Genomic DNA, 45,180 nt, shown 5'->3' on the forward strand with positions numbered 1-45,180 from the left:
GACAGTGTTGATGGCAACGGGTACGTTGGCGGATCGCTTCGGCCGCAAGCGGGTGATGGCAATCACGACGATCACCTTTGGCGTGGCCTCGCTGCTTTGTGGACTGTCGACGAGTGCCGGTGCATTAATCGCCGCGCGTTTCCTGCAGGGCCTGGCCGGCGGCGCGATGTTCACCTGCAGCGTCGCGGTGCTGTCGCATCAGTTCCAGGATGGCAAGGCGCGCGGCCGCGCCTTCGTGGCCTGGAGCGTCATCTCGGGTATCGGCCTGGGATTTGGTCCGGCGATCGGCGGGCTCATCGTGGCACTGGCGGATTGGCAGTGGGTGTTCCTGGTCCATGTGCCGTTGGCGGTGATCGCGCTGCTGTTCATCGGCGTGGGCGTCACCGAATCGCGTGATCCTGAAGCGGGCAAACTCGACCTCGCAGGCATCATCACGCTTTCGCTTGCGGTGTTTGGCTTCTCCTACCTGATTACCCAGGGTGGTGAACTGAGCGGTGGCCTGCGCGTCACTATCGGGCTTGCCTCGCTGCTCGCCTTTGCCGGCTTCCTGTGGGCGGAGCGGGTCAGCTCGCACCCCATGTTCGATTTCTCCGTGTTCCGCATCCGTCCGTTCTCGGGCGCGATCATGGGCGGTATCGGCATGAACTTCAGCTACTGGCCCTTCATCATCTACCTGCCGATCTATTTCTCCAGCGGGCTTGGCTACGACGCGACCACCACGGGCACGTTGCTGCTCGCGTACACCATCCCGTTCATGCTGATGCCGCCCGTGGCGGAGTTCATCCGCGCACGCTTTGGTGCGCGGGTGGCCATTCCCCTTGGGCTGCTGACCCTGGGCGTGGGCTTTCTTGCCATGCGCGTGGGCGCCGGCGCTGAGGCCGCGAGCTGGAAGACGCTGTTACCGGGGTCGCTTATCGCGGGCGTGGGCATTGGCTTGACCAACTCGCCAACCACGAACACCACCACCGGCTCGGTGTCGCCCGACCGCGCGGGCATGGCCTCGGGCATCGATATCAGTGCACGGCTGATTACCCTGGCCATCAACATCGCGGTGTTCGGGCTGCTGCTGGTGGAAGGGATTCATGCGTATTTGAAGGCGACCCTTGGCGAGGCCACCGACCCTGCGCAACTGCGCGCAGCCGCCGAGCGCATCGCGGGTGGCGATATATCCGCTCTCACCGGCACCATGGCAGGCGTGCCTGCCTCAGTCGCCCACGATGCACTGGTGCACGGCTTCGGCTGGCTTATGCTCTATGGCGGCCTCGGCGCCATCGTACTGGCCATGCTTAGCTTCACGATGTTTGGCCCTGGCAGCCTACGCCAGGCATCCGCCCGGCCTTGTTCCGAAACGCCGTAACCCCTGGACCCGCGAGCCCGCCATGCCTAACACCACCCTCTCAGCGCTGTTCGCCCAGAAAGCCTTCGCCAACGCCGCCCTGCTCGACAAGCTGGACGGTTTTACCGACACGCACCCGGAAGAGAACGTGATGTGCCGGCGCACCCTGAACCACGCGCTGGTCGTGGACCGGGTGTTCAAGGGCCACCTCACCGGCGAACCCCATGGCATGACCGCGACCAACACACCGGAAACACCAAGCCTTGCCGAGTTGCGCGAAGCGGTGACGGCCATGGACCAGTGGTACCAGGCCTATGTCGCCGGGATCGCCGCCGACGCCCTGGCCGAAGAAGTGGCCTTCGTGTTCACCGACGGCCAGAACGGCCGCATGAGCCGCGACGAAATCCTCCACCATGTTACCCAACACGGCGCCTACCACCGCGGCAACGTAGGCCAGGTGCTCCGCACCCTCGGCATCACCCCAAGCCCCGACACCCTGACCTCGTTCCTGCACACGCGCGAACCCTCACGCCGCGACCCCCCCCTGTAGGAGCGCGCTCGCGCGCGAAGGGTGCTCGCGGTAGACCCGGATCGCGCGCGAGCGCGCTCCTACAAGAGCCACCGGCGTCAGGGGAAAGCGCGCCAAGACGCGGCAGCGCGGCCACGACATCGTGGGGCTTTCCACCCACCGGGACCCCGTCATGGCCGCGTACGAGCCCTTCCCCTTCCCGCTCACCTTCGAGATCGTCGTCATTCCGGTGGCCGACCCCGACCGGTCCAAGGATTTCTACAGTCGCCTCGGTTGGCGGCTGGATGCGGACTTCGCCAACGACAAAGGCTTCCGGGTTATCCAGTTCACCCCGCCGCAATCGGCGTGCTCGGTGCACTTTGGCGACAAGATGACGGAAGCCGCGCCGGGATCGGTTCGCGGGCTGCACCTCGTCGCGCGTGACGTGGTGGCAGTACGCGATGAGCTGCGCCGTCGCGGCATCGAAACCAGCGAGGTGTTCCACGACGCTGACGGTTTGTTCCACCACGGCGGGAACCACAACCGCGTGGATGGGCCGAACCCGGAGCGGAAGACCTACTCATCGTTTCTGTCGTTCAACGATCCCGACGGGAATGAGTGGGTGGTGCAGGAGATTACTGATCGGTTGCCTGGGAGGCTTTGGGACTAGCGTGCGACTACGTTGACCAGCGGACCGTCGCGCAGCCCGCACCGTCGAACCCTATTTGCTTCCGACGTATCGGTTGGAGACCGGCACCGCTTGCGATAAAAACCTAGACGGCAATCGGTCACCAGCGTTCGTGAGCCATTCGCGGCATGCCAACTTCGTGATGCACGTCAAGTTCGCGCGACTCACCCACCGGATGAGTCCGCGCTCCATCAGGATTAAAGGACGATGCGACTGACTCCAAAGTTAGCTGCTCCAACAATCTTGGCGCATTCGCTATGTCTTGAGGATTGGTCGGGGAGCTATCGGCTGTCGTGTTTGGAACAAAGAAAAGCGGCCCGTGACCGCTTGTCCTTACCAAGGATCAATTCGCGCGCACTCCAGCTCAACTAGATCGCCACTTTTTAGACCGCCAGGAAGACCTTCGTCTGCTACGAGATGGATGCCTCCCACCCTCAAGAGTTGCGCGATTGGATCAACCATCGTCGCAACAACTTTGTACGAAAGACCTTCTTCCGACAGCCTCGCGAATCCCACCTCGGATATATCGCTTCGCATTGCGTCTCTTACACCAAAAAGATGAAGAGGGACTGAGATAGGGTCGCCAACTCGTCCGTTGAATGGCTGTGAGAATGCGCGGCAAACAAGATGCCCGTCAGTGATATCCACCTCCGCCTCTGACGCCGCCTCCGAAAGCCAGCGTATTCTCTGAATCTTCATAAAATTCGCCAATTAATTGTACGGAGGCCGCCACAGCCGATGAGAATTTCGGCTAGTTAGATCTGTACTTATGAGTCTTGGCTGACCCTACCAACCAATACCGGCGGCGGCTTCACCCGCCCCGATGATGACATGCCCGACCAGCTCGAGTTCGGCCAGCCCGGTCGCGGCAAAGATGCCTCCCGCAACGGCTGCGCCACCGCTGGATGCCGCCAACGAACCCGCAGCCACGAGCGCCTGGTTCGTATCGTGGTGCATCGCGGCTTGAAGGCGAACGGGATCCTGGCTCACGTTGTAATCGTGTATCCGGTCCACGAAGTCCTGGGCGTGCTGCTTCACGTCCGCCAGGTGCACTGCGTAGTCGGCATTGGTCATGCCCGGTGAACGGGCGGCGTCAGATGCGATTTCGTAGTACTGGTGGTACGCCGTATCCGAGGATTGCGACTCGGGGTGGGCGAAGCCGGCATAGTCTGCCCAGTCGTTGATCGACCCTCGCCACTGGGCTTCCGTCGGGCTTTGGGCCCGACCGAGGCGAATGCAGCCGGGGCCATGTCCTGAACCGGCTGACTGGCTTCGAGGCTTGGCGCACCGAAGTCGTCCGTGGCACCTACGCCACCGAAGTCGATGGGCGGTAGCGTGCTGGTCGGAAGCGAATCCGAAGGCAGATGCAGGAACCTGTTGGGGATTCCGTCCGTCCGCCCCTCGAGATCGGCAGTGCGCCAGTGAATCGGCGACGGTGCGCTCTGACCGTGACCAAGTTTCCCGGCGAGCGACATCTGGCCGTGCACCACACTCAACGAGATGACCTGGCTAAGCGGGACGTTGGGCCTAAGGTCGGCCGTCACGCGGATCGTACCCAACTGCACCGCTGCCTCATCGGTGATCAGGCGACCATCCTGCGTCTCCCTCAGCCTGCCGTACTGCAGGCCGTTATTCTGAGCGGGGCCGTCTCCCTGGACCTGATCGACCGGGTCGACGAAATAGCGGTTGTTCGAGGTGTTGGGTCGGGCTGTGTAGCCGCCCGCGTCACCGTAGGGCGCCGGTGCCCGGCTGTATCCACCGCCACTGTTATCGGCAAGCGAGGTCGGCGCACCTTCATTCGCGAAGTTGCCCACCTCCACATCACCCGGGAACGGGTTCGTGTCCGCCAGAAGCGGATCTGGGGCGTCACGCGGAAGCTGGCTCTCCGGAGAATCTCGCGGGCGCTCGACATGTCGGCATCGTCGGTGGCATAGCTCATCAACTTCTCTGTGCGTAACATCGGTAGCGGATCATCGTTCTACCGATGTCACGTGCTCGTCATGGACCGACGAGCCAATCAGCTACACCTTTAAACCCTTTGACATCTTCGTGGCGATCAACTGGGCATCTTTCAGCGCTGCAGCAAACTCTGGATCGCTCTCTTCAAACTCTCTGGCACCATAGTGACCAATCATGATGTCCCTCAATCGACTGCGATCTGTTTCAAGGCCACGCAGTACGTCAGCCACATACTCCAACTGCGTCGCTATCGATTGATATATAGAGAATGACGGAACCTCTGTCACCCTGGCCTTGGCCAGAGTGAGCGCGTTCATCACGGTTTCTAGCGAATTCATTTCCGGCACCTAATTAATGTGGCCACTTGCACTGCTGGCAAAGTCTTCCTATCCCAACATGCAACATCATCACTATCTGGACGGCGGGCGAATGGCACGAGATCTCGACTTGGGAAACGCCTCTTCATTCGCTCACACCTGACGCGCAGCCAATTCCCATCAAGGATTTGCCATGGGCCAACGTCACGCAGTCCTGATTGAACTGCGCGTGAAAATTCTTCCGGATACGAAAACCATTCTGGCAATTCGCTTGACTTGAGAGTATCAGTGACCATTAGTGAGAAGAACCCGTGTAAGGTGAGCCATATCTTCTTCGTCGGCGTCACGATCAGCGAGGGTGTCGCATCCTCGTGGAAGGGGCCGCAGCCCGCATAGTCCTTGCCCTGCTTCTTCAGCGCGGTCCCATCGGCCTCGATCAACCCGATCAGCAATACCTGCTGCTTGATCTGCTCGATCTCGTGTTCCGGGATGCGGGCCATTCAGTGGGTCTCCGGCCAAGAACCTGTCAACGGGTTTTGAATAAAAATAGCTCGATGGCAGAGCACTCTGTTTCTGAGTATAGTCAACCAAGGTCCCGCGGAATTACGCCTATGCTCGGTGCATCCTTTCAAGCACGCGATGCCCATGGCAGCTAAGGAGAAGGCTTTCTACGAGCGCCTCGGCCGGCAGATTGCCGAGCGCCGCAAGGCGCAGGCGATCACCCAGGTCGAGCTAGCTCAGGCCTTGGGCATTGCCCAGCAGACGATGGCCCACTACGAGGGCGGCGTCTCCCGTATCACGGTCCCCCTGCTGTCGCCACTGGCCAGGGCGCTGGAGACGACCGTGGAGGAGCTGCTCGGCGAGTCGGATAAGCGCAGCGGCAAACGTGGACCGACACCCAAGCTGCAACAGCAGTTGGAGCAAGTCAGTCGATTGCCCAAGGCCAAGCAGATGGCCATCGCGCAGGTACTCGATTCGATGCTCGCCAACGCGCCGTAGCAGCTAAGCGATAACGATCACACCCTGACGGTGGGGCTTTCTTTTTCTCTCAAGACGATCACACACACCGCGCTCATCGCGAGCGAGGGGCTGTATAACAAATGTTTATACCTAAATGGCGTCAGATAAGGCTTTGCGGGGTGTCGTGTATATGCCGTGTAAACACCCACGCATGCATCATTTCTGCATATATGCCGCGCGATCAGGCACTTGGCGCACCCGCAGAGGTGCGTATGGTGTATGGCGGATCGGCTTAAGGGTTAAGGGACAAAAACGGGCCAAAAACACCTTAAAAAAGCTGCTCCGCACACACCAGGAAGGTCAGACACGATCCCGTGGCCCATCGGGCCACGACGCGATGCACGGATGATGCGATGTTGCTGCAACGATGATGCAGAGTTGCGGCAAAAATGATGCAGCGATGATGCAAACGGCCAGTGCGATGCCGGTGCGTACCACGCGCGCACAAGACGGCCGTAGAGCACGCGGGCGCGCGTGATCACCGCACGGTCACCAGCCTGGACGGCGCGGATACCGTCACGCAGCTGGTCAAGCATGCCTTCCAGATCCGCTAGGCGCCCCGCATCGGGCTGGCTGCACGACTTCTCCTGACGGACCTCGCCCAGGAACTTGCCTCGGCACAGGTAGAGGATCTCGCGGGCGCTCGACATGTCGGCATCATCGGTGGCGTAGCTCATCAACCTCTCCATGCGTGACATCAATAGCGGATGATCGCGCTACCGATGTCACGTGCTCGTCGTTGGCCATCGACTCAACCAACGTAACCGGACTCGAAGGATTGGATGTAGCCCAGCAGATCATCGGTGCGGCCTTCGGCGACAAGCTCTAGAGCAGTCTTGCCACCGAACGCTGCAATCGGTTCCTGCAGCCAGGCAACCGATTTGTCGTGATCGCCTGATATCGCCTCGGCGGCTTGCAGGACACGTTTCACAGCCAGATCAGGGGTAATGGCCACACAACGCTCCATCGACAAACCGAAGATAATTATAAAGAGAAAAACCCGCACAAGGCGGGCGTTCTGGTAGTTCGCTAGGCGTTATCGCCTTTACGTTCCTCGTACTCTTTGAACCGATTTGGAAACACAATTTCCTCAAAATCCTGCAACAAGTGCGCCCCCTTCTTCCTCTCACCCTGCTGGTAGGCCAACAGAGCATCCTTGAGAAGCTGCTGCAGTTTCTCCAACTGAGCAGGATCTTTGATCTTCTTCTCGACCAAAGGAAACCCTTCTTGGAGGATATCGAACGCGATCAGAAGATTTTTCTTCTGATCGCTGCCGAATGCCCCAACCGTTGGGAATCGGTCTGGGGCCGACAGGAGAGTGAATCCAATTCGATCACTCAAGTCTGAAAGCTTATTGATTCTCTGTGCCATAAATAATCCTCACCCTCAGACTTCAACGCGGCACCAGAACGCTGTAAGAGCCACCAAGCTCGGTTGGCCTCACGATAGTAATAGTGCTCCCGCCCGAATATTGGTAGAAGCCTCTCACCTGTGGCGTCGACCAAGTTTTGAAGCCCAAGGTTGCATCGTAGATCTGGTTTGCACCAGGAATATTCACATCTGGAATCCGGTACGACCCGCTACCAGCCGGATCACGCAAATAGCGGTACACCTGAATCAGCTGCCCCGTACCTTCATCAATACCCTCTCCCGTCAGCCATTCCTGCATCGCAGTTCGGGCATATTGATCCGTTCGAGTGCCAAGCACGGTCTGCTCCGAAACCCCTGATGGGACGCGCAATATTCCATCCTGAAGATCCTGCTTGGCCGCCGCATAGCCTTCGTCAACGAACCCCTGATATTTCGTATAGGCCGCATCCAGAACTCTTGCACCGAGGCATAACCCGACTTTCCGATCGAGGTTGCTGTCGTGTTTGGAACATTAGCACGATCGGCCCCACCAACGCTTTGTTGCCTTGACCCGACCGCCGAGTTTCCGACCTGACTAGCACGCGCATTGATTCCTTCGCGGGCCAACGCACCAGCCCCGATGACCCCACTGATTCCTTGGGCGACTTCACCGTACCGAGCCATCTCCTCAGGGCTCTTGTGCATGGCTGCGGCTAAGAGATAGCCCGCCGTATAGGGAATGCTGTTCTCCATTGGAACAAGGGGCCCGGTTCGCGCATCCAATTCGGCCTGGGCCGCCCTGTCCTGCGCGATCCGCTCATCCCTGTCAGGCACCTCATAGTTGGACAGCCGCGCGGTATTGCCCAGCTTTTTCAGGACGGAGTCGTCGGAGCGCCAGATATCGCTGAACTTGTCGCCCAGGTTGAAACGCGATGGCTCCCCCTCCTTCAGTGGCTGGCCAAACACATCGACGTCGCCCACGCCCGTGCCCATCTTGGCGAAGTTCCATAGGGCCTCCGGCGGCGGCGTGAATACGCCATCACCCAGGTAGGAAGCATCCGGGTAGACGTTCGAATTGTAGGCCTGCACGACCTGCCGGCCATTCAGCTCGCCGATGACCGGGTCACCAACGTGAACGCCATCGTCTTGCACGCTGGCACTCGTGTAACCGCTGTTCCGGCCATCGCCAAACGCGCCCAGAATGTCTTCCCGCAAGTCACCATCCAACTTACCCGTTGGCGTGCTTCGGTCGTCAAAGAGCTGCACGTTAGTGACATGGTCACTCCCGACCGAGGTGAACGCCTGGAACGGTGCAGGGCCCTCCTTCACGGTAGTCGGCCCGGCCGAGCCATAGGCGCCTTCCGGCTGAACGAAATACTGGCGTGGACTGCCGAAGGAGTCGGCGTCGTAGACACCTCCCATCCCGTCAGGCGTACTGAACGTGCCATTCGGCCGGTACGACGATGAGCTTGATGCGGCGGCGCCAAACCCGTAGTCCGCCTGGCCACGGTAACCGACGAGCCCGTCGTAGGCGTGGATGTCGCCACGCATGAGCGGCGCCGAGGCCGGGGTGTCGCCGAAGTCGATGTCACTGCTACTGAGGCGATCAGGCTGTGCCGGATCAATCGTAATGGGCGTGAGGTGATCAGCCTCGTACCCCTGAACCCCACGGATAGCCGCGTTACCGAGCGCCGTGCCTACGGCGCCCTCGGCGATGGATTCCCAGCTGGCCACATGCTTATCGCCCAGGGCACGGGTTGCCTCGCGCTGGAGGCCCCCAGACACGATGCTCCCCGCGATGTCCTGTGTGATGTTGCCCGCGGAAATCCCCGCCGACTGGCTCTGCTGTGAGTTCGGCCCAACGTCTCCCGCAGCATGGCGCATTGCAAGCCGCTCTCTTGAGTGGGAACGTCACCCTAGAGGACCCACCTCACCTATGGCGAGACCAGCTATTTCAATCGGCGTAATAGCTCAAATACGGGTTGAATTCTTTGGCAACCAACTCCGCCTTGAAATCGTCGGCCTCCAAGTAGCCATCCGATAGAAAGTAGATGCCCAGATCGTAGCACTTCGCGACTGATCGCATCATGGATCCCATACTTGCGAACTGAACGGGCGCATCCACCTCCCCAAGCCTAAAACCGATAACTGCACCGAATGTGGATGACGCGCCATCGCAATCCACGGCGAAGAAATCGCCTCCGCCATTGCCAAAGATCGGAAGCCATGCGGAGCTCCACCGCCTATCATCAGCAAATGACAAATGTGTGAGTAACGCATCTTCGAGCGATAGCCAGTAAAATCCTGGAAAATAGTGAACGTTGTCCAAGCCGTCACCGGGTCGCACGTCGGTCCCTCCGTGACACGCATACAGTGCCGCCAAATCGGATGAGGGGACTAAGGCCCTCTCAACAAGCGCACCCTGGATCACCTCTTTGGCGATACCTGGTAACAATTTCGACATTACCGGACGATGAAAATCTCGAAGATGAGAGTCGATACGGTCGACGCACTCTTGAATCGAATTTAGCATCACATCACTCCACGATTTCGACACGGAATGGATCGCCGCGCTTAAGATTGTACGTTTGATAGAACTGTGAAAGTTTACCACCCTGTATCGCCTGCTCCTCCCTAGGTACTGCCAGCACGCATGCGCCAGCCCCGCCTCGCTGAGACGAAGCGAAGGGATATTCGTCCAGCGACTGCCCAGGGTTCGGGACGCTTTGCCCTCCTAGCGCCGCGCGCCGATTCGCACTTATTTTCAACCGCCCTTCCAACCTGTTGAGTACGTCGGAATGGCCATCAGCGATGGCGTCCGCGGTGTCTGCAGTAGTATCGGGGGTCCGGCTTTTACTCACCAGTAGACGGGAAGATCCGACTCTGCGGTAATCGATGGCACCCTTACCAATGGATTTCGGAGCGGCAGCGCCGGAAGTGACACTAAACACCCCGTATCCACCGGCGACCGAAGCCGGTAAGTCGTACCCGTACCGAGACGTAGATAGTTCACGTCATTGACCGACTCCAGGGACAATCCGCGAATGGCGGACACGCCGGTCTCGATCGAACCTCCGCGATTACTTCCCCGGGCACGATGTCTATCTCTGGATCGATGCCGACGTGCTCGTGCAACAAACGCTGGTCGCGCACTGGTATGTCGATGGTGCGTTACAGCGCGGCATGGCACTCGTTCCACAAGTCCACCACGCGTACCGGCATACAGAACCTGCGTTCCACTGGCGCATGAACCGATTGACGGCGTACTTCGGCAAGGAGCGCGCGCGCCTCTCTTTGTCAGACGTACTACAACGCAGGGGTCTTCGCCCTCACGGAAGGCGCTCCGCACTGGGAGGTCTGGGCGAGGTATTTCCGAGAAGGCCTGACGCGCGCGATGGGCGTTTGTTTGCGATCAGACGGCGTTAAATGAGGCCGTTCATCGGGAGCAGTTGGGGGTTGCGGCGTTGCCGTCTACTGCGAGTTGGTTGGGTCATTTGGCGATGCCGGTGGAGAACGACAGCATGCACTTCGTTGAGCCTGAAGCACCGAATCGACTTCTAGGATTCGTGCATTTTTCAGCCGTGACGGTACGACGGCCGCCAAGCTAATTCTTTGGTGGCCACACTGGTGGTCGAATTTCACGCTCCGCGAAGTTTGCACGATTTGACTTTACGCCTTCAGCAAGCGTTTCGGCCCTTGCCAGGTCGGCCCTTATCCATTCCATCTCTGAGTTCGACAGACGAACACAGACGTCAACCTCGACGACCCCACCAATGAGCACCGTCATCACCCAGCCTTCCCCGTCGTCAAAAAGCACAAATGACCATGATTTCTCCGCGATGACGTTCATTTCTTCCTCCCTAGCACCCGTACCGCATCAATGAGATCAAACTCAACAAATGACCCCTTGGGGATCGCGTCAACGACTGCTTCAGAATACCCTGTCGGCAGTTTGCCCGCAGGTCGCCACAACGGATTTGCACCCTTTTCGTTTCCCGTCGGCATGCGCAGCCGCAAATCGCGCGGATTGGGCTGAGCCCGGCAGCAAGATCACTGTCGCCAGTGAGCGCATTAGCCGGGGCGACGATGTACCAGAGGTTGGCCTTGCCATAGACGGCCTGGGCGATGCTCTTGAGCGTATCGCCTTCCTGCACCACGTAATCGCCGCTGCCCGTGCCGCTGGAGAAGGCGGTGACCTGGCTGAGGACGTCCAGCGTGCTCTTCTCGTCGTAGTGCGCGATCTGCTGGCCGTTGACGTACACGTAGTGCTGGTTCTTCAGGCTTGGATCCGAACCCTGGTCGATGGCATTGCCATTGGCCGTGCCATCGCAGCGGGTGAGGATCTGGCCGTTGCCGTCGTACGAGAACGCGCGGACGGTATCGGCCACTGAGCCGTAGGCGTACTGGGTGTGCTGGGCGATGGCGATGCGCTCGCCGCGGACGTTGTAATAGCTCTCGTCCGTGGCCGGGCGCACGTTGGCCAGGTTGGTGATGTTCTGACCGCTGGTGGAGGACTCGAGGAGGCGCCCCACCGCGATCGCTAGCGATGACGTTACTGCGAAACAAGATCCCCCGATCCGTCATCGACCAACTCAGAGCCGACAGGCATATCCAGAAATTCAATAACTCGCCGGTCATAGTTTGCGATTGTATTCAACGCATAGATGCCGTGACGCGAAGCGTCAGACATGTAGTCATCATCCTCATCCCCCGCCAAAAATCGCCAACCGCTATCCGCTGGATTTATTGGCAACTCTCTGTACATCATGCCTACCGGCATACCATCGACGACGATACGATCCGTTGCCAGTCCGCCGCGACGATCCGAGATCAGGTGACTAATCTGACCAGGTTGTAGCTTGAATATTTTCATAGTCACCAGTCGTTCCGTCGCATCTTGGCCAGATCGCCAATCATAGTGAGAAGTCGCCCATCGAGCGACCAGATCCGCAAGTTCGAATCGGTCATCTATCGCGTCGTCAGCAAATTTCCGCCTAAATTTCGATCTTCGTCTCGAGAAATTCTAAGTACTTCGGATCATCTTCCATGAAGATATCGAGCCCTGCGCCCATATATGCACGCGCCAACTCGTCAGCCGCGCGATCCATGTCACCGAGCTCGAAAGAAGATTGGCCGCGTCTTAAGTGGATGTATGGATTGCCCAGGCCGTTCGCGCATTGAACAGCGTTGCTATATGCCTTAAACGCTCGCTCAAAGCTATCGGTTCGAAAATTGAGATCGCCAAGGGCAACGTAAATCCATGTTGACGCCTCCCATTGCCGGTGATCAGCCGGCAATAAGCGAAGTGCCTCCTTGTACTTTTCCCTCGCAAGATCAATTGTTCCTTGAGCCATGAGCTCATCAGCAGTTTTGCAGAGTGACGTCACGGCTTCGTAGATCTCATTTGGTAACTGTTGTGACATCCGCTTTCTTCCCTAGAAGTTGACCATCTAGCGCTTCGACCATAATCTCTTCAGCAGCATCCATATCAATGAGATAGCCTTCCTCAAGGACAGGCGACCGAGGACCGCTAATTTCGTCGGTCGGCGCCGACATTAAAATGTCTGCGTCGTCAAGACAATCCTGCTAAGGCGGCCTTCCCTGAACGCATGCTCGATCACGATCCTACTTAACGTTTGATCTCGTCAACGCAAGGACGTTCGGCTACGCAACACGACGGCCAACGATGATCCTTTCGTGAGCAGCGCCTCCAGATTTGAGACCGCCCTTGCGGCACCGGCCAAAGATATGATGATTCGGGCATCGGGGAACTCTGCTTCAGCTCGCTCGCCGTCATCTTCGACAGTATTCTCCTTAAGAATCAGACTCGAATCATCCCAGTCGTACCGAAAGTAGGCTCCTCCAAGATAGTAGCTATCGTGAACGTTCAAACTAACCCCTAGCGACATTTCGACGCCTGCTCTCGCGAGTTCGAGATCTCGCTGTCTAGAATCGAGCAGAACAAACTTCTTGTTCACAGCGATATACCCAATCAGTGGTACGAAGTGCGATATCCAAGATTAACTGCTAGTCACTACCGAACCTTTTTCACACCCTGCGCAACAAGCGCCGAATAATAATCCGCCACATTGGCCTCATCGCCCTTCGTAATCCGGTCGAACGCCCTCCCCCACGGCCAGAAGCTCACGCCCGCCGCCGACTTCAACCCTAGGTACTTCTGGCCGCCAATATTGACGATGCCCCACGCGGCGCCATGGTTGCGCCGATACACCTCGCCGATATAACTGCCAAAAGCTTTGGCAAACGACATGACCTGGTCATCGGTCGGCTTGGGGTTGGTCGTAACGTAAGACGTGCGCATCTTCGCCAAAGCGCGCTCCACATTCGCGATGCTCGCATCCGATCCGTCGAGTTTGATAGCGAACTGCTTGTTCGCGTAGTCCACGGCATCCTGAGCATACGCCTCGGCCACGCGTTGGACGTTGGCATCAGGCGTAAACGCCTTGTCTGCAACGTCAGCCGCCATACCGACGCCTGCAACAGCGGGCATGAGCCACACGACCATCCGCGCCAACAGCTTCCTCAGTTCCATTGATCCCCCAGCCCCTTTGACCGTGCCGGCAAGCTGGCACCCTTAAACAATATTTCACCAAGCGCTTAAAACCCGCCGCGCTTATTTCGACACTCATGCGCACCTAAACGCTAGTAGTTCTCATTTCTACTGGCGCTAGGCCTTTATCCGGCGACCAAGGATGCCGCATGTCGCAACATTGCATGAAGTTGAGCGCATTTTCTTTCGCCCTGCTAGCGGCGCTCTATCACACTCCGGTACACGCCCAGGAAACCGTGAACCTCACCCCGGTCACCGTCCAGGCCATCGCGCCCACGGGCCCCGAGGAAAACAACCGCATCAATAGCCCCGAGGAGAAACCCTCCCTGGGCAAGACGGAAACGAAGCTGGAAGACCTGCCAGCCAGCGTGCAGGTTATCCCCCGCGCGCTGCTCTCCGAACAAGGCGCCAACATGCTGCGCGATGCCGTTGCCAATGCCAGCGGCGTTAACGCCGGCGGCCAGGACTCGAAGGGCTACTTCGACCACTTCCTCATCCGCGGCCTCAATGCCCAGATCTACAGCGACGGATTTTCCGACGGCGACCAGCTCAGCGGCCTGTCGCATTCCCTCAACGGCGTGGAACACATCGAGATCCTCGAGGGCCCGGGCTCCGCACTGTTCGGCAGCGGACCGCCGGGCGGCACGATCAACATCGCCCACTACAGCCCAGCCCCTATCCTGCACTACGGCGGCAGCCTGCAGGCAGGCTCGTATGGCGCGCTGACCGGCTCCGCGTACGTCACGGGCCCGACGGGCGTGGATGGCCTCGACTACCGCATAGACGCCACCGCATCGCATGTCAGCGGATTCCGCCAGCTCCCCAGCCGAGATCGCGAAGTGCGACCGGCCTTGCGCTGGCAATGGGGCAACCACGTCACCGACCTTGCCATCGATGCGCGCAACATCCACGAGACACCGGATTCCTACGGCCTCATCTACTTCAACGGCACGCCCATTCGCGATGTCTCGCGTAACGCGAAGTACTCATCGCCCTTCGTCGCCGCGCACACCGACTTCTTCCGTACTACGCTCGATGACCAATGGACACTGAGCGACACCCTGACGATCAACAACCGCTTTTCGTTCCTGCACCGCAGCCTGGATGCCATCGTAAATGGCGACAGCTCCAGCACCAGGGTGACCAACGGCCAGGTCGTGAACCGCCAGCTGCGCGAGCAGGACGACAAGGACCGCAGCATCGATTACCAGTTCGAACCGGTGTGGCGCTTCGCCACCGGGACGCTCCAGCACACCCTGCTCACCGGCTTCGAGTACCAGCAGCAGAAGCTCTCCACCACACGGCAAACCGCCGATCTGCCGAACATCCCCGATGCCTTCACCCCCGTGGCACCAGAGACCTCGCTTTACGACGTACGCTTCCTTTGCGACGCCAAGCACTCCTGCGACGACGACCGCCTTGGTGCCCGTTACTACAGCCTTTACGCCACCGACCAGATCGACGTCACCGATGCGCTGAAGATCCGCGCAGGCGTACGCCAGGATGTGTGGAACACCACGCTGACGCCACGCATCACCGTGCCAGGCCGGTTCGGCACCGACGCGAAGCCGCTGCTAGCCGGCCAGGGGGACTCGCGTAACGACGCCCCAGTGAGCTGGAACGTAGGGGCCCTGTACAGGGTGCTCCCGTGGATGGCGCCGTACGTCGGCGTCTCGCGCAGCCACCTCACCAACTTCAACGGCGAGAACACCCAGAACGGCGTGGGCGCGCCCGAGTCGGCCCTTCAGTACGAAGCCGGCATCAAGTTCGCCTGGCTTGCGGACCGGGTCGTGCTAAACGTGGCTACCTTCGACGTCAAGCGCGACCACGTCGCCACCGCCGCCACGGTAGACGGCGTGGAAGCGGTGCTGTTCGACAGCCAGAAGACCCGTGGTACCGAAGCTTCAGCAGACCTGGCACTAACGAGCCAGTGGCACCTGCTGGCCAACGTGACTCACCAGAACGCGTACATCACCGATAACCCGCAGGGCATCACCTCCGAAGGCCACCGCCCCCAGGGCGCACCGGACATGCTGGCAAATGTCTGGACCACCTACGACTTTGCGCTGGGCGGCTTGCAGGGCTTCCGCGTGGGCGCCGGCGTGAACTACCAGGACAAGAGCTACAGCGACCTGACCAACGCCAATTCCATACCGGGGTTTGCCGTGGTGAACATGCTGGTCGGCTTCGATAAGCCAACCTGGGGCGTGGACGTCAACGTGCGCAACGTGACCGACCGGCGGTACATCAGCGCGGCGAACGGTGCGGGTGGGTATGTGGGGCAGCCGCGTGGTGCGTTTGTTACGGTGCATGCGAACTTGTGAGGTGGCGGGGATCGCGCGCAAGCGCGCTCCTACACGAGATAAGGGTGGGTGCGAAGGTGTTCCGCCAGGCGGTCGATGAACTGCCTGACCTTCGACGCACCGTACTTGCTCTCGCGGTGCAGGATATGCACCGGCCACGGTGATTCCTCGTAGTCCGCCAGGATGATCTTCAGCCGCCCCGCGCTGAGCTCCTCGCCGATCTGATACGAAAGCAGCCGGGCCACGCCGAGCCCTGAAACGGCGGCCGCAATCGCGCCGTCGTTACTGGTAACGGTTAACCGGGGTTTCATCCGCACCATCGTTGGATCATCGACAGCACCGAACTTCCAATCCACGCGCGGCGACAGCCCGGTCGACGCGATCACCGTGTGGCGCAACAGATCCGCCGGGTGTTCGGGCGTGCCATGCCGCGCCAGGTAATCCGGCGATGCAACCAGCAAGCGCCGCACCTGCCCCACGCGCAGCGCCTTCAGGTTGGAATCCGGCAGGTGGCCAATGCGTACCGCTACGTCCATGCCTTCATCGACCAGGTTCACGACGCGATCGAGGAAATAGGCCGAGACATCCACCTCGGGGAAATCCTGCAGATAGCGAACGATGCACGGCATGATGAAGGTGCGCCCGAACAGGACCGATGCCGTCACGGAGAGATTGCCCCGCGGTGCGGCGTTGACGCCCGCGGCCGCCTCATTCGCCTCCGCAATGCTGGCGAGGATATTCCGCGTGTCATCCAGGTAGCGCTGGCCTGCCTCGGTCAGGCGCACGTTGCGCGTGGTACGGGCCAGAAGTTTGACGCCCAGCTCGTCTTCCAGCGCCGCGATGGCCCGGGTGACCGCGGCCGGTGACAGGTCAATGCGGCGCGAGGCAGCGGCGAAGCTCTCCTCCTCGCCCACGGCCACGAACACTTTCATCAGGTGCAGCTGGTCCATGGCGTTGCGTCCGGCGAAATGGTGCGTTGATCCCCGGCGGGATTATTTCGCGATTATTCCCCGGAAGCCATTGCGCCACAACGGGTCATCGCCCAAGCGCGCATAGCCGGGCGCCCCGCTCGTTTCGCCCCGCGCAACGGTCAATTGCGAGCCGCCTCGTTCCCGGCACCACCCCGTTTTCGAAGAATGGACCCATCGAAACGAGGACCACCCCATGAGCCGCAAGCACCACTTCCACGAAGGCGAACGCACGGTACAGGCACGTGCCGGTGAGGCGGGTATCGCCGCCCGCAACGTCGTGATGGTGAGCGATAGCGTGATTGGGGGTGCCCGGCCATTTATCGCCAATCAGTTCATGGTCGCCATGGGCAGCATCGGTGCGGCTGGCGATGTCTGGGCGTCGCTGCTCTTCGGTAAGCCGGGCTTTGCGCATACCGCCGATGGCAGCGCCATCGCGGTGGATGTGCCCATGACCTGCCGCGATGCCGATGAGCCCCTGTGGACGAACATCGCCCGGAACAAAGAGGTCGGCATGCTGTTTATCGAACTGGGTACGCGCCGCCGTTACCGCGTCAATGGCACGGTGACGCGCCGCGATGACAGCGGCATCGAGGTCACCACCCGCGAGGCCTACCCGAACTGCCCCAAGTACATCCAGCGCCGCCAGTTGCGCTCCCTGGGCGAGCGCGGCGCGGGCCTGATGACGGCCTCGGGCATGGTCCTGCGCGGCAACGTGGAATCGATCATCCGCGAGGCTGACACCCTGTTCATCGCCAGCCATCACGCCGAAAGCGGCGCCGACGTATCGCACCGCGGCGGCGACCAGGGCTTCGTGCAGATCGTGGACGAACGCACCCTGCGCATCCCCGATTACCCCGGCAACAGCATGTTCAACACCTGGGGCAACTTCGAACTTAACCCGCACGCCGGCCTGTGCATTCCCGATTTCGCCAACGGCCGCCTGCTGCAGCTCACCGGCACGGTGTGCCTGCAGTGGGACCAGGCCGACCCCGCCGATGAAACCGGCGGCACCCACCGCTTCCTGGAGTTCCACGTCGACCGCTGGATCCTCCGTGACGCCATTCCCCAGGCGGAATGGCAGTACCTCGATGCATCGCCGTTCAACCCGCCCGTCACGAACCACACCCTGTAACCCACCCGTTTACTGGAGAACCGCCATGACCACCCAAGCCAAACCTGTCGTCGTTTCCTACCGCAGCGAACAGATCGACGGCCTGAAGATCGCCTACCGCGAAGCCGGCCCCGCCGATGCGCCTGTCGTCCTGCTGCTCCACGGCTTCCCGACTTCCTCGCACATGTTCCGCAACCTCATCCCGTACCTGGCCAACCGCTACCGCGTGATCGCGCCGGATTACCCAGGCTACGGCGAGAGCGATGCGCCGGACGTGAAGGATTACCACTACAGCTTCGAAAACTTCGGCAACCTGGTGCGTACGCTGCTCGAGCGCCTGAAGGTCGACAAGTACGCCATGTATGTCATGGATTACGGCGCCCCGGTCGGCTGGCAGCTGTTCCTGAAGAACCCGGAAAAGACCACCGCGCTGATCATCCAGAACGGTAACGCCTACGAAGAAGGCCTGAAGGCGTTCTGGGATCCGATCAAGGTGTACTGGGCCGATGGCGCCGCCAAGAGCCGCGATGCGCTGCGCTGGCTGGTGAAGCTGGATACCACGATCTTCCAGTACACCGATGGCGTGGATGACAAGACCCGCATCTCGCCGGATAACTGGGTGCACGACCAGTTCCTGCTCGATCGCCCGGGCAACGAAGATGTGCAGATGGACGTGATGTACGACTACCGCAAGAACGTCCCGCTGTACCCGGAAGTGCAGCGCCTGTTCCGCGAACACCAGCCGCCCACCCTGATCGCCTGGGGCGAGCGCGACACCATCTTCCCCGCCGATGGTGCCCACCCGTACAAGCGCGACCTGAAGGACCTGGAGTTCCACCTGTTCCCGACCGGCCATTTCGCCCTGGAAGACAAGGGCGACGAGATCATGCCGCTGATCGGCGACTTCCTGGACCGGAAGCTGAAGCGCTAAGCCGGCCGAACGGCCACCGGCCTTGTGTAGGAGCGCGCTCGCGCGCGATGGGGGCTTGCGATAACCCCCAATCGCGCGCAAGCGCGCTCCTACAGGGGCTATGAAGGGGTGCCGCGAGCACCCATCGCGCGCAAGCGCGCTCCTACAGGGTGTCCGGTCCGGATGTGTTTTGGCTGGATTAGCTACTCCGATGCTTATCCTGCCAGCCCGCTTTGGCCGTGAAATGGTGCCTACCAACTCACCCAGAGGGCACCACCATGGCAACCACCATCGCAGGCATTGTTGTTCCGGATAGCGCCCTGGCGCGCGAGATCACGCAACTGGTGCGCGATACCGAGAGCGATCTGCTGTACCACCACTCGCGCCGCGTGTTCTTCTTCGGCGCCCTGACCGGCAAGGCCAAGGGGCTGAAATTCGACCCCGAGCTGCTCTACGCCGGTGCGATGTTCCACGACATGGGCCTGGTGCCCGAGTATTCGAGCAAGACCGAACGCTTTGAAGTGGATGGCGCGAATGTCGCCCGCGACTTCCTGCTCGCCCGAGGCATCAGCCCGGAACAGGTCGATACCGTATGGGCCTCCATCGCCCTGCACACCACCCCTGGCATCCCGCAGCACATGAAGCCGGAGATCGCACTGGTTACGGCCGGCGTGGAGATGGATGTGCTGGGCCTGGGCTTCGATACCGTACACACCCACGAGCGCGAACTGGTCGCCGAAGCACACCCGCGTGGCCCCGCGTTCAAGCACGGGATCATCGATGCGTTCTACAACGGCGTGCGCAACAAGCCGGAGACCACCTTCGGCAACGTCAAGGCCGACGTCATGGCACACAAGGAACCGCATTTCCACCGCGGCGACTTCGTCCACTGCATCCTCGGCAACGGCTGGCCGACCTGAGCGATCGCGAGAACGAAAGGGCAATCCATAGTTACAAGCTATCGGCGCGAAAAGAACTTTGAATTTCACATCGTGCCGCTAGCTCCCTAACGTGATGCGACCCGGGCGTACCCACCTCTCTTTCTAGGAAAACCCATGAGCAAGCTCACGACCGTCTTTGGCGCGCCGGTGCCGGACGATGACAACACCATGACCGCTGGCCCGCGTGGCCCGGCCCTTCTACAGGACGTGTGGTTCCTGGAGAAGCTGGCCCATTTCGATCGCGAGGTGATCCCGGAGCGCCGTATGCACGCCAAGGGCGCCGGCGCGTTCGGCACCTTCACCGTTACCCACGACATCACCCGCTACACCCGGGCGAAGATCTTCTCCGAGGTGGGCAAGAAAACCGAGATGGTGGCGCGCTTCTCCAGCGTGGCCGGCGAGCGCGGCGCGGCCGATGCCGAGCGCGATATCCGCGGCTTCGCGCTGAAGTTCTACACCGAAGAAGGCAACTGGGACCTGGTGGGCAACAACACGCCGGTGTTCTTCATCCGCGACCCGCTGAAGTTCCCGGACCTGAACCATGCCATCAAGCGCGACCCGCGCACCGGCCTGCGCTCGGCCGATAACAACTGGGATTACTGGACCAACCTGCCCGAGGCGCTGCACCAGGTCACGATCGTGATGAGCGAACGTGGCATTCCCCGCTCATTCCGGCACATGCATGGCTTCGGTTCGCACACCTACAGCTTCATCAATGCGAACAACGAGCGCTTCTGGGTGAAGTTCACCTTCAAGACCCAGCAGGGCATCCAGAACTTCACCGATGAAGAAGCCGGCCAGGCGATCGCTGGTGACCGCGAGACCCACCAGCGCGACCTGTTCAACGCGATCGAGGGCGGCGATTTCCCGCGCTGGACGCTGTATGTGCAGATCATGCCGGAAGCCGAGGCGTCCAAGACCCCGTACAACCCGTTCGACCTGACCAAGGTGTGGCCGCACGCCGATTACCCGCTGATTGAAGTGGGCGTGATGGAGCTCAACCGGAACCCGGAGAACTTCTTCCAGGATATCGAGCAGGCCGCGTTCTCGCCGGCCGTGATCGTGCCGGGCATCGGCTTCTCGCCGGACAAGATGTTGCAGGGCCGCCTGTTCTCATACGGCGATACCCAGCGCTACCGCCTGGGCGTGAACTACGCGCAGATCCCGGTGAACGCGCCGAAGTGCCCGGTGCACAGCTACCACCGCGATGGCGCCATGCGCCTGGATGCGGCACGCAGCGATACCACCAGCTACGCCCCGAACAGCCGCGGCGCCCTGCAGCCGCAGCCGGACTTCAGCGAGCCGCCGCTGAGCGTGGAAGGCGCCGCTGCGCGCTGGAACCACCGTGAGGATACCGACTACTTCTCACAGCCGCGCAAGCTGTTTGAGATGATGTCCCCCGCACAGCGCAAGGTGTTGTTCGAGAACACCGCGCGAGCCATCAAGGGTGCCTCTGCACCAGTGGTGCAGCGGCATATCGATAACTGCACGGCGTGCCATGCGGAGTATGGCGCGGGGGTGGCTGAGGCTATCAAGCGTCTGGGCTAGCACCCGATCGCGCGCAAGCGCGCTCCTACACGAGCCTGCGCAGGTCTTGTGTAGGAGCGCGCTTGCGCGCGATCCCCGCCCCCACACCGTCACACACAGCGACACCCCCTGTAGGAGCGCGCTCGCGCGCGACCGGGTGCTCGCCACACCCCCTCAAGGCACCGGATCCAGCTTCCCCGTGTAATACGGCAACCGCACCTCCACATCCGGCTTCACCTGCAGCCCCTCATCCATCAGCGCTTTGACGTTTTTCTGCGCCGCAGGCCGCTTCACCGATTCGATAAACGCATCCCACCCCTGCCCGATCTCCTGATCCGGCGGCAAGCTGTTCTCGTTCACCAGCTTCTTGATGTCCGCGATGGACTGCTTGTCGAAGCGTGAGATGCGCCGGGCGAGCTTGTCGACGAAATCGTCCAGCTTCGCATCCGGGAACGACCGGTTGACGTAGCCGTAGCGTTCGGCCAGGTCGCCGTTGATGTCATCGCCGGTCAGCAACACCTCCAGTGCGCGCCCACGGCCCATCATCCGTGGCAACCGCGCCATCGGGCCACCGCCGGGCACCAGCGCCGCGCCAATCTCCCACTGGGAAAAGAGCGCCTTCTCACGACTGGCGAAACGCATATCGCTGGCAAGCGAGAGTTCGCTGCCGACGCCCGTGGCCCGGCCACGTACCTTGACGATCGACACCACCGGCGCCTTGCTCAGGCGTATCAACATATCCGGTACGGGCGGCAGCCGGGTCGGCCCGTTCTTCAGCCCCGTGGTATCGGTCAGCGCCGGCACGAAATCGTAGTGCGTCAGGAAGAAACCGGGCACATCACTTTCGAATACCACCACGCGAACCTTGGGATCGGATTCAAGCTGGTTGATCACGGCGTTGAACTGCGGGATGGTCTCTGGCCCGAAGATGTTGAACGGCGGGTGGTCCAGGATCACCCGCCAGTACTCGGGAGTGACCTTGACCAGCTTGATCTCGTGATCCGACGGCTGGTTGCCCCTGACCGTATCAGGTGCTTTCGCCGTGAATGCAGGCAATGCGGTGACAAGGCCCACGGCGAGCATCGCCGAGGCCAACAGAGTGGATTTCATGGTGGCGTCCTCGGGTGGTTCGGCTACTTCAGCCCGTCGGGGTGTTGCCGGCGGAACTCGGGGGCGGGCAATCCGCCCCAACCCCAGTTCTCCAGCGGCACCTCCTGGATCACGACGAACGTGGAGACCAGCGGCTTGTTCAAGACACGCAGCAGCAGCTCGCTCACGCCCTTGATCAGCTCGGCCTTCTCTTCAGGCGTTACGCTTTCCCGCCCGGGGCCGGCACCTTCGCGGGTAACCTGGATGGTGACGATCGGCATCGCATGGTTTCCTTTGGCGGTTAGTGGCCGGCGCTCTGCCCGCCATCCACGTGGAGGATCTCGCCGGTGACGAACTGCGCCCCATCGAGATAGAGCACGGCATCGACGATGTCCTTGATTTCGCCCATGCGGTGCACCGGATGCAGGCCAGCCAGTGCTTCCCAGGTGTCCGGGGAGTGCATGGGTGTTTTAATGACACCAGGCGAAACGGCATTGGCACGGATGCCGCGCTTGGCGTACTCGATAGCCAACGACTTGGTCGCGGCCGCGATGCCGCCCTTGGTCAACGACGCGAGTACAGAAGGAATGCCATCCACCGCGTGGTCCACCAGCGTAGTGGTGATGTTGATGATGTGCCCCGTGCCCTGGGCCAGCATCTGCCGCACCGCCGCCTGGGTGATGTGGAAGAAGCCGCTCACATTGACCGAGAGCACGCTGTTGTAATCATCCACCGTGTACTCGACAAACGGCTTGGCGACGAAGATACCAGCGTTGTTCACCAGTGTATCGATGCGGCCAAACCGCCCAAGGCCTTCGCTGATCACACGCTCAGCCACATCGCGATCGCCTATATCGCCGGGCACCGCATGGATCTCGGGATCATCCGACGGCGGAATGGACCGCGAGTTCGCGATGACCTGGTAGCCCTGCTGGCGGAAGGCGGACACCAGCCCGGCACCGATGCCCTGCGACGCGCCCGTGACGATGGCGACCCTTCGGGGTGTACTCATGCGCTGCGCTCCCTCAGGCCAGGGTCTTCATCAGGGCAAGCAGTGCCTCGGCACCACCCTTGGATGAGGCGGGATTCTGGCCCGTGATGAGGCGGCCATCGGTAATGTGGAACGGCTCCCAGTTCGGCTTCTGCTCGTACAAGCCGCCCAAACGCTTCAATTCATCCTCCACGAGGAACGGCACCACGTGTGTAAGCTGCACCGCTTCCTCTTCGCTGTTCGCGAAACCGGTGACGCGCTTGCCCTTCACCAACGGTTCGCCCTTGTACGTGACCCGGCGTAACACGCCCGGCGCATGGCACACGGCGGCTACCGGTTTGCCCGCGTTGTAGAAGTCCTCGATCAGCTTGATCGAATCCTGGTTCTCGACCAGGTCCCACATGGGGCCATGCCCGCCGGGGTAGAACACGGTATCGAAATCATCCGCCTTGACCGACGACAGGAGCACTGTGTTCGCAAGGCGTTCCTGGGCATGCTTGTCGCCCTTGAACCGTGTCATCGATTCGGTCTGGTTATCCGGATCGTCGCTCTTGGGATCGATGGGTGGCTGCCCGCCCTTGACCGACGCGAGGGTTAGCTCGACGCCTGCGTCGGTGAACACGTAGTACGGGGCCGCGAACTCTTCCAGCCAGAAACCCGTCTTGCGCCCGGTATTGCCGAGCGTATCGTGCGAGGTCAGCACCATCAGTATCTTCACGTTGCATCTCCGCTTGCATACAGGAAAGTCAGGCGCACGCAAACCCGCTCGCCAATGCACATGGGAGCGCGCCACAAGGTTTTCGTCGAAAGAAAACGCTCACACCCGTCGGTGAGACCCGCTGATTTCGCACCGGATTCCGTGAGGGCGGGGTTAAGGGTGCGCTAAAGATTCGCTGTGCGCGGTACGCGAAGGCAGGCCAGTGCAAGCCACGGAAATTTCAGGGGTGCATGCTCCTTCGCCATGGCAGCCATCCAACGCCCTGGAGCCCGTCATGCCTATCGACACCGATCCGCTTCGCCGCCGCTTTCTCGCGATGGCCGGCACGTCCCTGGCCGCGGCGGCCCTGGGGCAGCGCGCCGTAGCAACTTCCTCATCGGTCCTTGCAGCAACGAGCGCGGCCGACAAAGAGAAAAGCGCTCCTGCAACGTTCGGGCCGGTGAAACAGATCCACGCAGGTGTGCTTGATGTGGGCTATATCGACATGGGCAAGGCGCGGCACCCGGCTGTGCTGTTGCTGCACGGCTGGCCGTATGACATCTACGCGTTCGCGGAGGTTGCGCCCGCGCTCGTAGAGAAAGGCTATCGCGTGATCGTGCCATTCCTTCGTGGCTACGGCAGCACACGTTTCCTTGAGGAAGGCACCATGCGCAACGGCCAGCCATCAGCGATCGCCGTGGATGCCATGGCCTTGCTTGATGCCCTGAAGATCAGGAAGGCCACCGTCGCTGGTTTCGATTGGGGCGCGCGCACCGCCGATATCATGGCCGTGCTGTGGCCTGAGCGCTGCAAGGCGCTGGTCTCGGTCAGCGGCTATCTCATCGGCAGCCAGGAGGCAGGCAAGAAGCCCCTGCCACCGAAGGCCGAGTTGCAATGGTGGTACCAGTTCTACTTCGCCACCGAGCGCGGCAAGCTCGGCTACGAGGCCAACCGCCACGACTTCAACAAACTGATCTGGCAGCTCGCCTCACCGAAATGGCAGTTCGATGACGCCACGTACGATCGCACCGCCGCCGCCTTCGACAACCCTGACCACGTCGCCATCACTATCCATAACTACCGCTGGCGCATGGGGCTGGCCGAGGGTGAGGCCAGGTACGACGAGTACGAGAAGAAACTCGCGACGGGGCCCACGATTGGCATTCCCACGATCACGATGGAAGGTGATGCCAATGGAGCGCCGCATCCGGACCCGGCGGCGTACAAGGCGAAGTTCACCGGCAAGTATGAGCACCGGAATGTGGACGGCGGCATTGGGCATAACTTGCCGCAAGAAGCGCCGGAGGCATTTGTTAAGGCGATTGTGGATGTGGGGAAGGGGTGAGTGTTGGCCGACCCGCCGCCTTCTCCGCCGCCATCTTCCGCAGCAAACTCACGAACCGCCCCTGCAATGGCGTAGGCATCCACTCCGTGCGCCGGGTCATGGCAATCCGTCGCCAGAAATCCTTCCCCGGCGAACCGATCTCCACCAGGTGCCCTGCCCGGCTCTCGAGCAGGAACTGGTCGCGTGACATCAAGGTCAGCCAATCCCCTGCCAGCATCATCCCGCGCATGATCAGCACAGAGGCGCATTGCAGGCGGATCGGCGGCGGCTCCACGCCGCGTACATGGAACATGCGTTCCCAGTTGAGTCGCAGTGGCACGCCGCGTGCGGGAACGACCCATGGATAACGCAATAGCGCGGGCGTTGTAAGCCGCCCACCGCGCAGCGGATGCCCTGCCCGCCCCACGATCACGAGCTCGTCGTCGAATAGACCTTCCTGGACGACATCGCGCGCGGGCACCGTCTGCCGCTCTGAGCCGATCAGCAGATCCATATCGCCCTGGCGCAGGCGCGCAAGCAGTTCCAGGTACGGGCCTTCGATCACTTCAACCGCAGCACCCGGGTACTCAGCGGCGAACGTCGACAGGAGCTGCGGAAGGAAATGAGCACGCGCCACCGGCAGCACGCCGATCCGGATAAATCCGATACCCGCGTCGTCGCCACCGCCAATTTCCTCGATCGCCGCACCCAGCTCGGCCAGCATAAGGCGCACGTAATGCACCAGGTTCGTCGCTGCATCGGTCGGGCGAATGGATCGGCCCACGCGCACCAACAGCGGCACGCCGGTCACTTCCTGCAGTTCGCGCATCGCGCGGTGCAAGGCAGGCTCGGACACACCCACGTCCTCCGCGGCGGCGGCATAACTGCTGGTACCCACGACGGCGATCAACGCCCGTAGTTGCGCCATGGTAATCCGCCGTTCCACATGAGCCAGCGCCTGCCCACGCGCACCACGCCGAATGCGGCGGATGCCGCGCACGAGCAGTCGCAACGCCACATCCACGCGCCGCACGAAGCGGCGGCCGGCTTCGGTGAGTTCTACACCCGCGGCGTGACGATCGAACAGCCGCGCATCCAGCACGCGCTCCATCTTCGCCACCGCATGCGCAAGCGCCGGCTGCGAAAGATTCACCGCCACGGCGGCACCGCTCATCGTGCCCGCACGGGCCACCGCCAGCACGGCATCAAGGTGGCGCAGGTTCAGGCCGAATACCCTCTGATCCATATCATTAACCTTTTTCGATAGCCTGATCGTAATTCGAATTTGGCGTAGATGGCAGTACGGCGCATATTCCACCCCGACCCGCGAGCTTGCCGTTTTTGCACTGCAACAATTATCGATAGCGAATGCGAATAGCTGCCTTGCGCCAACCCCATACCATGAGGCTCCCGTGATCCTGTTCGACACCCACACCCACGTGATTTCGCCGGATACGGCCACCTACCCGACCGACCCCATCGGCGGCAAGCAATCGGAGTGGTCGCGCGAGCGCCCGGTCGATGCGGATGGCCTGCTGCACGCCATGGATGCCGCCGGGATCGAACGCGCCGTGGTGGTCCAGGCTTCCACGGTGTACGGCCACGACAACCGCTATGTCGCCGAGACCGTGCGTGCCCATCGCGACCGTTTCGTGGGCGTGTACTCGATCGATGCCATGGCGCCGGATGCCGTCGAACGCATCGACTACTGGCAAGGCCAGGGCCTGTACGGCTTCCGCCTGTTCACCACCGGCAGCACCATGCCGGGCCAGGCCACGTGGCTGGGCCACCCGGATTCCTACCCGGCGTGGGCACATGCCGAGGCCCTTGGCATTCCGGTGTGCCTGCAGATGACCATGGATGGCCTGCCGGTGTTGCGCGAGCTGTTGACGCGCTTCCCGAAGGTGCGCGTGTTGCTCGATCACTGCGCCCGCCCCGACCTCACGGGCGGCAAGCCGTATTCCGCGGCACAGGCGCTGTTTGATATGGCGCAGTACCCGGGTGTGTTCCTTAAGCTCACCAACCGCACGCTCGAGGCCGCAGCGCAAGGCGAATCGACGCCGAAGGATTTCCTTGCCGCGATCCTTGCCACGTTCGGTGCCGGTCGTATCGCCTGGGGCTCCAACTTCCCCGCCGCCGCCGGCACGCTGGCCAGCCTGGCGGCGCAGGCACGCACGGTACTGGGTGATCTGAGCGAAGCCGAACAGGTCGCGATCGGCCACGGCACCGCAAAGATGCTCTACCCGTTCGCCCGTGCAGGTGCCGCCGCATGAGCACGCCCACGCTCCGTACCGTACTGGGCACTTACCCGCACACACAGGCGCTGAAGCAAGGCACGCTGACGCATGCCGGTGTGGCACTCGACTTCGTTGATGTATCGCCCGTGCACAAGGCGTTCGCGCCCATGGTGCGCGACGCCGCCTACGATGTGTGTGAGCTGGCCATCGTGACGGCGTTGCAGGCGATCGCCTATGGCGCTCCCGTGATCCTCTTGCCCGCCGTGGTCGCCTCGCGCTTCCAGCGCGGCTGCATCGTGGGCTGGGAAGCGAACGGTATCCCGGAACCGGAAACGCTGGGCGGCAAACGCGTGGCCGTACGCGCCTACACCCAGACCACGGGCATGTGGGTGCGCCACCATCTCTACGAGGACTTCGGTGTCGATGTGAAGGCCGTCGAATGGATCACGCAGGACCCGGCGCATGTGGCCGAATACCAGGATCCGCCGTTCGTCTCGCATACGTCCAAAGACAAGACGCTCACCGATATGCTGCGCAGCGGTGACGTGGCCGCGGCGATTTTCGGCAACGACCTGCCGAAGGAACCGGGCTTCGTACCCCTGGTGGCCGATGCCGAAGCGCGCGATGCCGCATGGTGGACGACGCACGGTTTCATGCCGATCAACCACATGGTCGCGGCCAGCCAGGCCGCCTGCCAGGCCAGCCCGGATGCGGTGCGCGCCGCTTACCGCCTGCTCAAGGAATCCGCTAGCCACGCCACGACGGCCGCGGGCAAGCCCTTGCCGTACCGCTTCGGCTTCACGGCGCTACGCGATCCAGTGGCGTACACCATCGAAGCCTGCCTGCGCCAGGACCTGTTGCCGCGCAGCTTAAGCGTCGACGAGGTGTTCGCCCCCGCCATGGAGCTGCTCGGCCATGACGGCGATTGACCTCCACGCCACGGAACCCCGGATGACCGCTAAACCCGCAATCCAAGACACCCCGCGCCCCGTGCGCAAGCGCCGCTTCTACGAGGACCTGACCTTCCAGGTGCTGCTGGGCATGGCACTTGGCGTGCTCGTGGGGGCGCTGGCGCCCGATGTGGGTGAACAGCTGAAGCCGCTGGGCGATGTGTTCATCCGCCTGATCCAGATGGTGGTGGGCCTGATCATCTTCTGCACTGTCACCCACGGCATCGCCAGCGTGCGCGACCTGGGCAAGGTCGGCCGCATCGCGATCAAGGCGATCGTGTATTTCGAGATCGTCACGACCTTCGCGCTGGTCATCGGCCTGGTCACCATCAACATCCTGAAACCCGGCGTGGGTATGCACATCGATCCCGCCGCGCTGCATTCATCCGCTGACAAGGTGCACCCTGCCGCGAACATGAGCTTCGGCGAGTTCCTGCTGAACCTGGTGCCGAAATCTGCCGTGGAAGCGTTCGCGCAAGGCGAGATCCTGCAGATCCTGGTGTTCTCGGTGCTGTTCGCGTGTGGCCTGGCATCGCTGGGTGATCGCGCCAAGCCGGTGCTCGATGTGGTTCACCTGGTGTCGCAGGCGCTGTTCTGGGTGATCCGCATCGCCATGAAGATCGCGCCGATCGCCGCGTTTGGTGCCATCGCCTTTACGGTGGCGAAGTTCGGCTTGCAGACCCTCGTGCCACTGGCGGCGCTCATCGGCGAGTTCTTCCTCACCTGTGCCATCTTCTTCGTGATCGTGCTCTGGCCGATCGCGCGCTGGTCGGGCTTCAGCCTGTGGAAGCTGATGCGCTATGTGCGTGAGGAACTGGTCCTGGTGATCGGCACCAGCTCATCGGAAAGCGTGTTCCCGCAGCTCACCGCCAAGCTCACCCGGCTCGGCGTGCAGGAATCAGTGGTCGGCCTGGTACTGCCTACCGCGTACAGCTTCAACCACGATGGCACCTGCCTGTATTTCGCCGCGGTCGCCGTGTTCCTTGCCCAGGCCACGGGTACTGCGCTGGGCTGGGAACAGCAACTCGGGCTGCTGCTGGTGCTGTTGGTCACCTCCAAGGGTGGCGCCGGCGTGGCGGGATCGGCCATCGCCGTGCTCGCCATGACCCTGGCCGCCACCAAGACCATTCCGGTCGGCAGCATCGCGCTGATCCTTGGCGTGCACCGCATCCTCTCGTCCGCCTTCGTGTTCACCAACATCGCGGGCAACTGTGTCGCCACCCTGGTCGTCGGCAAATGGGAGAAGGCCGTCGATACCGAACGCCTCGAGGAAGAACTCAGCCAGGGCTACCGGCCCGCCTGATCCACCACACCCAAGTCTGCCCGGGGAGGGGACGACTCATGACGCTCCATCGCAAAACCTTCGGCTGGAAAGCCGTGGGCTTGGGGGCACTTTGCTGCCTCGTCGCCACTAACACCTTCGCCGCACAGGATGACGCGGCCACGCCCGCCAGCGGCTCGCTCGACGCCATGCAGAAGCTCGCCGCCGATGGCGTGTTCATCCGCGCCAACCTGATCAACCAGTATGCGACCAACCCACGCGGGGGTGTGGACCAGGGCCGCACCAACGTCGGCCAGTTCAATATCGGCGCCGATTTCGATATGCAGAAGCTGCTCGGCATCACCGGTGGCAGCTTCCATTTCACGGTGTACCGCGATTACGGCAATGGCTTGAATCACGACGTGACCGGCACGTTCGCCAAGCAGCAGTACATCTACAAGAACGAATATCCGCGCTGGCACCTGGGCCTGTTCGCGTGGGAGCAGAAGTTCCTCTCCAACAAACTCGACATCATGTTTGGCCGCCTCGGCACCACGGCGTACTACGCGCACCTGGCCACCAACTGCCAGTTCATGTCCGGCACGACCTGCGGCGTCCCACGGCTGATCAACTCCGAAGCCGGCTACAGCCTGTTGCCTTCGGCGACGTGGGCATTGAACGTGAACTACAAGCTCACTCCGCACTCGTATATCGAGGCGGGCGCGTACGAGGTGAATCCCACGACGTCCGCAAGCAACGGCCTGGATTTCTCGATCGCCAATGCGAACGGCGTCACCTTCCCCGTGGAATGGGGCTGGGTGAAAATGGACCCGGCGGAGAACCCGTACGGTTTCGAGATCAAGGCCGGTGGCTACCTGAGCACGGCGCCGCTTACCGACCCTTACTACAACACCGCAGGCCGCTCGAAGGGCCGCTACGGTGGCACGGCGCGCGAGGCGGATTCCAACCGCTCGGGCGTGTACCTCATGGCCGATCGCATCGTGTGGCGACCCAGCCCGGGCTCGTCACGCAACCTGGATGTGTTCGCCGGCATCGCCCACCAGCTGGAAACCGACGAGATCATGCGCCGGCAGATTTACACCGGCTTCGTGCTCACCGGGCCGTTCGCCGCCCGGCCCACCGACACGATCGGCCTGAACGTATCGTATTTCCGCATGACCGATGCCGAGGAGGCCTACCTCAACGATGCGCGCATCAAGGCGGGCGGGCACGGCAAGAACAACCCCAACCAGGTGACGTTCGAGCTGAACTACGGGTGGAAACCGGTGCCGGGCATCACGCTGATGCCGACGATCCAGTACTACATCCACCCGGATAACTCGGGCATCCCGGCCACCAGGACGGTGCCGAAGAACCTGCTGGTGTATGGTTTGAACCTGCAGGTGAACATTTCGCGGTTGTTTGGGTTGCGCAGGCCAGCCGCGGTGGAATAAGCGATCCGGCGGCGTGAATCGCGCGCTTGCGCGCGATTCGATTGCCCTCGCCCCACCTTACTTCGCCGGACAATCATCCCGACTGTTATCAGCGATCCCCGCGATCACCCATTTTCCATCCTGCTTCACCAGGTGCACCAGGTCGGTGCCGCAATGCACGACCTTGCCGTTCAAGCGGAAGTCGTAACGCGCCCAGATGATGGCGAGGTTATCGTCCACGCGTACGAGTGGCTCGTAGATCCGCTCCTCGATGCTGTCCTTGCCGGGCTTGATGTGGTCGATGAAGCCGGAGAGCGTGTTCCGCACGACCTTGTCCTTGCGCAGCAGGGCGACGCTGCCATCGGGCTGAACGACCGCGCGCATGGCGGCCTGGTCGTACTTGGCCATGCCATCGAGGAAGGCCTGGAACGGGGCCAGCACGGCCTGATCTGAATCGGCGGCGATGGCCGGTGCGGCGGCCAGCAAACCGGCGAGCGCTGCGAGTGTACGAACGTGCATTGGGTTCCCCTCCCGGTGGATGCCATGCCGATGCTAGCCGCAGCCATGCACAAGACGCCTGTGTCTTTTGGGATGGATATCGCAACTTCTTGCGATGCGTCATCCGTGAAAACTGAACGTTTCGTACGAATCTGCTGCGTTGCCAGATGACAGCCGTATGGCACTCGCCCATCCTCCCCGCCGCGAGCGCGAGGGGCGTTCGCCACATCTAAAAACAACGTCACAAGACGCGGGGAAATCAATGAATCGTCGCCATTCGAAGCGGGGCCACGCTGTGCCTGCGCTGCGCGCGCGCCCACTGGCCACGGCGTGCGCCATGGCGCTGCTGCTGGCTTCCGGCACCACCTGGGCGCAGGACCAGGCCCAAACCCAGCCCCAGCAGAACCCCAGCACGGCGCCCGCCGACGCCAATGCAAAATCGGCAAAAGATGAAAAGGCGAAAAAAGCCCCGAAGCCGACCAGCAGCGATGGCGTGAGCAACCTCGATGCCGTGGTCGTCACCGGTATCCAGGCCTCGATCCAGAACTCGCTGAACGCCAAGCGGAACTCCGGCAACATCATCGAGGCCATCTCGGCTGAAGACATCGGCAAGCTGCCTGATAGCAGCATCGCCGAGAGCCTGGCCCGCGTGCCCGGCCTGGCCACCCAACGCGTCGATGGCCGCGCCAACCAGATTTCGATCCGCGGCCTATCGCCCGATTTCGTCGGCACCACGCTGAACGGCCGCGAGCAGGCCACCATCGGTGAAAACCGTGGTGTGGACTTTGACCAGTACCCCTCCGAGCTGATCAGCGGCGTGGCCGTGTACAAGACGCCCGATGCGGCGCTGATCGGCCAGGGCCTCTCAGGCACGGTCGACCTGCACACCATCCGCCCGCTCGACCTGCCCAAGCGCGCCATTGCGGTGAACCTGCGTGGCGAGACCACGGATAACGGCAACCTCAACCACGGCAGCGGCGTGGGCGATACCGGCCACCGTGCCAGCTTCTCGTACATCGACCAGTTCTTCGACCACACCCTCGGCCTGGCCGTGGGCGTGGCGCAGCTGGATTCGCCGATTCAGGAGAAGCAGTACCAGGCCTGGTGGTGGAGCCTGAACAACGGCTCGCAGGGCGCGGAGAACAACTGGGGTGCGCCGCATACGCCCGGCCTGCCCGATAACGTGCTTTCGCAGGAAGGCATGCAGCTGCGTGCCAAATCCGAGAACCAGCTGCGCAACGGCATCATGACCGTGCTGGAGTGGGCACCGGATGACCACTACCACTCCACGCTGGATCTGTACTACTCCACGTTCGACCAGAAAACGAACCTCAACGGCGTGCAGTGGTCGAGCAGCCCGTACGACAACGTGTCGTATTCGAACGTGGGCCTGGAGCCGACCCTGCCCTACCCGCTGGTCACCACCGGCCACATTGATGGGCTGAAGGCGATCCTGCAGAACGAATACACGAAGGAGAAGGACAACCTGTTCTCCGCGGGCTGGAACAACCAGTACGACTTCGGCAACGGCTGGATGATCAACGCCGATGCGTCGTACTCCATGGCCAAGCGCCGCCTGCACGATGCCTACCTGTTTGCCGGCCTGCCCGGCCAGGAAACCAGTGGCACGGACTTCGCAACCCCGGTGCATGAGCACTTCCCGGATTTCACTCCAGGCACGAACTTCGCGGATCCTTCGGTCGTCCAGTTCACCGACCCGAACAACTACGGCTATAACGGCCGTGCGGAGTACGACAAGCAGAAGGACACGATCAAGGCGTTCCGCCTGGAAGTGACCCATCCGGTGGGCTGGATCTTCAGCGACTTCACCCTGGGTGCGAACTACTCCGACCGGCGCAAGACCAAGTCGGCCGATGTGTTCTTTGCGTGGCTCAATGGTAACGGCTCGGATTCAAGCAGCTATGTACCGGGCTACGGCATGCCGATCGATCCGTCGTTCCTGAGCGGTATTACGGATCTCAGCTATGGCGGCATTCCCGGCATCGTGAACTACAACGTCAACGATGCGCTGGGCAGCCAGTTCTACCTCACCCAGCGCAACGGCCAGTCGGACTGGAGCCGCAACTACACCGTGCGCGAGAAGGTGCCGGTGGCGTACATCAAGTTCAACCTGGATACGAGCCTGGGCGGCGTGCCCATCACCGGCAACCTGGGCGTGCAGGCCGTGCGCACCGATCAGTCGTCGACCGCCTTGCAGACCAACGGCGATACGCTGGTGGGCCGCATCTCCGACGGCACGCGTTACACCAAGGTGCTGCCCAGCTTGAACGTCGTGGGCGAAGTGGGCGAGAACCAGTACCTGCGCTTTGGCCTGGCCAAGTCCATGGTTCGCGGCCGTATCGATGACGAGAAGGTCGCGACCTCCGCAGGCGTGGCCGAAGTGACCGACGGCCCGGCCGCCGGCCAGGTGCTGTGGTCCGGCAGCGGTGGTAACCCGAAGCTGAAGCCGTATGTCGCGGTGGGCGCGGACCTGAGCTGGGAGAAGTACTTCGGCAAAGCGAGCTACGTGGCCGCCGCGGTGTTCAACAAGAACCTGCTGAACTACATCTACAACGAGACGGTGCTCGATTACGACTTCTCGAAGTACGTCAACGATAACCCCACGCTCACGCCGACCAGCACGCGTGGCTCGTTCACCACGCCGCAAAACGGCAGCGGCGGCAAGATCAAGGGCCTGGAACTGCAAGGCGGTATCGAAGGCGGCCTGATCGCCGCGTGGCTCGACGGCTTCGGTGCGCAGGGTAACTTCTCGCTCACCAACAGCACGCTGCCGGTCAGCGCCGTATCGACGATTCCCGGCAGCCCGAGCACCCTGCCCGGCCTGTCGCGCAAGGTGGCCAACCTGGCGTTGTACTACGAAAAGTACGGCTGGTCGTTCCGCATCGCCGAGCGTTACCGTTCATCGTTCACGGGCGAAGCGGTCGCGCTGTTCGATCAGCTCGGCTACAACACCGTCCTGGCCGACAAGCAGACCGATATGCAGATCGGCTATGAATTCCAGGAAGGTACGTACAGCGGCCTGAGCGTGCTGCTACAGGTCAACAACCTCACCGATTCGCCGTACAAGACCGCGCAGACCTCGGCGTTGCCGAACAATGTGAAGATCCAGCGACCGCTGGAGTTCGACACCTACGGCCGCACGATCATGTTTGGTATCAATTACAAGCTGTAGAGGCACGCGGTTGCCTGGCACGGGCACCGGCGGTGGGTGGGGGGGGGGGGGGGGGGGGGGGGGGGGGGGGGGGGGGGGGGCGGCCGCGGCGCCCCCCCCCCCCCCCCCCCCCCCCCCCCCCCCCCCACCAACAACGGCGGCTCTTTATAGCCAGGGTGCGTCGGGGGCTGGCTGGCCCAGCGAGGTCTCAGCCTTCGGCGCGCACGCCCAGCACGGCAGGGTCACCTGGCAGCCGACTTCTTCATCGACGTAGGTGACCTGGCCGGTGCCGTTGCAGATGGGGCATGGGGCGCTGGGTTCCATGCCCACCGTTATACGCCGCCGCTCACGCCCGGTCGATGTAGCCGGCGAAACAGCCGTACGCGGCGTAATGGGCGTGCACATAGGCCACGCTGGCGGTGCCCAGCATGCGCCGGATCGCTTCATCCAGCTGGCGGCCATCCACCAGGGCGGCGTGGTCGATCAGGTGGTCGGCGTTGAAGGCGCGCAGCGAGATCATCCGCGTAGCCATCACGCCCGGCACTTCGTCGAGCAGCTGCGCAGCCTCGGTGGCACCTTCGCGAACGAACACGGCGTGGCTTGCGTGGTATGGGCCCGCGGCTGGCTGGTGGGTGAAGTTCAACAACAGCAGGGATTCGCCGCGACGGGCGTTGCGCAGTTCAATGCGCTCCGGATAGCCGGTATCGTCGCCTGCCACCGTGCGCAGAACGCCACGCTGTTTCAGCTCGGCTTCGTCACGCCCATAGAGCGAAAGAAACGGGGTGGGATCGATGCCGCGGATGCGGTAAGCCATGGGGTTGCCTCCGTTGGGGATGGCGCTATCGTCCGCCCGCATCCGCACCCAGGCTATCCGGGTCTTGCGGCGTGACCTTCGTCTCTTGACCGCCGATGGCCACCGCTCAACCATCGGCAAAGGGCCACCACCAGGGACGACCATGAAATACCTGCTCGCCACCGCCTTGCTGCTTGCCGTGCCCGTGCACGCCGAAGACTGGGCGGCCGATCTGCGCAAGGATGCCCAGGCAATGCACGACGATATCGCCAAAAACCATCCGGGCCCGGTGGATCCGCTGAACCCCGGGTTCGCCGCGAAGAACGACGAGGGCCTCGCACTGGCCCTCCAGCGCGCGCAGACCACGACGAACTACGCCGGTTATTTCTTTGCCCTGCAGGCGTATGCCGCACGTTTCGACGACGGCCACCTCAGCTTCGTGCCTGCCGACATGGCGAAGGAACCCAAGCTCGACCTGCAATGGCCCGGGTTCCTGACCAACTTCGATACGAACGATGTGCAGCGCGTCGTGACCCGCGCCGCGGATGCGCCTGTGCCGAACGGGGCGCGTCTGGTCGGCTGCGACGGCATCGATGCCGCGACACTCGCCCAGCGCAATGTCGGCGCGCAGTACGGCCGCTGGAACCTGCACGCCAGCCGGGTGATGCGCGGCGCGCGGCTGTTCGTCGATCCGGGCAACCCGTGGATCCAGCGTCCGCGCCGCTGCACGTTCGATGTGAACGGAAGTACCCGCGACGTAGACCTGGCGTGGCGCCCGTTCACCGTGCCTGAGCGTGAGCTGCACCTGCCGGCAGCATGGCACCGCGCGGCCGAGCCCATTGGCCTGAAGACGCTGCCCGATGGCACGGTATGGATCGCGCTCAGCGACTTCGATGGTGACCTCGACAAGCCTGCTGCGAAGGCCCTTACACCCCTGATTGCACAGATCGCCGCTGAGCGGGACACCATTCTGGCGAGTCCGCGTGTGGTGCTCGATCTGCGCGGTAACAACGGCGGCGACTCGACGTGGGCCATACGTGTTGCCCAGGCCCTCTGGGGTATGGAAGCCTTCGATAAGGTCAATGTCGAATCCACCGCCGTCGACTGGCGAGCGTCCAGCGGCGTAGCCGACCGGCTGAAAGGCATCCTTGCCATGTACGCCGCCCATCCGGATACGCCGGTGGATGATGTGACCTGGATCCGGAACACCCTTGCCGGTGTCAACGCCGCCATCGCAGCACACAAGCCCTATTTCCACGATGCCTGGGACCCGAAGCCACCCACCCCGCCCCCGCCGCCCACCCATGCACGCATCTACATGGTGACCGACGCGGGGTGCGCCTCTGCATGCCTGGATGCTGCGGATATCTACCTGGCCCTTGGCGCGATCCACGTGGGCGAAGAAACCAGCGCCGACACGCTCTACATGGATGTGCGCACACCCGTGCTGCCCAGCGGCTACGGCAAGCTTTCGGTGGCGATGAAGGTGTACCGCGGCCGCCCGCGCGGGAACAACGTACCCCTGGTGCCGCGCTACCGTTACCCAGGCGACGTGGCCGACACCACCACGCTCGAAAAGTGGATCACCGAACTCTGACACGCCACGCGCCCCACGGGCCGCTGCTCCTGTAGGAGCGCGCTTGCGCGCGATAGGTTCCGGCGAAAACCCGACGATGTGGCACACCCCATCGCGCGCAAGCGCGCTCCTACAGGAAGACGACCCGTTGAAAAGCGTGTGGCGATCCGTTGGAACGGGTTTTCGATCAGCTTAGGGGGAGCTATCGCGGCGGAAACGGGCCGGTGTCGCGCCCATCACGCGCAGGAAGGTTTTGCCGAAGGCGGATTCGGAGCGGTAGCCCACGCGTTCGGCAACGGCGGCGGCGGTGAGTTCGCCGCGGCGTAGCAGTTCGGCGGCCAGGTGCATGCGCAGCAGGGTGAGCACTTCGTGGGGCGATTGCTTGCCTTTCGCTTCGAAGTGGCGGGCGAAGGTGGCGCGTGACATCGCCGACTGCGCGGCGAGGGATTCCACGGTCCATTCCTTCGCGGGTTCACGCAGCATGGCCAGCATGGCGCGACCCAGGCGCGGGTCGGCCAGCAAGGTCAGTAGCGAGGGTGGCATCAGGCTGTTCTCGAGCTGCGCCCGCAAGGCGAACACGAGCAATGCCTGGCTCAGTGCGGTGACCACGGCGAGCGCGCCCGGCGCCAGGGTGCCCACTTCGTCACGGAACATACTGACGATCGCTTCGAGCGTCGGCAGCCCGTGGCGGTCCGTCAGCGACGCCTGCAGCACATCCGGCAGGCTCGCAAACAGCAGCTGGCCGGCATCGGGCGCATGCACGAAGCGGCCGCAAAGAAGGTCCAGCACCTGCCCTTCGCCCGCCGTGCGCTTGATCGTCAGGGGGCCCGACGTATCCAGAGTGACGGGCGCATCATTCATCACCCCATGCGTATCGCGGACCCGGTGGGTGGTGCCATGCGGAAGGATGATGAGGTCACCCGCGCGCAAGGCCAGCGTGCGCCGGCCCGGCAGCTCCATGACGCCTTCCCCGGCCAGCACCAGGTGGAACGGGGCCTCCCCCGGCCCCGCCTCCTCATGATCCAGGCTGAAGCCGCCCGCCAGCTGGCAACGCAGGTCGAGCGCGCCGCGCACGCGGGCAAGTTCCAGGATCCGGGTCAGTGCGTCCATGGTTCGATCAGGCGCGAAGGTGCCGCGAGTATCGGCACCCGGCGCGCCGCGGACAAGCCCGGCGTTCGATCACAGGCGGTAGCCGAAGCTCACGCCGTACACCCAGGGGTCCACGTGGGCCGTGCCGACGCGGGCGCCGTTCACCTTCACCTTCGTATCGATATCCATGTAGCGGGCATCCACGGTGAACAGCCAGCGCTCATCCAGGCGGATATCCACGCCCACGTGACCGGCCGCGCCCCAGCTGTTCTGTAGCTGCACGCGGGTGCCATCCAGCGCGTTGCGGCCCTTCTTGTCGAAGAACCAGGTGTAGTTCACGCCGGCGCCGATAAACGGCGACACGGCACTGCCTTCCATGAAGTGGTAGTTCACGCCGAGCGTGGGCGGCAGTTGCTTCACGCTCACCGCGCGCGTGCCATCCAGGCGTACTTCGTGCTGGAACGGTAGCGCGGCGAGCAGTTCAGCGGTCCAGCCCGGCGCGAAGCGGTATTCCACGCTGAAGGTGGGTCGGGTGCTCTTGCTGATGCTGGACGACATGCCGGCGAGCTGGCCGGTATCCGACTTGGGATCGACGACGTGTGCACCGAAGTGCAGGGTCCAGGGCGTATCCGCCGCCTGGGCCGCGATCGGCGCGGCAAGCAACAGGGCGGCGGCGAGGGTCTTGAGCTGAAGCACGGGGATGACTCCTTGTGGGCAAAGTGCCGGCCATCGGGGCCGGCACGCACAAGGTTAGGAACCGTGGGCCCGGGCAATCCTGACTTCGGTCAGTTCCTTTTGCGCTCGCTTCCGCCGTCGGAGACGCACAATGCCTCCAGCAGATCGCGCCGGTGAATGCGCAGGTGCCGGCCGCTGGCCGAGAGCACGCCGTGCTCTTCCATGCGCCCCAACGCCCGGCTCACGGTTTCCACGGCAAGGCCCAGGTAGCAGGCGATGTCGCTGCGACCCATCGGCAGGCGCAGACAGTCGGTCGGCCGCGACAACCTGTCGTAGCGTTCAAGCAATCCACACAGGAACAGCGCGACACGCTCCAGTGCCTGTTGCCGGCCCAGTGCCAGCACGTGCTGCTGCGCACTGGCGACCTCGCGACCGAGCTCGCGCATCATCTTCCGCTGTAGCCCAGGCAACTGCTGGAACAGGTCTTCCAGGCGTGCGAACGGCACTTCGCAAACGGTGGTGCGCTCCAGTGCCTGTGCATCAGTGCGGTGGGTATCCTCCAGCAGCGCATCGATGCCAAGGATTTCGCCGGGCAAACGGAAGCCCACCACCTGCTGGCCGCCATCGGCATCGCCAATGGCCACGCGCACGGCGCCGGAACGCACGACGTAGAGCGCCTCGAAAGGTTCACCCTGGCGGAACACCACATCGCCCCGCTGGTAGGTGCTGCGCTGGCGGGTGAGCCGGTCCAGTCGGGCAAGCCCGCCCTCGTCGACGCCTTCGGGCAGGCAAATGGCATGCAGGCCGCAATCCGAGCAGCCCAGGCGCGCCGCGGTGGTGGTCAGCTGGTTCATGAGAATTCCCTCTCTTGGTCAATTATTGCGCGACCGTACCAGCGCCTCCGCCGGGTGCCGCAGGATGTCAGCGAGGTGCGACGTCCTGTCCCCAAATCGGCCGAAAACACGTGGGTGAGACGAATCCGCCAAAACACGCGTGATTTGAGCATTTAGCGGCGCAGGGGGCGGTGCCAAACTGTGCTCATGGGCGGCGCATTCCGCGCTGCCGTCTTGATGGAGTCACGGACATGCTTGATTGGGTTGCTTATAAGAAAGAGCTCATGGGCCGTATTGGCGAGATTGGCAAGCTGAGCCCGGATACGTTGAAGGGTTACCAGACGCTGTCGGCGGCGAATGCGAAGGACGGTCATCTTGGTGCGAAGACGCGTGAGCTGATTTCGCTGGCGGTGGCGGTGACGACGCGTTGTGATGGCTGTATTACGGTGCATACGGATGCGGCGCTGAAGGCGGGTGCGAGCCGTGAGGAGATCAGCGAGACGCTGGGTGTGGCGATTGCGATGAATGCGGGTGCGGCGCTGGTGTATTCGGCGCGTGTGATGGATGCGGTTGAGGCTTATAGCCCGAAGGCATGAGGCATCGTTTGAGCCCGGTGGATGTTGATGCCATCGGGCTCGCCTTCGGCTTTGCGCTTTTGAAGGGGTTCATTCGCTTTGCGAATGCATGTAACCAGCGGCTTGCGCCGCCTCGCTCTTGTCGGTTGAGGCACAGAGACCTTGGTGCCCACCCTCGCTGCTCAGACAGGTCCTCCGCGTTCGGTGCGGTTGGCCGCTTGCGCGGCCCATGTACTTATTTGGCCTACGGCCGCTCTCTTGTGCGGAACTCGCCTCGAGGGTGGGCACCAAGGTCTCTCTGAAACACCGAGGTTGCGTGGCGGAAAGCCCAGGTCCGGTAACGTCCCGCCCTTGTAGGAGGCCACCCTGTGGCCGACAGCGTTCGCAGCACCTGCGCGTTATCAACCAACAATGCGTAGACGCCGGATCAGCTCACTGTGCCGCTACCACCAACGTCGCCGACACCTGTGCCGGACTCGCCGTCACGAATGCCCCCATCGCCAACACACAGGTCAGCACGGCAGCAGCAAAGAAGGTCTTCAGCAGGAAGGTTTCGACTTTCATGGCAGGTCTCCTTGGGCAAATCAGGTGAGGCATGAGCCCCTTTGCCCTAGACGATGCATCCCCCGTGCCAAGCAACCCAGCACCCCGCAAACGGCGTTACCAAGCCATTTCAACCGATGTGCCTCGCCGCGTCCCACGTGTCCGCGGACGAACCCTGTCCGGACACCCACGCCCACCGCAGACAATGCACCGGCTCTCCCACCACTCAACCTCATGGATCAAAAGAGCCGTCGGTGCCCACCCTCGAGGCGAGTTCCGCACAAGAGAGCGGCCGTAGGCCATATAGGTAAACCATGCGCCGCAGGCGCATTCCGATCCGAACGCGGAGGACCTGTCTGAGCAGCGAGGGTGGGCACCGACGGCTCTGTGCCTCAACACCACCAGAACGAGGCGGCGCAAGCCGCTGGCAACACGCATTCGCACTAGCGAATGAACCGACTAAGAAGCGGCAACAGCATTCGGCGTCGCCGCTTCGTTGGCTTTTCGCGCGCAAGCGCGCTCCTACATTACATGCGCGTGGGGACTTCGATGCCTAGCAGGTTTAATGCGCGGTCCATGACGGCCAGGGTGAGTTGGCAGATGCCGAGCCGGTGCGAGCGGATGGCATCGTCGGGTTCGCGCAAGATCGGGCAGCGGTCGTAGAAACGGCTGAAGCGCTGGGCGATATCGTATGCCCACCCTGCAAGGACGCCCGGCTGCAGCAGGTGGGCCGCTTCGCTCACCTTGTCGCCGAACGCCAGGCACGCCAGCACCAGTTCGCGTTCCGCCGGTTGCACCGCGTACGGCGCACCCACGGGGGTGTCATGAGCCTTCTCGAGCACCGAGCGCATGCGCACCACCGCATACTGCAGGTACGGGCCAGTCTTGCCTTCGAACGCCACCAGCCGCTCCGCATCAAACACGTAGCCGGACAACCGGTCGCCCGACAGATCCGCGAACTTCACCGCGGCGATGCCGATCATCCTTGCGAGCGCTTCCCGCTCACTGGCTTCCACACGATCGGAAGCGTCAACGCGCTCACGCGCGCGCTCCACGGCTTCATCCAGCAGGTCGCGCAAGCGTGCCACGCCACCCTGGCGGGTCTTGAACGGCTTGCCGTCCTTGCCGTTCACCGTGCCGAAGCCGGCATGCACCAGATCGACGCCGGCTGCGATGCCGCCGCGACGTGCGGCGCGGAATACCTGTTCGAAATGCAGCGCCTGGCGCTGGTCCACGACGTACACGACCTTGGCCAGGCCAGGCATGGCGGCACGGGCCTGCAGTGTCGCCAGATCGGTCGTCGCATACAGCGCGGCGCCATCGCTCTTGGCGAGTAGCAAGGGCGGCACCTCGTGCGTGTCGCCCGGCAACGCCACATCCACCACCAGGGCGCCTTCGCTATCGCGGGCCACGCCACGCGCGCGGAAGTCGGCTACCAATGGCGCGATCGCATCACGCACATCGCTCTCGCCGTCCAACGCATCGAAGTGCACATCCAGTAGCGCAAAGTCTTTGGCCTGCGCATCGACGCTGAGCTTGCGCAGGTTGCGCCACAGCGCCATGAGGCCGGGGTCGCCCGCCTGCAGCGCGGCGGTGTCGGCGCGCGCCTCGGCCATTCGCGCCGGATCATCGCGGCTCGCGGCGGCGGCTTCCGGATAGAGCCGTTCGAGCTCATCCAGCGTCACAGGTGCTTCGGCCGGATAAGGCCCCGCCCCCGTGAAATACGCCAGGGCCGGTGCCTGGCGGCGAATGGCCGCGCTGAGCATGCCCATTTGCAGGCCCCAGTCACCCAGGTGCGCATCACCGTGCGTTCGCCAGCCCAAGGCGCCCAGAATCCGACGCAGGCTCTCGCCCAGCACCAGCGAGCGCAGGTGGCCCACATGCAACGGCTTGGCGACGTTAGGGCCGCCAAAATCCAGCACCACCAGGCTGCCCTGCCCCTCATCGCGCACGCCCAGCCGGGGATCGGCCAGGGTGGCGGCAGCGACGTCGGCCAGGAAGGCATCGGCCAGGCGCAGGTTCACGAAGCCGGGTCCGGCGACCTCCACCGCGGCGAAGCGGGGATCGGCGCGTAGCGCGGTGGCGATGTCCTCGCCGATAGCCCGTGGCGGCTTGTGGAGCAGCCGGCCGGCGGCCAGCGCCGCGTTGCACTGCAGGTCGCCCAGCTCAGGCCGCGCGGATGGCTCCGCATGGGCTAATTCGACAGGCAAAGAAAGATTCTGGAAGACCAGGGCCAGTGCCTGGTCTACCTGCGACATTAAGGACAGGGACATGCGATCTCCATGCGGACGACAGACGGTAGCGCTTGTGCGCCAAGGGCACGGGGCTCAGGTTCGTCGTCGGAGAAGGCGTAACGGCATGGCATGGATGTACAGGAAAGGTAGAGGCTTCGCAAGCAAGCGACAGGTTTCCTTTTATGCTCTGGGTCAGTTATTACGATCAGGAAACCCTTCCATGACAACAAGCAGGCATCGGGTAGTGATCGTCGGTGGCGGAGCCGCCGGCGTGGAGCTGGCTACCCGGCTGGGCAGGCGCGACGCCTGCGATGTGGCGCTCGTCGACCGTGACCCCAGCCACTTCTGGAAACCCCGGCTGCACGAACTGGCCGCGGGCCTGCTCGGCGATGGCGAGGAGGCGGTGCCGTTCCTCGCCCATGGCACGGTGCACGGTTATCGGTATGAACCGGGCGCGATCAAGCATGTGGATGTGGAAGCCAAACAGATCGACCTGGCCGAAGTGCACCTGCCGGGCACCGATGAGCTGATCCTGCCGGCGCGCAAATTGTCCTACGACACCCTGGTGCTCGCGTTCGGCAGCCGCGTGAACGACTTCGGCACGCCCGGCGTGCTTGAGTACTGCGACATGCTCGATAGCCCGACCCAGGCCGTGCGTCTGCGGCGGCGCATCCTGGCCCTGGCCCTGCGTACGGCAGGCGATCCGAACTTCAAGATTCGCATCGGCATCGTCGGTGCGGGTGCCACGGGCGTGGAGCTGGCAGCGGAGCTGCACCACGCCTTCAACGACATGCACCGCTACGGCGGGCTGTCCCCCGCGACCAAGCTGGAAATCACCCTGATGGACATGGCGCCGCGGGTGCTGCCCGCGGTGGATCCGCGCACCTCGGCGTGGGCGCAGCGCATCCTGCAGCGGATGGGCGTGAGCGTACGCGTGGGTGTCGGCGTGAAGTCGGTGCAGGATGGCTCGTTCACCCTGACCGATGGCTCGCATATTCCCTGCGATATCCAGGTGTGGGCGGCGGGTGTGATCGGCCACGATTTCGTGACCGGGCTGGGGCCGTTCGAGCTATCACGCGATCGCCGCATCGTGGTGGACCGGAATCTCGCGGCGAAGGGCGTGCGCGATATCTATGCGATCGGCGATTGCGCGTACGCGGCGTTCAGCCCGGAAGGCACGGTCGTGCCGCCGACGGCGCAGGCCGCACACCAGCAGGCCACGTGGCTGGCGAAGGCGCTGCCACAGTTGATGCAGGGGCAATCCGTCACGCCGTTCAAGTATCACGCCAAGGGCACCCTGGTGTCGCTGGGCGTGCGCCAGGCGGCCGGTGAGGTACCGACGGTGCCGCCGGGTCGTTCCATGCTGCCGTTGCGTGGCTGGCTGGCGAAGATGCTGTACGTGTCGCTGGAACAGATGCACCGTGTAACGCTGCACGGCTACGGGCGCGCAACAGCGCTTTGGATTGCGGACCGCTTGCGCCGTACCACGTACCCGCCCGTCAAACTGCATTGACCTGGCGCCCCTGTAGGGCGCGCTTGCGCGCGATCGGGGCTAGGCAAGCACCCATCGCGAGCAAGCTCGCTCCTACACAAGAGCTGCCTTACCCCTGTAGGAGCGGGGGGGGGGGGGGGGGGCCGCCCCCCCCCCCCCCCCCGGGGGGGGGGGGGGGGGGTTGGACGCCCCCCCGCCGCCCGCGG

At 62.8% G+C, this 45,180-nt stretch carries 48 protein-coding genes (1 of these 48 cut by a window edge); 18 read left to right on the plus strand and 30 right to left on the minus strand.

The annotated features are described in order from the left end of the window. From ABIE56_RS18340 to ABIE56_RS18350, 3 genes are all read left to right on the plus strand, one after another. Positions 1 to 1,357 carry the 3' portion of an MFS transporter gene (locus tag ABIE56_RS18340; protein WP_429245240.1) on the plus strand. 176 nt of this gene lie to the left of the window's left edge, so 1,357 of the gene's 1,533 nt are visible here — the last part of the coding sequence; the start codon falls outside the window, past its left edge; it ends in the stop codon at positions 1,355 to 1,357. A 22-nt stretch (positions 1,358 to 1,379) separates the two neighbouring features. Continuing rightward, a complete protein-coding gene (locus ABIE56_RS18345; protein ID WP_429245241.1) occupies positions 1,380 to 1,886 on the plus strand; it encodes a DinB family protein in 507 nt (168 codons plus the stop codon). A gap of 151 nt (positions 1,887 to 2,037) precedes the next feature. After that, complete coding sequence (locus ABIE56_RS18350) at positions 2,038 to 2,514, plus strand: VOC family protein (protein ID WP_429245242.1); 477 nt, start codon at positions 2,038 to 2,040, stop codon at positions 2,512 to 2,514. Positions 2,515 to 3,318: 804 nt separating this feature from the next. Here ABIE56_RS18350 and ABIE56_RS18355 read toward each other — a convergent pair. The 4 genes from ABIE56_RS18355 to ABIE56_RS18370 form a co-directional block, all read right to left on the minus strand. Beyond that, positions 3,319 to 3,606: a hypothetical protein gene (locus ABIE56_RS18355; protein ID WP_429245243.1), complete on the minus strand. Its 288-nt coding sequence runs from the start codon at positions 3,604 to 3,606 to the stop codon at positions 3,319 to 3,321. Beyond that, positions 3,603 to 4,346 carry a hypothetical protein gene (locus ABIE56_RS18360; RefSeq protein WP_429245244.1) on the minus strand — a complete coding sequence of 248 codons (744 nt, stop codon included), beginning with the start codon at positions 4,344 to 4,346 and terminating at the stop codon, positions 3,603 to 3,605. The genes ABIE56_RS18355 and ABIE56_RS18360 overlap by 4 nt, the downstream gene beginning before the upstream one ends. A gap of 207 nt (positions 4,347 to 4,553) precedes the next feature. After that, positions 4,554 to 4,829, minus strand: a complete 276-nt coding sequence (locus tag ABIE56_RS18365) for an immunity protein Tsi6 family protein (RefSeq protein WP_429245245.1) — start codon at positions 4,827 to 4,829, stop codon at positions 4,554 to 4,556. After that, a complete protein-coding gene (locus ABIE56_RS18370) occupies positions 4,826 to 5,308 on the minus strand; it encodes a CHC2 zinc finger domain-containing protein (protein ID WP_429245246.1) in 483 nt (160 codons plus the stop codon). Before ABIE56_RS18370 ends, ABIE56_RS18365 begins: the two co-directional genes overlap by 4 nt. A 145-nt stretch (positions 5,309 to 5,453) precedes the next feature. Here ABIE56_RS18370 and ABIE56_RS18375 point away from each other — a divergent pair, with 145 nt between their 5' ends. Further along, positions 5,454 to 5,807 carry a helix-turn-helix domain-containing protein gene (locus ABIE56_RS18375; RefSeq protein WP_429245247.1) on the plus strand — a complete coding sequence of 118 codons (354 nt, stop codon included), beginning with the start codon at positions 5,454 to 5,456 and terminating at the stop codon, positions 5,805 to 5,807. 260 nt (positions 5,808 to 6,067) lie between these two features. Here ABIE56_RS18375 and ABIE56_RS18380 read toward each other — a convergent pair whose 3' ends face one another. The 12 genes from ABIE56_RS18380 to ABIE56_RS18435 form a co-directional block, all read right to left on the minus strand. Next, positions 6,068 to 6,505, minus strand: a complete 438-nt coding sequence (locus ABIE56_RS18380) for a hypothetical protein (protein ID WP_429245248.1) — start codon at positions 6,503 to 6,505, stop codon at positions 6,068 to 6,070. 74 nt (positions 6,506 to 6,579) lie between these two features. Beyond that, positions 6,580 to 6,783 (minus strand): antitoxin Xre/MbcA/ParS toxin-binding domain-containing protein, encoded by a 204-nt coding sequence (locus ABIE56_RS18385; RefSeq protein WP_429245249.1) that lies wholly within the window; start codon positions 6,781 to 6,783, stop codon positions 6,580 to 6,582. A 74-nt stretch (positions 6,784 to 6,857) separates the two neighbouring features. Next, positions 6,858 to 7,199, minus strand: coding sequence for a hypothetical protein (locus tag ABIE56_RS18390; RefSeq protein ID WP_429245250.1), 342 nt, complete (start codon positions 7,197 to 7,199; stop codon positions 6,858 to 6,860). Between the two features lie 22 nt (positions 7,200 to 7,221). Beyond that, positions 7,222 to 7,497, minus strand: coding sequence for a hypothetical protein (locus ABIE56_RS18395; protein ID WP_429245251.1), 276 nt, complete (start codon positions 7,495 to 7,497; stop codon positions 7,222 to 7,224). Continuing rightward, the gene (locus ABIE56_RS18400) at positions 7,482 to 9,062 is read right to left on the minus strand and encodes a hypothetical protein (protein WP_429245252.1); all 1,581 of its coding nucleotides are present in this window, start codon (positions 9,060 to 9,062) and stop codon (positions 7,482 to 7,484) included. The genes ABIE56_RS18395 and ABIE56_RS18400 overlap by 16 nt, the downstream gene beginning before the upstream one ends. Positions 9,063 to 9,132: 70 nt before the next feature. Then, entirely contained in the window at positions 9,133 to 9,711 is a 579-nt protein-coding gene (locus ABIE56_RS18405; protein ID WP_429245253.1) for an SMI1/KNR4 family protein, read from the minus strand. Between the two features lie 4 nt (positions 9,712 to 9,715). After that, positions 9,716 to 10,129, minus strand: coding sequence for a NucA/NucB deoxyribonuclease domain-containing protein (locus ABIE56_RS18410; RefSeq protein WP_429245254.1), 414 nt, complete (start codon positions 10,127 to 10,129; stop codon positions 9,716 to 9,718). A 653-nt stretch (positions 10,130 to 10,782) separates the two neighbouring features. Next, positions 10,783 to 11,028 carry a hypothetical protein gene (locus tag ABIE56_RS18415; RefSeq protein WP_429245255.1) on the minus strand — a complete coding sequence of 82 codons (246 nt, stop codon included), beginning with the start codon at positions 11,026 to 11,028 and terminating at the stop codon, positions 10,783 to 10,785. 10 nt (positions 11,029 to 11,038) lie between these two features. Further along, a complete protein-coding gene (locus ABIE56_RS18420) occupies positions 11,039 to 11,710 on the minus strand; it encodes a LysM peptidoglycan-binding domain-containing protein (RefSeq protein WP_429245256.1) in 672 nt (223 codons plus the stop codon). Positions 11,711 to 11,730: 20 nt separating this feature from the next. Then, positions 11,731 to 12,051 carry a DUF2185 domain-containing protein gene (locus tag ABIE56_RS18425; protein WP_429245257.1) on the minus strand — a complete coding sequence of 107 codons (321 nt, stop codon included), beginning with the start codon at positions 12,049 to 12,051 and terminating at the stop codon, positions 11,731 to 11,733. A 121-nt stretch (positions 12,052 to 12,172) separates the two neighbouring features. Next, positions 12,173 to 12,601, minus strand: coding sequence for a tetratricopeptide repeat protein (locus ABIE56_RS18430; protein ID WP_429245258.1), 429 nt, complete (start codon positions 12,599 to 12,601; stop codon positions 12,173 to 12,175). 611 nt (positions 12,602 to 13,212) lie between these two features. After that, positions 13,213 to 13,731 carry a hypothetical protein gene (locus ABIE56_RS18435; protein ID WP_429245259.1) on the minus strand — a complete coding sequence of 173 codons (519 nt, stop codon included), beginning with the start codon at positions 13,729 to 13,731 and terminating at the stop codon, positions 13,213 to 13,215. Positions 13,732 to 13,898: 167 nt separating this feature from the next. On the opposite strand from ABIE56_RS18435, the gene ABIE56_RS18440 reads away from it, so the two are divergent. Beyond that, the gene (locus ABIE56_RS18440) at positions 13,899 to 16,073 is read left to right on the plus strand and encodes a TonB-dependent receptor (protein ID WP_429245260.1); all 2,175 of its coding nucleotides are present in this window, start codon (positions 13,899 to 13,901) and stop codon (positions 16,071 to 16,073) included. Positions 16,074 to 16,102: 29 nt separating this feature from the next. Here the strand turns inward: ABIE56_RS18440 and ABIE56_RS18445 are convergent, their stop codons facing one another. Beyond that, entirely contained in the window at positions 16,103 to 17,002 is a 900-nt protein-coding gene (locus ABIE56_RS18445; protein ID WP_429245261.1) for a LysR family transcriptional regulator, read from the minus strand. Between the two features lie 214 nt (positions 17,003 to 17,216). Between ABIE56_RS18445 and ABIE56_RS18450 the strand changes: the two genes are divergently transcribed. The 4 genes from ABIE56_RS18450 to ABIE56_RS18465 all read left to right on the plus strand — a co-directional run bounded on the left by ABIE56_RS18450 (position 17,217) and on the right by ABIE56_RS18465 (position 21,533). Beyond that, the gene (locus ABIE56_RS18450; protein WP_429245262.1) at positions 17,217 to 18,155 is read left to right on the plus strand and encodes a pyridoxamine 5'-phosphate oxidase family protein; all 939 of its coding nucleotides are present in this window, start codon (positions 17,217 to 17,219) and stop codon (positions 18,153 to 18,155) included. Positions 18,156 to 18,180: 25 nt separating this feature from the next. Then, positions 18,181 to 19,065, plus strand: coding sequence for an alpha/beta fold hydrolase (locus ABIE56_RS18455; RefSeq protein ID WP_429245263.1), 885 nt, complete (start codon positions 18,181 to 18,183; stop codon positions 19,063 to 19,065). A 257-nt stretch (positions 19,066 to 19,322) separates the two neighbouring features. After that, positions 19,323 to 19,964, plus strand: coding sequence for an HD domain-containing protein (locus ABIE56_RS18460; RefSeq protein ID WP_429245264.1), 642 nt, complete (start codon positions 19,323 to 19,325; stop codon positions 19,962 to 19,964). 135 nt (positions 19,965 to 20,099) lie between these two features. Then, positions 20,100 to 21,533, plus strand: a complete 1,434-nt coding sequence (locus ABIE56_RS18465; protein ID WP_429245265.1) for a catalase — start codon at positions 20,100 to 20,102, stop codon at positions 21,531 to 21,533. 153 nt (positions 21,534 to 21,686) lie between these two features. Here ABIE56_RS18465 and ABIE56_RS18470 read toward each other — a convergent pair whose 3' ends face one another. From ABIE56_RS18470 to ABIE56_RS18485, 4 genes are read right to left on the minus strand one after another with little or no spacing between them, the layout of a single operon-like run. After that, positions 21,687 to 22,622 (minus strand): enoyl-CoA hydratase/isomerase family protein, encoded by a 936-nt coding sequence (locus ABIE56_RS18470; protein ID WP_429245266.1) that lies wholly within the window; start codon positions 22,620 to 22,622, stop codon positions 21,687 to 21,689. Positions 22,623 to 22,645: 23 nt separating this feature from the next. Further along, a complete protein-coding gene (locus ABIE56_RS18475) occupies positions 22,646 to 22,882 on the minus strand; it encodes a tautomerase family protein (RefSeq protein WP_429245267.1) in 237 nt (78 codons plus the stop codon). A gap of 20 nt (positions 22,883 to 22,902) precedes the next feature. Next, positions 22,903 to 23,613 carry an SDR family NAD(P)-dependent oxidoreductase gene (locus ABIE56_RS18480; protein ID WP_429245268.1) on the minus strand — a complete coding sequence of 237 codons (711 nt, stop codon included), beginning with the start codon at positions 23,611 to 23,613 and terminating at the stop codon, positions 22,903 to 22,905. 13 nt (positions 23,614 to 23,626) lie between these two features. Continuing rightward, a complete protein-coding gene (locus tag ABIE56_RS18485; RefSeq protein WP_429245269.1) occupies positions 23,627 to 24,310 on the minus strand; it encodes a type 1 glutamine amidotransferase domain-containing protein in 684 nt (227 codons plus the stop codon). Between the two features lie 274 nt (positions 24,311 to 24,584). Between ABIE56_RS18485 and ABIE56_RS18490 the strand changes: the two genes are divergently transcribed. Further along, a complete protein-coding gene (locus ABIE56_RS18490; protein ID WP_429245270.1) occupies positions 24,585 to 25,634 on the plus strand; it encodes an alpha/beta fold hydrolase in 1,050 nt (349 codons plus the stop codon). Here ABIE56_RS18490 and ABIE56_RS18495 read toward each other — a convergent pair. Further along, positions 25,603 to 26,859: a LysR substrate-binding domain-containing protein gene (locus ABIE56_RS18495; protein WP_429245271.1), complete on the minus strand. Its 1,257-nt coding sequence runs from the start codon at positions 26,857 to 26,859 to the stop codon at positions 25,603 to 25,605. The genes ABIE56_RS18490 and ABIE56_RS18495 overlap by 32 nt on opposite strands. A 166-nt stretch (positions 26,860 to 27,025) precedes the next feature. On the opposite strand from ABIE56_RS18495, the gene ABIE56_RS18500 reads away from it, so the two are divergent. From ABIE56_RS18500 to ABIE56_RS18515, 4 genes are read left to right on the plus strand one after another with little or no spacing between them, the layout of a single operon-like run. Further along, positions 27,026 to 27,886: an amidohydrolase family protein gene (locus ABIE56_RS18500; protein ID WP_429245272.1), complete on the plus strand. Its 861-nt coding sequence runs from the start codon at positions 27,026 to 27,028 to the stop codon at positions 27,884 to 27,886. Beyond that, positions 27,883 to 28,779, plus strand: a complete 897-nt coding sequence (locus tag ABIE56_RS18505; RefSeq protein ID WP_429245273.1) for a hypothetical protein — start codon at positions 27,883 to 27,885, stop codon at positions 28,777 to 28,779. The genes ABIE56_RS18500 and ABIE56_RS18505 overlap by 4 nt, the downstream gene beginning before the upstream one ends. Positions 28,780 to 28,801: 22 nt before the next feature. Beyond that, complete coding sequence (dctA, locus tag ABIE56_RS18510; protein WP_429245274.1) at positions 28,802 to 30,103, plus strand: C4-dicarboxylate transporter DctA; 1,302 nt, start codon at positions 28,802 to 28,804, stop codon at positions 30,101 to 30,103. A 38-nt stretch (positions 30,104 to 30,141) separates the two neighbouring features. Further along, positions 30,142 to 31,515 (plus strand): carbohydrate porin, encoded by a 1,374-nt coding sequence (locus ABIE56_RS18515; RefSeq protein WP_429245275.1) that lies wholly within the window; start codon positions 30,142 to 30,144, stop codon positions 31,513 to 31,515. Positions 31,516 to 31,572: 57 nt separating this feature from the next. Here ABIE56_RS18515 and ABIE56_RS18520 read toward each other — a convergent pair whose 3' ends face one another. Then, complete coding sequence (locus ABIE56_RS18520) at positions 31,573 to 32,013, minus strand: nuclear transport factor 2 family protein (RefSeq protein WP_429245276.1); 441 nt, start codon at positions 32,011 to 32,013, stop codon at positions 31,573 to 31,575. Positions 32,014 to 32,254: 241 nt separating this feature from the next. On the opposite strand from ABIE56_RS18520, the gene ABIE56_RS18525 reads away from it, so the two are divergent. Then, positions 32,255 to 35,185 carry a TonB-dependent receptor gene (locus ABIE56_RS18525; RefSeq protein WP_429245277.1) on the plus strand — a complete coding sequence of 977 codons (2,931 nt, stop codon included), beginning with the start codon at positions 32,255 to 32,257 and terminating at the stop codon, positions 35,183 to 35,185. 144 nt (positions 35,186 to 35,329) lie between these two features. On the opposite strand, the gene ABIE56_RS18530 is transcribed toward ABIE56_RS18525, so the two are convergent. Next, positions 35,330 to 35,488, minus strand: a complete 159-nt coding sequence (locus ABIE56_RS18530; protein WP_429245278.1) for a hypothetical protein — start codon at positions 35,486 to 35,488, stop codon at positions 35,330 to 35,332. Positions 35,489 to 35,510: 22 nt separating this feature from the next. After that, a complete protein-coding gene (locus ABIE56_RS18535; RefSeq protein ID WP_429245279.1) occupies positions 35,511 to 35,978 on the minus strand; it encodes a DUF1203 domain-containing protein in 468 nt (155 codons plus the stop codon). A 142-nt stretch (positions 35,979 to 36,120) separates the two neighbouring features. Here ABIE56_RS18535 and ABIE56_RS18540 point away from each other — a divergent pair, with 142 nt between their 5' ends. Further along, positions 36,121 to 37,554: a hypothetical protein gene (locus tag ABIE56_RS18540; protein ID WP_429245280.1), complete on the plus strand. Its 1,434-nt coding sequence runs from the start codon at positions 36,121 to 36,123 to the stop codon at positions 37,552 to 37,554. Between the two features lie 171 nt (positions 37,555 to 37,725). Here ABIE56_RS18540 and ABIE56_RS18545 read toward each other — a convergent pair whose 3' ends face one another. From ABIE56_RS18545 to ABIE56_RS18555, 3 genes are all read right to left on the minus strand, one after another. Beyond that, positions 37,726 to 38,643: an AraC family transcriptional regulator gene (locus tag ABIE56_RS18545; RefSeq protein WP_429245281.1), complete on the minus strand. Its 918-nt coding sequence runs from the start codon at positions 38,641 to 38,643 to the stop codon at positions 37,726 to 37,728. A 69-nt stretch (positions 38,644 to 38,712) separates the two neighbouring features. Then, positions 38,713 to 39,318: an OmpW/AlkL family protein gene (locus ABIE56_RS18550; protein ID WP_429245282.1), complete on the minus strand. Its 606-nt coding sequence runs from the start codon at positions 39,316 to 39,318 to the stop codon at positions 38,713 to 38,715. Positions 39,319 to 39,407: 89 nt separating this feature from the next. Beyond that, positions 39,408 to 40,151, minus strand: coding sequence for a cyclic nucleotide-binding domain-containing protein (locus ABIE56_RS18555; RefSeq protein ID WP_429245283.1), 744 nt, complete (start codon positions 40,149 to 40,151; stop codon positions 39,408 to 39,410). Between the two features lie 230 nt (positions 40,152 to 40,381). On the opposite strand from ABIE56_RS18555, the gene ABIE56_RS18560 reads away from it, so the two are divergent. After that, positions 40,382 to 40,726 carry a carboxymuconolactone decarboxylase family protein gene (locus ABIE56_RS18560; RefSeq protein ID WP_429245284.1) on the plus strand — a complete coding sequence of 115 codons (345 nt, stop codon included), beginning with the start codon at positions 40,382 to 40,384 and terminating at the stop codon, positions 40,724 to 40,726. Between the two features lie 411 nt (positions 40,727 to 41,137). On the opposite strand, the gene ABIE56_RS18565 is transcribed toward ABIE56_RS18560, so the two are convergent. Both ABIE56_RS18565 and argS read right to left on the minus strand, forming a co-directional pair. Further along, the gene (locus tag ABIE56_RS18565) at positions 41,138 to 41,269 is read right to left on the minus strand and encodes a hypothetical protein (RefSeq protein WP_429245285.1); all 132 of its coding nucleotides are present in this window, start codon (positions 41,267 to 41,269) and stop codon (positions 41,138 to 41,140) included. Positions 41,270 to 41,775: 506 nt separating this feature from the next. Then, complete coding sequence (gene argS, locus ABIE56_RS18570) at positions 41,776 to 43,521, minus strand: arginine--tRNA ligase (protein WP_429245286.1); 1,746 nt, start codon at positions 43,519 to 43,521, stop codon at positions 41,776 to 41,778. 181 nt (positions 43,522 to 43,702) lie between these two features. Here argS and ABIE56_RS18575 point away from each other — a divergent pair, with 181 nt between their 5' ends. Further along, positions 43,703 to 44,995, plus strand: a complete 1,293-nt coding sequence (locus ABIE56_RS18575; RefSeq protein ID WP_429245287.1) for an NAD(P)/FAD-dependent oxidoreductase — start codon at positions 43,703 to 43,705, stop codon at positions 44,993 to 44,995. The last annotated feature ends 185 nt before the right edge of the window (positions 44,996 to 45,180 follow it).

The sequence above is a fragment of the Luteibacter sp. 621 genome (assembly GCF_050435445.1).
Taxonomy (GTDB): Bacteria; Pseudomonadota; Gammaproteobacteria; order Xanthomonadales; family Rhodanobacteraceae; genus Luteibacter.

Coding starts and splice junctions, on each gene's coding strand:
- ABIE56_RS18345 (WP_429245241.1), top strand. CDS start 1,380: ATGCCTAACACCACCCTCTCAGCGCTGTTCGCCCAGAAAGCCTTCGCC.
- ABIE56_RS18350 (WP_429245242.1), top strand. CDS start 2,038: ATGGCCGCGTACGAGCCCTTCCCCTTCCCGCTCACCTTCGAGATCGTC.
- ABIE56_RS18355 (WP_429245243.1), bottom strand. CDS start 3,606: ATGACCAATGCCGACTACGCAGTGCACCTGGCGGACGTGAAGCAGCAC.
- ABIE56_RS18365 (WP_429245245.1), bottom strand. CDS start 4,829: ATGAATTCGCTAGAAACCGTGATGAACGCGCTCACTCTGGCCAAGGCC.
- ABIE56_RS18370 (WP_429245246.1), bottom strand. CDS start 5,308: ATGGCCCGCATCCCGGAACACGAGATCGAGCAGATCAAGCAGCAGGTA.
- ABIE56_RS18375 (WP_429245247.1), top strand. CDS start 5,454: ATGGCAGCTAAGGAGAAGGCTTTCTACGAGCGCCTCGGCCGGCAGATT.
- ABIE56_RS18380 (WP_429245248.1), bottom strand. CDS start 6,505: ATGAGCTACGCCACCGATGATGCCGACATGTCGAGCGCCCGCGAGATC.
- ABIE56_RS18390 (WP_429245250.1), bottom strand. CDS start 7,199: ATGGCACAGAGAATCAATAAGCTTTCAGACTTGAGTGATCGAATTGGA.
- ABIE56_RS18395 (WP_429245251.1), bottom strand. CDS start 7,497: ATGCAGGAATGGCTGACGGGAGAGGGTATTGATGAAGGTACGGGGCAG.
- ABIE56_RS18400 (WP_429245252.1), bottom strand. CDS start 9,062: ATGCGCCATGCTGCGGGAGACGTTGGGCCGAACTCACAGCAGAGCCAG.
- ABIE56_RS18405 (WP_429245253.1), bottom strand. CDS start 9,711: ATGCTAAATTCGATTCAAGAGTGCGTCGACCGTATCGACTCTCATCTT.
- ABIE56_RS18415 (WP_429245255.1), bottom strand. CDS start 11,028: ATGAACGTCATCGCGGAGAAATCATGGTCATTTGTGCTTTTTGACGAC.
- ABIE56_RS18425 (WP_429245257.1), bottom strand. CDS start 12,051: ATGAAAATATTCAAGCTACAACCTGGTCAGATTAGTCACCTGATCTCG.
- ABIE56_RS18430 (WP_429245258.1), bottom strand. CDS start 12,601: ATGTCACAACAGTTACCAAATGAGATCTACGAAGCCGTGACGTCACTC.
- ABIE56_RS18435 (WP_429245259.1), bottom strand. CDS start 13,731: ATGGAACTGAGGAAGCTGTTGGCGCGGATGGTCGTGTGGCTCATGCCC.
- ABIE56_RS18440 (WP_429245260.1), top strand. CDS start 13,899: ATGTCGCAACATTGCATGAAGTTGAGCGCATTTTCTTTCGCCCTGCTA.
- ABIE56_RS18445 (WP_429245261.1), bottom strand. CDS start 17,002: ATGGACCAGCTGCACCTGATGAAAGTGTTCGTGGCCGTGGGCGAGGAG.
- ABIE56_RS18450 (WP_429245262.1), top strand. CDS start 17,217: ATGAGCCGCAAGCACCACTTCCACGAAGGCGAACGCACGGTACAGGCA.
- ABIE56_RS18455 (WP_429245263.1), top strand. CDS start 18,181: ATGACCACCCAAGCCAAACCTGTCGTCGTTTCCTACCGCAGCGAACAG.
- ABIE56_RS18460 (WP_429245264.1), top strand. CDS start 19,323: ATGGCAACCACCATCGCAGGCATTGTTGTTCCGGATAGCGCCCTGGCG.
- ABIE56_RS18465 (WP_429245265.1), top strand. CDS start 20,100: ATGAGCAAGCTCACGACCGTCTTTGGCGCGCCGGTGCCGGACGATGAC.
- ABIE56_RS18470 (WP_429245266.1), bottom strand. CDS start 22,622: ATGAAATCCACTCTGTTGGCCTCGGCGATGCTCGCCGTGGGCCTTGTC.
- ABIE56_RS18475 (WP_429245267.1), bottom strand. CDS start 22,882: ATGCCGATCGTCACCATCCAGGTTACCCGCGAAGGTGCCGGCCCCGGG.
- ABIE56_RS18480 (WP_429245268.1), bottom strand. CDS start 23,613: ATGAGTACACCCCGAAGGGTCGCCATCGTCACGGGCGCGTCGCAGGGC.
- ABIE56_RS18490 (WP_429245270.1), top strand. CDS start 24,585: ATGCCTATCGACACCGATCCGCTTCGCCGCCGCTTTCTCGCGATGGCC.
- ABIE56_RS18495 (WP_429245271.1), bottom strand. CDS start 26,859: ATGGATCAGAGGGTATTCGGCCTGAACCTGCGCCACCTTGATGCCGTG.
- ABIE56_RS18505 (WP_429245273.1), top strand. CDS start 27,883: ATGAGCACGCCCACGCTCCGTACCGTACTGGGCACTTACCCGCACACA.
- dctA (WP_429245274.1), top strand. CDS start 28,802: ATGACCGCTAAACCCGCAATCCAAGACACCCCGCGCCCCGTGCGCAAG.
- ABIE56_RS18515 (WP_429245275.1), top strand. CDS start 30,142: ATGACGCTCCATCGCAAAACCTTCGGCTGGAAAGCCGTGGGCTTGGGG.
- ABIE56_RS18520 (WP_429245276.1), bottom strand. CDS start 32,013: ATGCACGTTCGTACACTCGCAGCGCTCGCCGGTTTGCTGGCCGCCGCA.
- ABIE56_RS18525 (WP_429245277.1), top strand. CDS start 32,255: ATGAATCGTCGCCATTCGAAGCGGGGCCACGCTGTGCCTGCGCTGCGC.
- ABIE56_RS18530 (WP_429245278.1), bottom strand. CDS start 35,488: ATGGAACCCAGCGCCCCATGCCCCATCTGCAACGGCACCGGCCAGGTC.
- ABIE56_RS18535 (WP_429245279.1), bottom strand. CDS start 35,978: ATGGCTTACCGCATCCGCGGCATCGATCCCACCCCGTTTCTTTCGCTC.
- ABIE56_RS18540 (WP_429245280.1), top strand. CDS start 36,121: ATGAAATACCTGCTCGCCACCGCCTTGCTGCTTGCCGTGCCCGTGCAC.
- ABIE56_RS18545 (WP_429245281.1), bottom strand. CDS start 38,643: ATGGACGCACTGACCCGGATCCTGGAACTTGCCCGCGTGCGCGGCGCG.
- ABIE56_RS18555 (WP_429245283.1), bottom strand. CDS start 40,151: ATGAACCAGCTGACCACCACCGCGGCGCGCCTGGGCTGCTCGGATTGC.
- ABIE56_RS18560 (WP_429245284.1), top strand. CDS start 40,382: ATGCTTGATTGGGTTGCTTATAAGAAAGAGCTCATGGGCCGTATTGGC.
- ABIE56_RS18565 (WP_429245285.1), bottom strand. CDS start 41,269: ATGAAAGTCGAAACCTTCCTGCTGAAGACCTTCTTTGCTGCTGCCGTG.
- argS (WP_429245286.1), bottom strand. CDS start 43,521: ATGTCCCTGTCCTTAATGTCGCAGGTAGACCAGGCACTGGCCCTGGTC.
- ABIE56_RS18575 (WP_429245287.1), top strand. CDS start 43,703: ATGACAACAAGCAGGCATCGGGTAGTGATCGTCGGTGGCGGAGCCGCC.